Below are 57,671 nucleotides of genomic sequence, written 5' to 3'. Positions count from 1 at the left end.
GACCCCATACCATGGGCCGCCTCGCGGATGATATCGGGGAACTGTTGGTAGGGTTGATGAGCCGAAAGCATATCGTTGTAGGCCGTTACGATTGCCACGTTGGCCTTGTTCATCAGCTTGAGCGTGTTCTTATCCGCCTGATTACAGGCGGCAAAGCCGTGGGCAAGGTTGCCACAGGACAGCGTGCCCCGTTGGGGGGAGTTCTTTTTCAGCGCCGCCATACGACAGAGGTACTCTTGCCGCGTGGCTTGACTTCGGGCCACAATTCTCTGAGTAACCTTCACTATGGTTGGATGCATCCTGCAGCCTCCTCTACGGATTCACTCGAACATAGAACAAAGAATAGTAAAAAATGCTTCAAAACATAGACACAGCAAAAAATTATCGCCATTATTTTGGTAACTTTACTACATATCACGAAAGCAGGCACCGGGAGCCCTCGAACATCTAGCGAGGTGAAACCGTGTCACAGAAGGGTCATCAGTAGTTCATATACTGGCACCCGTTTTCATTGACCGCCGGCACTGTCGACTCTTCGACCATACCGGCGAACCCGGAATAAGGACACCCACATATGCTCAGGCGCACGAAAATTGTCGCCACGCTCGGCCCCGCCACAGACACACCGGAGTCACTTGCCGCCATCATCAAGGCTGGCGTTGACGTGACTCGCCTGAATTTTTCCCATGGCAGCGCCGAAGAGCACATGGCCCGGGCCCGCCAGGTTCGTGAAGCCGCTGCAGCACAGAGCCGCTTTGTTGCCCTTCTCGCCGACCTTCAGGGCCCCAAGCTGCGCATCGCGCGATTCACCGATAACAAGGTCTTTCTGGAAGCCGGGCAAACCTTCGTTCTCGACGCCAGCATGGACAAGAACGCCGGCACAGCAGAGCGGGTGGGCATCGACTACGAGCAACTGATTGAAGACGTTACCCCCGGCGACATTCTGGTGCTCGACGACGGCCGCATCGAAATGGAAGTGATGTCGGTAGACGAGCACAGCATTACCTCCAAGGTACTTATTGGCGGCCCATTATCCAACAACAAGGGCCTGAACAAGCGCGGCGGCGGGCTGTCTGCCGAAGCACTGACCGAGAAAGACAAGCAGGACATTGTCACCGCCGCCAAACTGGGCGCGGACTATGTCGCCGTCTCATTCGTGCGCACCGCCGAAGATATGCACATCGCACGCAGACTGCTGAGCGAAGCCGGTTCGGAAGCAGGCCTGGTAGCCAAAATTGAGCGGGCGGAACTAGCACACGACGACCAGGCTCTGGATGAAGTCATCCTCGCCTCAGACGCCGTCATGGTCGCTCGGGGCGACCTGGCGGTTGAGATTGGCGATGCCGAACTGGTAGCGGTTCAGAAGCACATCATCGCCCGCGCCCGGGTACTGAACCGGGCAGTCATCACAGCGACCCAGATGATGGAATCGATGATCACCAACCCGATGCCCACCCGGGCCGAGGTGTCCGACGTCGCGAATGCCGTAATGGACTACACCGACGCGGTCATGCTGTCGGCCGAAACCGCAGTAGGTGACTATCCGAAAGAAGCGGTAGAGGCCATGGTCCGCATCTGCCTGGGGGCCGAACGGCATCCCTCCATGCACCAGTCCAAACACCGGATTCACGAGAGCATGGAGCGGGTCGACGAAGCCATCGCTTTGTCTGCCATGTACGCCGCCAACCACCTGCAGGGTGTGCGTGCCATCATCTGCATGACTGAGACAGGCGCTACCCCCAGACTGATGTCACGCATCAAGTCCAGCCTGCCGATCTTTGCCCTGTCGCGCCATCACTCCACCCAGCACCGGGTGGTTCTTTTCCGCGGCGTGCAGACCATACCCTTCGATTCGGCCCGGATTGCCAATGAGCAGACCAATGCTGAGGCCGTGGAACAACTGCGCAGACGCGGCGTAGTCGGCGAAGGTGATCTGGTGGTGATTACCAAGGGGGATTACGTCAACGCTCAGGGCGGCACCAACACTATGAAAATCGTGCGCGTTGGCAGCGATATCCGCTAGCCGCCGGGCAGCGCCTGGCACAGCCTTCGGCCGGACACACAAAACCCACCACGACGGTGGGTTTTATGTGTCCGGTTTAAAGGTCGCCCAGACTTCCCCTGGCAATTTCCGACACTGCCGGCCAGTCTTTACCGGCAATGGCCTCCGCCGGCGTGAGCCAGGACCCACCAACAGCACAGACATTCGGTAACGCCAGATAATCTCTGGCTGTCTGGCGGCTAATGCCACCAGTCGGACAAAAGACGACATCGGGAAATGGCCCGCTGAAGGCCTTAAGCGCAGGGATACCCCCTGCCACTTCCGCCGGGAAAAACTTGAACTCCCGATAGCCCAACGCATACCCCATCATCAGCTCGGACACCGTCGAAACCCCTGGCAACAGCGGTGCCTCGGAGGTAACACCGAACTCCAGAATGGCCTCAGTAATCCCGGGGGTAATCACAAACTGCGCACCAGCAGACTCCACCTGTCGATACTGGGCGATACTGGTAACCGTTCCTGCACCAACCCAGGCTTCGGGAATGGCTTTCCTGACCTTTTCAATGGCACGCACTCCATGCTCGGTGCGCAAGGTAATTTCAAGTACCCGGATACCTCCATCTACCAGCGCACGGCACAGCGGGATGGCATCGTCCGGGTCTTTGATCGCAATCACAGGCACCAGAGGCGAGGCTGCCAGAACGGCCTGCACCCGCTCGCGATGATAGTCCGACAATTGATTCATGGTGATCTCCTAAAGCAGTTAGCGGCGGTGACCAGACAAGCAACGCGGCGTCACGGGCTCCAGAACACTTCCAGGCCGGGTTTCAGGAAGGCCCGCACCGGCATGGCAAATACATCATCCAGAGCCGAACACGCCCTTCTGAGCGTCTCCAGCTTGTCCTCCCCTTTCAGGTGCAGCGCGGTAAAGCGCGCTTGCGCCAGTACCGCCCGGGTCAGCGTCACCCTGGGCTGAGGCTGGGATTCGGGTGTCATCGCCGCTACCAGACCAGTATTGAACTCATCCATGGCTTCAGGCAGCTCAGGCGCATCCGGAAACAGCGAAGCGGTATGACCGTCATTGCCCATTCCCAGAATCACCACATCCACCGGCAGAACCAGCACAGAAAGCGCCTGCCGAACTGCCTCCAATCCTTGATCCGGAATTTCCCCCGGCTGCTTCAGTGCCAGGTAACGGGCTTTCGCAGCCCTGCCCACTAACAGATTGTTTCTGACCAGGGTTGTGTTACTGGCAGGGTCGCCCTCCGGCACCCAGCGCTCGTCCGCCAGCACAACATCCACTCTGGACCAGTCCAGATCCGCGTCGGACAACGCCTTGAAGAAGGGTAAAGGCGTAGAGCCTCCGGACACCACCAGGCTGACCCTGGACGCCTGCTCAAGACGACTGGCGAGCACATCGGCGACGGTCGAGGCCAAGGCCCGGGCCACGCGCCCGGCATTATCATCGGCGTGAAACCCTACCCCCTCTGGCAAGCGGATGTCAGGCATCCTCATACCAGCTCCTCCCATCCCGTGTGATCATGGCAATGGAGGCAACCGGGCCCCAGGTGCCGGCGGCATATCGCTTGGGCGGTTCGCCACTGTCTCGCCAGTTAGCGATGATCTCGTCGACCCAGCGCCAGGCGTATTCCACCTCATCCCTGCGAACAAAAAGGTATTGATTACCTTTCATCACCTCCCACAGCAAACGCTCATAGGCATCCGGAATGCGTTCCGCTTCAAAGGTTTCGGAGAAGGTCAGCTCCAACGGCCCCTGCCGCAATCGCATCCCCTTATCCAGCCCCTGATCCTTGGTCAGGATTTTCAGGGCCATTCCCTCATCCGGCTGCAACCGTATAATCAGTTTGTTGTTGGCCAAATGCTTCTGGTCCGGGTCAAAAATGTAGTGAGGCGCGGGCTTGAAATGGATGATGATCTGGGAAAGCTTCTCCGGTAGTCGCTTGCCCGTGCGGATGTAAAAGGGCACGCCAGACCAGCGCCAGTTGTCGATCTCAGCCTTCAGGGCCACGAAGGTTTCGGTGGCACTGCCCTTGTTGGCATCTTCCTCCTCCAGATAACCCGGAACCGGCTTGCCATTGCTGGTGCCTGCAGTGTACTGACCACGCACGACGTACCGATCCATCATGTCCGGGGTAATCCGCTTCAGCGCCTTGAGTACCTTTACCTTCTCGTCCCGGATACTGTCCGCTGACAGGTCGGCAGGCGGATCCATCGCAATCAGGCACAGCAACTGCAGCAGGTGATTCTGAATCATGTCGCGAATCTGACCGGCCTGGTCAAAATAGCCCCAGCGCCCTTCTATACCGACGCTCTCCGCGACGGTAATTTCAACGTGAGAGATATGATTCTGGTCCCACTGGGAGGCAAACAGGTTGTTGGCGAATCGCAGGGCAATCAGATTCTGCACGGTCTCCTTACCCAGATAGTGATCAATCCGGAACAACTGGTTTTCGTGGTAGACCTCTCCAAGCTCATCGTTGATCACCCGGGACGACTCAAGGTCGTGGCCAATAGGTTTTTCCACCACCACCCGGGTTTTCTCATTACAACAACTGGTCGCCTTCATATTGCGGGCAATCACGCCATACATCGAAGGCGGCGTGGCCATGTAGACGATGAGTTCGTTGTTGGGTTCATCCCGCCACTCACGCAGGGCCCCGTAGCCCTCAGGATCGGTGAAATCCAGCAACAGGTAATCCACCCGCTGCAGAAATGCATTCGCCACGCCAGCATCAAACTCACTGTCTTTCACATGATAGCGAAGCTTTTCAAACAGTTGCTCCCGGACGTCCGCTGTTGTTGCCTTCGTGCGCGCAATCGCCAGAATGCGACTGCCCTGCGCGAGCAAGCCCGCGCGCTCCAGCTGATACAGCGCAGGGAAGAGTTTACGCTGAGCCAGGTCACCCAAGGCGCCAAAAAGCATCAGGTCACACGGGGCATTCGCGTTCTTTACCATGAGTCGCGCCCTCCATGATTTGCCGCTCCACTTCATTCACATTAACAGGAAGTAGTAGTTTTAGAAAAAAAACAGTCAAACTGCTGACTCCCAGCCCTCAGAAAACCACGTTATGACACGTTGACTACCGCAAACACACCAATAAAACGGTATACTCCCGAGTTCTTAGATGATTCGGCCCCCAAGAGATCAACGGAGCATCCATTCATGACAACCAGTCACGCGCACCGGGAAGAGAATCTGCTGGAAGATATTCAGGAACGCCTGGATAATCTGAACAAGTCCGAGCGCAAAGTGGCAGAAGCGATTCTTAAGGACCCCAGCGCTGCAACGCGGTACAGCATTGCAGCCCTGGCCCGGGCGGCCAATGTCAGCGAACCTACTGTAAACCGATTCTGTCGGAGTTTTTCAGCGACGGGCTTCCCGGACTTCAAGATCCGATTAGCACAGAGCATTGCGACAGGAACACCCTATGTCGGCCAGAATATAGAGCCCGACGACACCGTGGCTGAATTCGCTGACAAAATCATGCTCAGCACCATTGCCAACCTGGATAAGTCTCGCCAGTCACTCGATCACAAAGCGCTAGCTTCGGCCATCGACTATCTTATCCAGGCAAAACAGATCCACTTTTTTGGCATGGGCGGCTCCGCGTCGGTCGCACTCGATGCCCAGCACAAGTTTTTTCGATTCAACATTCCCGTAACCTCATACGACGACGCTCTCATGCAGAGAATGGTGGCGGCAGGGGCGCAGGTCGGAGATGTGATCGTAATGATCTCATACACCGGCCGAACCAAGGAAAGCGTTGATATCGCCAGAGTGGCGCGAGAGAACGGCGCAACGGTTATTGGTATAACAAACCCGGAATCCCCTCTTGCGGAATTCTGTACGGTGGTGGTTGGCGTCACAACCCCGGAAGACACAGAAGTGTACATGCCCATGTCTTCCAGAATTATTCATTTGACGGTCATCGACATCCTCGCAACCGGTGTAACGCTGAAACGTGGATCGGATTTTCTGGGCCATCTCAAGAAAATCAAGGAAAGCCTGAAAGCTACCCGATATCCGAAAGAATGAACCGCTCACAAAAAAGCCCCCGAAAGGGGGCTTTTTTTCGAGGTCTACAGCAAATCAGTTCCGCTCAACCTCAGCTGTATTGCGAAGGTACTGCTGGTAGGCGGTATATTCACGCTGCCCCTCCAGCTGCGCCAGGAAACGCATCAGCTGTTGGTATTCCGCACCTTCCTGATCAACCTCACCTTCGTTGACACCGGTCAGCACAATGACAGCAGCCTGATCGGCCGTAACGGCGCGGCCAACGGTTGGCGAGTCACCATCCGGGCGGGCCATAGAAAACACTTCCTGCACCACGCGCGGGCTCAGGCCAGACACACTCCGGCCCTGATTTTCAAACTGCTGCCATTCACCGGCACCAAGTTCGTCAGCACTGGTACCGGATTCAAGCTGAGCCACGAGCTCATCAACACGGGCTGCCAGCGCATCCCGGGTTTCGGTTCTCTCCAGAATCCGACGAATCTCCGGCTCCACATCGGCCAACTCCAACTGGCGCGGTTCGTGATACTCGCGCACCCGGGCAACGACCGACACGTTATCACCCACGTCGATCAGCTCGGTATTGTAGCCACCCTCAAGTACATCTTCAGAGAACAGTTGACGTACCAGACCCGCATGATCAAAGGGTGCTGCACCGCCATCCCTGCTGACACCTTCGACCACCCGAATTTCCAGACCCAGCTCTTCGGCCGGGCTGGCAAGATCGTCGGCGGCGTAGGCCGCATCAGCCAGTTGCGAGCGAACTTCCGCAAAACGCTCACTGGCCTTGGTTCTGGCCAATTCGAGTCGCAGATCTTCACGCAACTCGTCAAAGGCAGGCACATCGGAGCGGCGCACCTCTTCCAGCTTGATCAGATGAAGACCAAAGCTGGTCTCAACCGGACCAGAAACTTCGCCTTCTTCCAGCCCAAACAGAGCGTCTTCAAAGGCTTCATCGTAGACACCACGGCCGGCAAAACCGAGATCACCACCTTCCTGCGCAGAGACGGTATCGACTGAGTATTCCTCGGCCAGGACGGCAAACGACTCACCGTCTTCAAGACGCTGCTGGATGGTTGCGAGAGTCGCCTGCCCTTCATCACCGGCCTCTACAAGAATGTGAGCGGCACGGCGCTCTTCCCGTGCGTATTCTTCAGCACGCTCCTCGTAATAGGCCCGCACTTCATCTTCGGAAACTTCAATGGACTCCGCCAACGCTCCCTGGGACAGGGTAATGTAGGCAGCATCCACCTGCTCTGGCTGACGAAACTGGTCACGGTTCTCGTCGTAGTACGCCTGCACGTCCGCCTCGGTCACATCCACCTTGTCCTGAACACTACTGCCATCAAGGGTCAGCACGCGGAAGTCACGGGTCTGATTCTGAATGGCCAGCAAATGGGCTGCATTCTCAGGTGCCACGACACCAGTCTGGACGATCGCCGCGCGAATCTGGTTTACCACATAGTTCTTGCGCATGCTTTCGCGGAACTCGGCAACGCCCATGCCCAGATTGCGCACTGTGGCTACAAACCGATCACGATTGAACTGGCCATCCACCTGGAACTGGGGCATCTGGGTAATCAGGGAATCGATGTCGGCGTCGGTCAGCTCCAGCCCCTGGCTCTGAGCGTCCTGAGTGAGCACGGCCTCCCGGATCAGCGCATCCAGCACGTCGCGGCGAATCTGATCTTCGTCCAACAGGGATTGATCCGGATTCTCCATCTGCATAAGGCGCTGCTGGCTTTCCATCTGTACGGTGCGCAGAAACTCCCGCTCGGTGATGTCCTGGCCGTTAACCGTTGCCACTTCTGGCTCGCCAGTGAAGCCGCCGATGATGGCATCCATTCCCCAGATCGAGAGGGAAATAATCAATAGGCCAACGATAACCTTGGCGATCGTACTCTGGGCGTTATCCCGAATATCTTGAAGCATGTTGTTCTCGAATCCCTGTTCAAGGTTCTGCTGTTGGTAGTGGTGAGGCGAAAGCTGAGAGAGCCACAGTTAACACGCAAAAAGGCGCACCCTTACCGGAATGCGCCTTGAATTCTGATGGCAGTTCCCGAAACCGGGAACTGCCAGAGAAAGAACCGTTACTTAACGGCGTCTTTCAGGGCCTTGCCTGCCTTGAATCCAGGCACTTTAGAGGCCGGAATCTTGATTTCTGCACCAGTCTGCGGGTTGCGACCAGTACGGGCAGCACGCTCTTTCACAGAGAAGGTGCCAAAGCCGATCAGGGTAACCTGGTCGCCTTTCTTCAGTGCACCGGTGATAGAGTTGGTCATGGCATCCAGCGCACGGCCAGCTGCGGCTTTGGAGATGTCTGCGGACTCTGCAATTGCATCGATCAGTTCGGACTTGTTCACACTAAACCCCTTCGATTTCAGGTTGAAGATGTTATAGGTCGGTTTGTTTTTTCGCGGACGTTCTCGACTATCGCATAAGCGATGGGAGAATTCCATTCTTCAGTTTTTTTATTCCTTGCGGCATTAAACCGGTGTTCGGAATAGGCACTTACTGCGCGGGAGCCCTTGGTATTGGCTGCTTCACGGCGAAACAGTTATACCAACGGGCTCTCAGGCGTGTCAACAACTCATCCGGTGTTTAATGTGTATTTATGCGCTCTGCAGCGTCGCCGGAATCATCAGAAGTGGCCGATTTGCCGGTTTCCTTGTCAGCATTTTCAGACCGGGGATCCGGCTGGTAGGCCAGCGCAATATCCAGAACCTCATCAATCCACTTGACCGGGCGGATCTCCAGCGATTCCTTGATGTTGTCCGGTATCTCCTTGAGATCCCTGACATTTTCATCCGGGATGATGACAGTTTTGATGCCGCCGCGATGGGCTGCCAGCAGCTTTTCCTTCAAGCCGCCGATCGCCAGAACGCGACCTCGCAAGGTGATTTCACCGGTCATCGCTACATCCGCCCGAACGGGAATTCGGGTCAGTGCAGAAACCAGTGCTGTACACATACCAATACCGGCACTCGGGCCATCTTTCGGGGTTGCTCCCTCAGGTACATGCACGTGAAGATCGTGTTTTTCGTGGAAATCATCCGCCACACCCAGGCCGGCCGCCCTGCTCCGGACCACCGTAAGTGCCGTCTGAATGGATTCCTGCATAACGTCACCCAGCGAGCCGGTTTTAACGACACGACCCTTACCTGGCGTCAAAGCACACTCTATGGTCAACAGCTCGCCCCCGACCTGGGTCCATGCCAGACCGGTCACCTGTCCGATCTGGTTGGTTTCTTCTGCCAGTCCGTATTTGAACTTTTTGACGCCTGAGTAATCCTCCAGAAGATCCGGCGTCAGGGTCACCGAGGCCTTGGTGCTGCTCTCTACGTGCTCACGCACCACCTTACGGCAGATCTTGGCGATTTCGCGCTCAAGACCCCGTACACCGGCTTCCCGAGTGTAGTAGCGGATCAGGTCCCGAATGGTCTCTTCCGGCAGTTTCAGTTCGTCCTTGCGCAGACCATTGGCCTTGAGCTGCTTGGGCAGAAGGTAACGCAACGCAATATTGACCTTCTCATCTTCGGTGTATCCGGGAATCCGGATGATCTCCATGCGGTCCAGCAGTGCCGGTGGAATATCCATGGAGTTGGAGGTACACACGAACATCACATCAGAGAGGTCGTAATCGACCTCCAGGTAGTGGTCATTGAACGTATGGTTCTGTTCCGGGTCCAACACCTCAAGCAGAGCCGAGGCCGGATCGCCACGATGGTCCATGCCCATCTTGTCGATTTCGTCGAACAGGAAAAGCGGGTTCTTCACACCCACCTTGGAAAGCTTCTGCAACAACTTGCCCGGCAGCGCGCCGATGTAAGTCTTGCGGTGGCCTCGTATCTCGGCTTCGTCACGCACACCACCCAGCGCCATGCGGGTGTATTTGCGATTGGTGGCCTTGGCGATGGACTGGCCAAGGGAGGTCTTGCCAACCCCGGGAGGCCCTACCAGGCAAAGCACAGGCCCTTTCACCTTCTTGACCCGACTCTGAACCGCCAGATACTCCAGAATACGCTTCTTCACCTCGTCCAGGCCGTAGTGATCCCGGTCCAGGATTTCACGGGCCTTTTCAAGGTCGTGACGAACCCGACTGCGCTTCTTCCAGGGGACCGCCAGCATCCAGTCAATGTAGCCGCGCACCACGGTAGCTTCCGCGGACATCGGAGACATCATCTTGAGCTTGTTCAGCTCTGCTTCGGTTTTCTTCCGGGCCTCTTCCGGCAGACCGGCTTCCTCAAGCTTCTGCTCAAGTTCCTCGAAATCGTTATTACCCTCACCGAGCTGGCCCATTTCCTTCTGGATCGCTTTCATCTGCTCGTTCAGGTAATACTCGCGCTGGCTGCGCTCCATCTGCTTTTTCACACGGCCACGGATGCGCTTCTCCACTTCGATCAGATCAATCTCACCGTCCAGCTTGCCCAGCAGAAGATCAACCCGCTTACGAACGTCCAGAGCTTCCAGCAACTCCTGTTTCTCGGGAATCCGCATCTCCAGATGCGCGGCCATGGTATCGACCAGACGCTCAAGTTCGTGGATACCGGTCAAAGCATTGGAAACCTCAGATGGCACCTTTTTGGACAGCTTCACGTACTTCTCGAATTCGTCCATCAGGGTCTTGGTGAGGACGTCTTCCTCGCGCTCCGGCAAGGATTCCTCATCCATCAGAATGGCCTGGCCGGACAGGTAATCGCCTTCCTCGATGTCAGAAATGCTGGCTCGGGAATTACCCTCTACCAGAACCTTGACGGTGCCATCCGGCAGCCGAAGCATCTGCAGCACCGTCGCCAGGGTGCCCATGGCAAATACATCCTTCGGGCCCGGCTCGTCGGTGGAGGCATCTTTCTGGGCTACCAGCAGGATTTCCTTGCTGCCCTCCATTGCCGCTTCCAGCGCCTGAATGGATTTTTCGCGGCCCACAAACAGCGGAACCACCATGTGCGGGAACACCACCACATCACGCAAAGGAAGCAGCGGGTATTCGTGCACAGTTTCATCAGGTATACGGGTCATGGGGAATCCTCTGACAGTATTTCTTTCAGCATATCACCCAACATTGGGGCGCTGACAAAAATTGCAATCTTTTTACGATGGGAAATATCAGGGAGCAAACGATAAGGGCCTGAGATGAAAAAGGGGCGTTGAACGCCCCTTTTATATCACCCGGTATTCTACGCCCTGTGCCCGCTCAGTCTTCGGGCACCGCCTTGGCGTGATCGCTGCTGGCGTAGATCTTGAAGGGCTCTGAATCGCCCTTGATCACACTCTCGTCGATCACCACCTTGGAGACATCATGCTCAGAGGGAATCTGATACATGGTATCCAGCAGGGTCGCTTCCATTATCGACCGCAGACCACGGGCACCGGTCTTGCGCTCCATGGCTTTTCTGGCCACTGCGCGCAGGGCGTCTTCCCGGAAGTCCAGCTCCACCCCTTCCATATCAAACAGCTTCTGATACTGCTTGGTCAGGGCGTTTTTGGGCTCGGTCAGAATCTGCACCAGTGCTTCTTCATCCAGTTCGGTCAACGTGGCCACCACAGGCAGACGGCCGACGAATTCCGGAATCAGGCCAAACTTCACCAGATCCTCGGTCTCGACTTCGCGAATGATATCGCCAGTGCTCTTGCTGTCGTCCTGGCTCTTGACTGTAGCCGAGAAGCCAATGGAACTGCGCTCAGAGCGTTCCTGGATAACCTTGTCGAGGCCGGCGAAGGCACCGCCACAGATAAACAGGATGTTACCGGTATCCACCTGCAGGAATTCCTGCTGGGGGTGTTTACGCCCACCCTGAGGAGGAACCGAAGCGACAGTACCCTCGATCAGCTTCAGCAAAGCCTGCTGAACACCCTCACCCGATACATCCCGGGTAATGGACGGGTTATCGGACTTGCGGGAAATCTTGTCGATCTCGTCGATGTAGACAATACCGCGCTGGGCCTTTTCGACATCGTAGTCGCACTTCTGCAGCAGTTTCTGGATGATGTTTTCAACATCCTCACCCACATAGCCTGCTTCGGTCAGCGTGGTCGCATCCGCGATGGTAAACGGTACATTCAGCATGCGCGCCAGGGTTTCCGCCAACAGGGTCTTACCGCTACCGGTGGGACCGATCAGCAGAATGTTGCTTTTGCCCAGCTCGACATCACTCTTGCCCTCGCCGTAGCGAAGACGCTTGTAGTGGTTATACACCGCTACAGACAGAACGACCTTGGCGCGATCCTGGCCAATAACATATTCATTCAGAGTCTCACGGATCTCTGCCGGCGTGGGCAGGCGGTCGCTGGCCTCCTCCGGGGCGTTCTCCTGAATCTCTTCCCGGATAATGTCATTGCACAGATCAACGCACTCGTCGCAGATGAACACCGAGGGCCCTGCAATGAGCTTACGGACTTCATGCTGGCTCTTTCCACAAAACGAGCAGTAGAGCAACTTGCCGTTATCGTCGCCTCTGCCGTTTCTTTCATCTGCCATTGAAATACCTCTGTTCTTCGTTGGCCGGTGTCATCAGTGTGTACGCCGGCCGGTAGTGATGCGATGACTTTCAGTATTATTTATTCGATACGCGCTTATCAAGTATTGTATCGATCAACCCGTACTCTTTGGCCTGGGCAGGATCCATGAAATTATCACGGTCGGTATCCCGGGCGATGGTCTCGATGTCCTGACCGGTGTGCTCCGCCAGCAGCTCGTTGAGCGTGTTGCGGATTTTCAGGATCTCACGGGTATGGATCTCGATGTCCGTCGCCTGCCCCTGATAGCCGCCCAGCGGCTGATGAATCATTACACGGGAGTGCGGCAGGCAGGCACGCTTGCCCTTCGCGCCACCCGACAACAGGAAAGCACCCATGCTGGCTGCCTGACCGATGCAAAGCGTTGCTACGTCCGGCTTCACGAACTGCATGGTGTCGTAAATGGACATGCCGGCGGAAACGGAGCCACCCGGACTGTTGATATAAAGATGGATATCCTTGTCCGGATTTTCGGATTCCAGGAACAGCAACTGGGCAACCACGAGGTTTGCCATGTGATCTTCAACCGGGCCAACCAGAAAGATCACCCGCTCCTTGAGCAGACGGGAATAAATGTCGAACGAACGTTCGCCGCGTGCCGTCTGTTCAATAACAATCGGCACCAGGCCTGAGCTGGTTATCATTGTAGGGCCATCAAACGGTTTCTGCGTCATGTGCGCCTGAACTCCTTATGGACAATGGTTTGGACTCCTGCTTCAACGGGAGCCCGTTGTATTCCGGTACCCCATATACTCTGCCAGCAGATCGCCCAGATGAAAACAGCCGGACACGCCGGCTGCTTCCAGAACACGGCACCGGGCCAGAGCCCGGCGGCCATCAGCGCTGGGGCTGACCGGCCTGCACCGCTTCCTCGTACTTCATCTTCTTCTCTTTTACCTTGGCCGCGCCAAGCACAAAATCAACCACGGCATCTTCCAGTACAGAAGACTCAACCTGAGCCTTCTGATCCGGGTTGCTGTTGAAGTGTGCAACAACCTCGTCCGGCTGTTCATACGTAGAAGCGATCTCCTGGATCTTTTCTTCCACTTTCGCTTCGTCAGCCTTCAGGTCATTTTTCTTGACCACTTCCTGGAACAGCAGACCGGTCTTCACGCGACGCTTCGCCTGCTCTTCGAAGATTTCCTTCGGCAATTGCTGGAAATCCACCTGCCCGCCAAAGCGCTGAACGGCGTCCTGACGCAGGCGATCAATTTCCTGGTCAACGAGAGCCGCAGGTACTTCCAGCTCGGTGGTCTCCAGCAGACCATCTACAACGTCGTTCTTGACCTTGTTGGATACTGCCTGCTTGAGCTCGCGCTCCATGTTCTTCTTCACTTCCTCGCGGAAAGCGGCTTCGTCTTCAGCTTCGATGCCGAAACGCTTGAAGAATTCCTGATCCAGCTCCGGCAGCTGCGGCTCTTCTACCTTGTGGATAGTGATCGCGAACTTGGCATCTTTACCCGCCAGGTCTTCGTTATGGTAGTCCTCAGGGAAAGTGACATCGATTTCCAGCTCTTCGCCGGCTTTACCACCCACAATGCCCTTTTCAAAACCAGGGATCATCTGACCTGAACCCAGGGTCAGACGATGACCTTCAGCGGAGCCACCTTCGAATTCTTCACCATCGATGGAGCCCTTGAAGTCGATAGTCACGATGTCCTTGTTCTTGGACTTGCGCTTGACTTCTTTCATGGTGGCCTGCTGGCGACGCAGATTATCGATCATGTTGTCGATATCCTTGTCGGCAACTTCAGACACCGGCTTCTCAACGTTGATCTTGCTCAGATCGCCCAGCTCAATTTCCGGCAGAACCTCAAAAGTCGCAACGAACTCGAGGTCCTTGCCTTCTTCCATGGTCTTCGGCTCCAACTTGGGCCAGCCCGCCGGATTGATATCCTGCTCCTGCAGCGCCTTGATGTAGTTGTCGCGCATAGCCTCGCCAACCACTTCCTGGCGGATGCTGTCACCAAAACGACGCTTGACCACGCTCATGGGAACCTTGCCAGGGCGGAAACCGTTCAGGCGCACGGTGCGAGCAGTTTCCTGCAGGCGTTTCTGAACCGCCTGGTCGATTTCCTGGGCGGGCACACCAATCGTCATGCGACGCTCGATGTTGGAGGTCGTTTCAACAGACACTTGCATGGAAGTTCCTCAAATTACAGATTCTGTAGGTGAATGAAAATTAAACCAAAATCCCGGCAGGAGCAGCTCACCCCAAAGGGACGCAAAATTAAAAGCCGGTAGTTTATCACGGTTTGCCCCGCCGAGAGAATCACCCGGCCACCCTGAATATGGGTTTGAGACGCGCCTAACAACGCGGTACGAAAACACAATGGGGACAAATCAGAAAAAAGAAAGGGTGGTGCGAGAGGAGAGACTCGAACTCTCACGGTATTACCCGCTGGAACCTAAATCCAGTGCGTCTACCAATTCCGCCACTCTCGCATATCCGGCGCAACTCTGAACCATAACAGGGAATCAGGGTGCTCGGAAACAAACAAGGGGAAAAGTGGGGTGGACGAAGGGGTTCGAACCCTCGACCGCAGGAGTCACAATCCTGAGCTCTACCAACTGAGCTACGTCCACCACATCAGGGAGGTGCCTGCCGGCACACTACTGCTTACTTCAACTTTGCTGGTTCGGCGAGTCCGGTACCAATCTGCGATTAACGAGATGGCGCGCCCGGCAGGACTCGAACCTGCGACCATCCGCTTAGAAGGCGGATGCTCTATCCAGCTGAGCTACGGGCGCTTGACCGTTCGCCCACCTGAATATCCAGAAAGTGGTCGGGGTAGAGAGATTCGAACTCCCGACATCCTGCTCCCAAAGCAGGCGCGCTACCAGACTGCGCTATACCCCGTTAACTGAACAACAAGTGCCTCAGCAAAGTTGGCGCGCATATTACCGGCGCCGATCGCGTCCGTCAACACGGAATTGAAAATTCCTTGCCGAGACAGTCCTATAAGTGACCACCTGTAACCGCTGGAGTTCCCGACCACCCCTCTACATTGGCGTTAACCCTGAAGCATGAGACAATGCCCGGCCTTCACTTTTACGCCCAAACCGACAAGACGGAAACATGAGCGCCAAACTGATTAACGGAAAAGAAATTGCTGCACAGGTCCGGCAACAGGTGGCCGCCGGTGTCGAAGCCAGAAAACAGAAGGGCCTGAGAGCGCCCGGGCTGGCCGTGGTACTGGTCGGTCACGATCCGGCATCCCAGGTATACGTTGGCAACAAACGCAAGGCCTGCGAGCAGGCAGGCATCCTGTCGCTGTCCTATGATTTGCCGGAAGATACCTCCCAGGCGGCACTGGAAGCGCTGGTTGACGAGCTGAACGAGAACCCCGCCGTTGACGGCATACTGGTTCAACTTCCCCTGCCCTCGCACCTGGATGCTGATCCGATTCTGGTAAAGATACGGCCCGACAAGGACGTAGACGGCTTTCATCCCTACAACATCGGCCGCCTGATGCAGCGCAAGCCTACCCTGCGGCCCTGCACACCGGCAGGCGTCATCACCCTGCTGGACTCCATTGGCACCCCCTACAAAGGCCAGCACGCAGTTATTGTCGGGGCCTCCAACATTGTCGGTCGCCCCATGAGCATGGAACTGCTGCTAAAGGGAGCCACGACAACGGTATGCCATCGATTTACCGACAATCTCGAGAAATTTGTTGGGGAAGCAGACATCCTGGTGGCCGCAGTGGGCAAACCGGGCATCATCAAGGGCGAGTGGGTCAAACGCGGCGCCACCGTCATTGATGTGGGCATCAACCGGATGGATGATGGCAAACTCTGTGGCGATGTCGATTTTGACGCTGCAGCAGAGCGTGCGGCTTACATCACCCCGGTACCGGGCGGCGTCGGCCCCATGACCATTGCCACCCTGCTGGAAAACACCCTTTACGCCGCCGACGTGCTGCACGCCGACACCTGACGCGCCATCCCACGAACTCTTCGTCAGCGGGGGCAACCCCAATAAAAAACCCCGCCGAAGCGGGGTTTTTTATGGACGGGCGTTTTACTGCCCGTATTTGGCCTTGGCCTTCTGACGGTAAGCGTGCAGCAGCGGCTCAGTGTAACCGGCCGGCTGTTCGCGACCCTTCAGAACCAGATCCACAGCGGCCTGGAAGGCGATGCTGTCATCAAAGTTCGGAGCCATGTTGCGGTATGCCGCATCACCAGCGTTCTGCTTATCAACAACCGCAGCCATGCGCTTCATGGTTTCCATGATCTGCTCTTCAGAGCAGATGCCGTGGTACAACCAGTTGGTCAGCAGCTGCGAAGAAATACGCAGTGTCGCACGGTCTTCCATCAGGCCCACATCGTTGATGTCAGGCACCTTGGAGCAGCCCACACCCTGGTCGATCCAGCGTACAACGTAGCCAAGGATACCCTGGGCGTTGTTGTCCAGTTCCTGCTGAATGTCCTCGGCGCTCAAGGACGACGGATCCTCCATCACCGGCACAGTCAGGATGTCGTCCAGAGACGCGCGCTGACGGTTGGCCAGCTCTTTCTGCACATCAAACACGTTCACCTGGTGGTAGTGAGTGGCATGCAAGGTAGCGGCTGTCGGAGACGGAACCCAGGCGGTGTTGGCACCAGCCTTCGGATGACCGATCTTGGCCTCCAGCATGCCTGCCATCAGATCCGGCATGGCCCACATACCCTTACCAATCTGGGCAACGCCAGACAGACCGGCTTCCAGGCCGATGTCAACGTTCCACTGCTCGTAAGCGTTGATCCAGGCAGCCTGCTTCATCGGCCCCTTACGGATGAAGGGACCCAACTCCATGGATGTATGAATCTCATCACCGGTGCGATCCAGGAAGCCGGTATTGATAAACACGGTGCGCTCTTTGGCAGCGTGGATGCAGGCCTTCAGGTTCACGGTGGTGCGACGCTCTTCGTCCATGATGCCCACTTTCAGGGTGAAGCGCGGCAGACCAAGAGCGTCTTCAACACGACCGAAGAATTCATTGGTGAACGCCACTTCTTCCGGGCCGTGCTGCTTGGGCTTAACAATGTACACAGAACCCTTGGTGCTGTTCTGGAATTTGCCGTCGCCCTTCAGGTCGTGGATGGCGATCAGGGATGTTACCAGGCCGTCCATCAGGCCCTCGGGGATTTCGCTACCATCCTTCAGCAGAATGGCCGGGTTAGTCATCAGGTGGCCAACGTTACGAACGAACAGCAGGCTGCGGCCCTTGAGGGTCAGCTCGCTGCCATCGGCGCCAGTGTAGGTGCGGTCGCCATTCATGCGACGAGTCATCATCTGGCCGCCCTTCTCGAAGGACTCTTCCAGATCGCCCTTCATCAGGCCAAGCCAATTCTTGTAGGCGACAACCTTGTCATCAGCATCCACCGCGGCAACTGAGTCTTCGCAGTCCATGATGGTGGTCAGGGCCGATTCCATCAGAACGTCTTTAACGTGGGCACCGTCATCCTTGCCGATCGGATGGCTGGCATCAATCTGGATTTCGAAATGCATGCCATTCTTCACCAGCAAAACGCCAGTGGGGGCATCGGCAGCGCCGGTGTAACCCACAAAACCGGACTCGTCTTTCAGACCGGTCACGTCACCGTTCTGAAGTTTAACCGCCAGCTTGCCGCCGTCGATATAGTATTTTGCGGCGTCTTTATGGCTACCGGAAGCCAGAGGCGCAGAGCCATCCAGCAGGTTGCGGGCCCACTCAATCACCTTGGCGCCACGAACCGGGTTGTAGCCACGGCCCTTCTCAGCACCGTTTTCCTCAGAAATAGCGTCGGTACCGTACAGGGCATCGTACAGGCTACCCCAGCGAGCGTTAGCCGCGTTCAGGGCGAAACGGGCATTCATGACCGGCACAACCAGCTGCGGGCCGGCCATGGTGGCGATTTCCGGATCCACATTGGAGGTGGAGATTTTGAAATCCGCCGGCTCATCTACCAGGTAGCCGATGTCTTTCAGAAACGCCTTGTACTCGGCCATGTCCAGTTTCTGGCCCTTGTGCTCGCGGTTCCAGGTATCCATTTTTTCCTGGATTTCGTCACGCTTGAGCAGCAGCTCGCGATTGCGCGGAGCGAGCTCGTTCACGATCTTGTCGAACTCGGCCCAGAACTTGTCAGCTTCAATACCGGTGCCCGGAATCGCTTCGTTATTTACAAAATCGTACAGATTCTTGGCGATCTGGATGCCGCCAACTTGAACGCGTTCTGTCATCGTTGCTTGCCTCAATGGGTTTGTAGTTCCCGACTCCCCTGATGGCGCCGATAGCGCGGGGACGTTCTGATTAGAGCGCCGCATTGTACGTGAAATTCCCTACAAGGTCATTCCCACCGGCACAATGCGACATTGCGCGAATCAACTCAGTCCTGGCTCCGGCGCCAGGTGGTTCCTTCACGGCTGTCATCCAGGATAATGCCCTTCTCCAGCAGATCATCGCGAATGCGATCGGCCTCCGCAAAGTCTTTGGCTTTACGGGCATCGGCACGGGCCTGAATCATGGCCTCGATGTCCTCGGCGGTCAGCTCACTGCCGGTATCCGCCTGGAAGAAGGCTTCCGGGTTCTGCTGCAGCAGACCGAGCACAGCACCCAGCCGCACCAGAACGGCCGCGCTGCGCTTGGCGGCTTCTTCATCACCTTCCCGGCGGTAATGATTGATGTCATTCGCCACTGCATGCAGCACGGCAATGGCGCCAGCAGTATTGAAATCATCATCCATTACCTCGGCAAAACGACGGTCGTGGTCCGTTTCCGCTACATCCGCTTCTTTCGCCGGCACGATACCCCGCAGGGCATGATAGAGCTTGGTCAAGGTTCGCCCGGCCTCCGCCAGGTTATCCTCGGAATAGTCCACCTGGCTCCGGTAGTGGCTGGACACCAGGAAATAGCGAACCACTTCCGCCGGGTACTTTTCCAGAATCTCGCGAATGGTAAAAAAGTTGCCCAGCGACTTGGACATCTTTTCCTTGTTCACTCGAATGGCGCCGGCGTGCATCCAGGTGTGCACAAAGGTGTGGCCGGTGGCACATTCCGACTGGGCGATTTCGTTTTCATGGTGCGGGAACAGCAGATCCGGCCCGCCACCGTGAATATCAAAGGTGTCACCGAGGCACTTAGTAGACATGGCGGAGCACTCAATATGCCACCCGGGGCGACCTTCGCCCCACGGCGACGGCCAGCTCACCTCGCCCGGTTTGGCGGCCTTCCAGAGCGCAAAGTCCGCGGGGCTGCGCTTGGCCTCCTGGACATCCACTCGAGCACCGGCCACCAGATCTTCCAGCTTTTTCTTGCTCAGTTTGCCGTAATCCGGGAATGACTCCACAGCAAAGTACACGTCGCCATTATCGGCAGCATATGCGTGGCCGCCAGCGATCAGCTTCTGGATCATGGCAATGATGTCGTCGATAAAGGCAGTCGCCCGGGGCTCCTCATTGGGTGACAGCACGCCGAGCTTTGCCTCATCCTCGTGCATGGCCCGGATCATCCGGTCGGTCAGGTCGGTATACACCTCACCGTTTTCATCAGCCCGGCGCAGGATCTTGTCGTCGATATCGGTAATGTTGCGCACGTAGTGTACGTCGTACCCGCGATGCCGCAGATACCGAGTCACCACGTCAAACGCCACCAGCACCCGGGCATGCCCCAGATGGCAATAGTCGTAGACAGTCATGCCGCACACGTACATACGAACCTTGCCAGGCTCCAGGGTTTTGAACGCTTCCTTTTGCTGTGTCAGCGTATTGTAGATACGCATTACTTGCCTCCCTTACCCCAGGAATCCCGCAGCGTTACGGTACGATTGAACACCGGCTTGCCAGACTTTTCAGTCAGTTCCTGGTCGCAGAAAAAGTATCCCTCGCGCTCGAACTGGTACGGCAGATCGGCGCGGGGCTGAGCCAGACTTTTTTCAACGCGGGCACCTTTGAGTACGACCAGAGATTCCGGGTTCAGGTGATCCAGAAAATCGCCTTCTTTGTCGCTGTCCGGAGACTCGTGGTTGAACAGGCGGTCGTAAAGATTGATATCCGTCTCCACGCTGTCGCTGGCCGACACCCAGTGAATCACGCCATTGGGTTTGTAGCCCTCCGGATTCACGCCCAGGGTATTCGGATCGTATTCGCACTTGAGCTCGACAATCTCGCCGCTGCCGTCACGCACAACCTCTTTGCAGGTCATCACGTAACCACCTCGCAACCGCACCGCCTGTTCCGGGGCCAGCCGCTTCCACTTGCGCGGCGGCTCTACCTCGAAATCTTCCCGGTCAATAAACAGGGTCTGACTCCAGGTCACTTCCCGCCCGCCCATATCCGGATTCTGCGGATGCACCGGCAGAGTCAGGGTCTCCGTCTGGTCAGACGGGTAGTTGGTCAGGGTGACTTTGAGCGGACGCATCACGCACATGGCGCGGGGCGCACGGTTATTCAGATCCTCCCGGATTGCGTGTTCCAGCATGCCGACATCCACAGTGCCACCAGCCTTGTTGACGCCGATCATGTCGCAAAAGTTGCGAATCGACTCCGGCGTGTAACCACGACGGCGCATGCCGGAAATCGTCGGCATCCGGGGGTCGTTCCAGCCACTAACCACGTTTTCATCCACCAGCCGCTTCAGTTTGCGCTTGCTGGTAATGGTGTAGTTCAGATTCAGCCGGGCAAATTCGATCTGGCGCGGATGACAGGGGATGGTGATATTGTCCAGCACCCAGTCGTACAGCGGCCGGTGATCCTCGAATTCCAGGGTACACAGGGAATGGGTAATCCCTTCCAGAGCATCGGAGATCGGATGGGTAAAGTCATACATCGGATAGATGCACCACTTGCTGCCGGTCTGGTGATGATCCGCGTAGCGAATCCGGTACAGAATCGGGTCCCGCAGGTTGATATTCGGGGATGCCATATCAATCTTGGCCCGCAACACCAGCTCACCGTTCTGGAACTTGCCGTCGCGCATGTCCCGGAACAGCTGCAGGCTTTCCTCTACCGGGCGATCCCGGTATGGGCTGTTCTTGCCGGGCTCTTTCAGGGAGCCCCGGTACTCGGCCATCTGTTCAGCGTTCAGGGCACAGACATAGGCTTTATCGTTCTGAATGAGCTCTTCGGCAAAGGCGTAGAGCTGATCAAAGTAATCCGACGCGTAACACACCTCGCCGGCCCACTCATAGCCCAGCCACTCCACGTCCTGCTTGATAGCGTCGATATACTCCTGGCTTTCCTTTTCCGGGTTGGTGTCGTCAAAGCGCAGGTTGCACTCACCGTTAAAGGTTTCGGCAATGCCGAAATTCAAACAGATCGATTTGGCATGACCAATGTGCAGATAGCCATTGGGCTCCGGGGGGAAGCGGGTGACCACCTTCCCGGTGTGCTCCCCTTTGGCGATAGCGTCTTCAATCAGGCTCTGGATAAAGTTGTGGGCTTTCTTCGACTCGGCGCTCATACAATCTCTGTCAACAGGGAATGAATCATGGGAGCTGTCCGGATGCTCCGTTTAAACCGCCTATTATACTCACAAATCCATGCCGGACTCATGCACCGGACGAAACTCTTGAGTACAATAGCCACTTTAAACATTCCGATCCCCAAACACAGGAAACCCTGATGATTCTGCTGCAGACAAACTTCGGTGATATCAAGCTGGAACTGGACTACGAGAAAGCCCCGGAAACCGCCAAAAACTTCGAACAGTACGTTCGCGACGGTTTTTACGATGGCCTGATTTTTCACCGCGTTATCAGCAACTTCATGATTCAGGGCGGCGGCTTTGAGCCTGGCATGACGCCGCGCAAAACCCGCGAACCTATCCAGAACGAGGCTGACAACGGCCTGAGCAACATGGTCGGCACCATTGCCATGGCCCGCACCATGGACCCCCACTCCGCCACCGCCCAGTTCTTCATCAACGTTGAGAACAACGGTTTTCTGGACCACACCGCCAAGAACGCAGAGGGCTGGGGCTACTGCGTATTCGGCAAGGTGGCCGAGGGCATGGAGACCGTCAACAAGATCCGCGCCGTTCGCACCACCATGCGCGCCGGCCACCAGGACGTCCCGTTTGAGGACGTAGTGATTGAAAAAGCCGAGGTTCTGGAGGACGCGTGACCACGCTGTTTATCTCGGATCTGCACCTGGAAGAGTCGCGCCCGGATATTACGGGTGCGTTTCTGACCTTCCTCAGAGAAAAAGCCTTGGGCGTTGAGCGTCTATACATTCTTGGCGACTTTTTTGAAGCCTGGATTGGAGATGACGAGCGCACACCGCTGCAGGAACAGGTGGCGGCGGCCTTGCGGGAGGTGCGGGACACAGGCACCGACATTTACCTGATGCACGGCAACCGGGACTTCCTCATTGGCGAAGACTTCTGCGCGCGCGCCGGCGCCACTCTGCTGGATGATCCGACGGTAGTGGATCTGTATGGCACACCTGCCCTACTGATGCACGGTGACAGCCTGTGCACGGCCGATGTGGAATATCAGAAGTTCCGGACCAATATGCGTAACCCGCAAACCGTGAAAATGCTGCTCGCCCGCCCACTCAAAGACCGTCAGCTGATGGCACGGCAACTGCGGGAAATCTCCATGGCGAAGAATCAGGGCAAGGCTGAGACCATCATGGATGTGACCCCTGAGGAAGTGGTGAAAGAACTGGAGGCCCATGATGTTCAACTGATGATTCACGGCCATACCCACCGTCCTGCCATTCATGAGCTGGAAGCCAATGGCAAGCCCGCACGCAGGATTGTATTGGGAGACTGGGATAAGAATATCTGGTGGCTGAAAGCTCGCCCGGGGCAGGAACCCGAGCTGCTCAAGAGGCCTTTGTAGCCATCGTGTCGGTGATGGGCTCCCGGTAGGTTTCCAGCCGTTTTAGCCAACCGGGCAGCCAGCGCTCCCGCTCAATCGGATTTTCGGCATTTCGGGCGCGGCGGGTCAACACCTCCCCCGCCGCCACCCGGAACGCATCAAGGGTCGATTGCCCCGGCTCCGGATCCATGGCGAGGAGCACCTGCAACAACCCCCAACCCTCACCTTTGTAGCGCTCGGATTCAGCAAGCCCTTCACCTTTGAAATTGACATAATCCATCAGTGCATAGACGCCACCCGGGGTAGCGCTCAACTCCTCAAGATAACCCTGAACAACTTTCTGATGATGATCGGGAACCTCATCCAGAATAGTGCCCAGCGACTCCTGGGCGCGGCGAAAGATGAATTCTGCCTGCAAACCCTGAGTGCCTGCCAGAAACTCCCGAAGTTCGGCAACGCGGATCGAATCCTGCATCTGCATAAAGGCCGCGCGATCCGGCCAGGGAGCATCCAGAGGATCAAGCCCGCGCAACCAGTCCGGCACCGACGCCTGTCGCTGACTCATGTAGGTAATCAACTGCGGAAAGCTCTCGACAAAACGGCCCTCAACCCCCTCCGGATACCAGATGAAGTGTCCTATACCCAGGGACGGGAAGGCTTCCCCCTCGTTCCAGTGCACCAGGCACTGGAACCGCCCCGCACACTCATTCTGGAAAATCCTCTGGCCGACCCAGTCCAGTTGAGCCGGCTCCAGGGCCAGGGAAATATCCACACCCGAAACCGCCCGCCGGGAGGAACCCGAGGGATCATCAGGCGCACCCTGCTCTTCCCCGGAATCACAGCCGGCCAGCAGCAGAGAGCCTGCCAGCGCCATCGCCAGACAAGAAAGCCTTGAGGTCACAGCTCCTCCATTGACGGCACCACTACGCCGTATCCTTGACCTTATGTTCAGCCAATTCTGCCTTGATGGCCTCAGGGATGGGAACAGACTTTTCATTTTCGTAATCGAAGTGAATCAGTGTCGCGACACCACGGGCGATCTGCTTGCCATCCTGCCAGGCCTCCTGAACCACCTGGAACGAGCTGTTACCAATGTTGCCCACGCCGGTTCTGATCTCAACGGGCATGTGCCAGTAACTCTGGGCCAACAGGTCGATCTCCAGCCGGGCAATGATCAGCGGCCAGGTTTTTACGTCCAGCGACGGGTGGAAAATCCGAAATATCGGAGTACGTCCCTGCTCGAACCAAACCGGCAGGGAGGTATTGCTGATATGACCAAGCGCGTCTGTATCACTGAATCGAGGCTGAATGTCGAGGGTAAACATGGGCATAGTCCTGCTATGAAAGAGCGCAAACTATACACACAAATTTTGTCGCAAAAAAAATCCTGTGGCGTTAACCACAGGATTTTCCGCTAGTACTTTAGTCGCAGTTACTGCTCCACAAAAGCCCGCTCAATCACATAGTGGCCCATGTCGCCACCACGGGCTTCGCGGAAGCCCATGTTATCGAGAATGGCACAGGTGTCCTTCAGCATGCTCGGGCTGCCACAGATCATGAAGCGGTCCTGCTCCACGTCGAAATCCGGCAACCCCAGATCCCGTGTGATCTTGCCGGTTTCCATGGCATCCGTCAGACGACCCTGGTTGCGGAAGGGCTCCCGGGTCACGGTCGGGTAATACACCAGCTTGCCACTGACCATCTCACCAAAGAATTCGTTCTCCGGCAGTTCTTCAATCTCTTGCTGGTACGCCAGCTCGGAGATGTAGCGCACACCGTGGGTGAGAATCACCTTGTCATAGGCTTCGTAAACTTCCGGATCCTTGATGATGCTCATGAACGGTGCCAGCCCGGTGCCGGTGCTGATCAGCCAGAGATTTCGGCCCGGCAGAAGATTGTCCAATACCAGCGTACCCGTTGGCTTGCGGCTGACCAGAATCTCGTCACCCACTTTGATCTGTTGCAGGCGCGAGGTCAGCGGGCCATCAGGAACTTTGATAGAGAAAAACTCCAGCTCTTCTTCATAGTTCGCACTGGCAATACTGTAGGCGCGCATCAACGGTTTGCCATCTGTCTCCAGACCGATCATTACAAAATGACCGTTCTTGAAGCGGAAGCCGGGATCCCGACTGGTCTTGAAGCTGAACAGCGTATCGTTCCAGTGGTGCACACTGGTTACGGTTTCTTTCATCAGGTTGCTCATGGGAGCCCTCGCCTATTAACGTCAGTCCATCAGGAATTGAGAATAGTTTAACCTTTTGCTTGAAATCGACAAAACGGGCTGTTTTCATAAGGCTATTCGATTTTTCCGATAAACAGCTTCCACCGGAAGAGACCCTATGAAATACAGCTTTCGTCAGCTCGAAGTTTTCCTGGCCGCCGCCCATTTCCAGAACATCACCCGGGCTGCCGAATCGCTGGCCATGTCCCAGTCCGCCGCCAGCAGCGCCCTGAAAGAACTGGAGAGCCAGTTCGATATCCAGCTCTTCGACCGCGTGGGCAAACGGCTGCAATTGAACGAACTCGGCCGACTCTACCGGCCCAAGGCAGAGTCCCTGCTGGCGCAGGCCACGGAACTGGAACAGGCGTTCAGTAAACATTCAGAAGTCGGCGCCCTGAAAGTCGGCGCTACCCTGACTATAGGGAACTATCTGGCCGTGGGCGTGATGGCCAAATACATGAATACCCCTACCCGCCCGAAAGTTTCACTGGAGGTGGCCAACACCAGCTCCATAGCCCGCCGGGTCCGGGACTTCGAACTGGATATCGGTCTGATTGAAGGCGAGCTACAGTCCCCGGAGCTGGAGGTAATTCCCTGGCGGGAAGACGAACTGACGGTATTCTGCTCTCCGTCACACCCCCTGGCCCGAAAACAGGCTCTGACCGACGAGGACCTTCGTCAGGCGGTCTGGATTATGAGGGAACCGGGATCTGGCACGCGGCAGAGCTTCGAACGGGGGATGCACGGCCTGTTGCCAGACCTCAACATCCTGCTGGAACTGGAACATACCGAGGCCATCAAACGGGCCGTCGAGGCGGATCTGGGCATCGGATGCCTGTCCAAAGTAGTTCTGGCCGACGCTTTCAAACGCGGTAGCCTGGTCCCCCTGAGCGTCCCCGACTATCGGAAATTCGACCGTCAGTTCTACTTCATTCTGCACAAACAGAAATACCGCAGCGCCGGAATCGCCCGCTGGATGTCACTTTGCCAGGAGCTTCAACCTGCCAGAACCGGGCCGCTGTGAAAGCGGAACTCGGAATCCGGAGATTCAATCAGCTTTTGCTCGATGGCCAGGAACTGCACAACGCGTTCATCCACCGGGCCACCATTGGCCTGCTCGGCCAGCGTCAGGTAATCCTGGTAATGACGTGCCTCGGATTTAAGCAGGCTGTTGTAGAACTCAGCCAGCTTTTCATCCAGCGAGGGAGCCAGGGCAGCAAAACGCTCACAGGATCTGGCCTCAATAATGGCGCCGACGATCAAGACATCGACCAGCCGCCCGGGATCCTCTGTTCGTACCGCTTCCCGCAGGCCGGCGGCATACCGTGCCGGTGACAGATGGGCATAGGTAACCCCCCGCTTTTTCATGATCGCCAGTACCTGCTCGAAGTGCCTCAGTTCCTCTCGGGCCAGACGCGACATCTTGTTGAGCAACTCGGTGTTGTCCACGTAACGGTACATCAGACTCAGCGCCGTGGACGCGGCCTTTTTTTCACAGTGCGCATGGTCGATCAGCAGCAGGTCCTGGTTTGCCAGGGCGCTGTCAATCCAGGTTTGCGGGGTACGGCACGGTAGGAAATCGTGAATTTCTTGCAGGGCGTCGTTCATATCGCGGTTCAGGCTGAAAATTCGGGAGGCCGGAGTATAGCGCACTTAACAGATTCCTCCGACCTCTGTCCAACTTAACTTTATAAGGGGTTTCCTATAGAATGCAGCGCCAGATCAAGGAGTCTCTGAATAAATCCTGAAACCCCATCAGTGATTTGAGGCGTTATTCAGAGGCTCCTGCGGCCTTTTCGCCAAAAAACTCCCGCCGGGCATCACGCCCACAGCGCGGAACATTCCAACTGATGAGGGTCCATATCGTGTTAGAAGCCTATCGTGAACACGTTGCCGAACGTGAAGCCCTGGGTATTCCTCCCAAGCCCCTGAACGCCGAGCAGACCGCCGCCCTGGTTGAGCTGCTGAAGAACCCGCCGGCCGGTGAAGAAGAAACCCTGGTTTACCTGCTGGAAAACCGCATTCCGCCGGGCGTAGACGAAGCTGCCTACGTTAAGGCTGCATTCCTGTCTGCCATCGCCAAGGGCGAGGCCACTTCCCCGCTGGTCAGCAAAGAATACGCCGTAAAGCTGCTGGGCATGATGCAGGGCGGTTACAATATCGAGACCCTGGTTGAGCTGCTGGACGACAGCGACCTGGCCGAGCTGGCCGGTGAGCAGCTGAAGAAAACCCTGCTCATGTTCGACGCCTTCAACGATGTGAAGGAAAAGATGGACGCAGGCAACGCCGTTGCCAAGTCCGTGGTTGAGTCCTGGGCCAACGCCGAGTGGTTCACCAACAAGAAGAAGGTTCCCGAGAGCACCAAAATGGTGGTGTTCAAGGTGACCGGCGAAACCAACACCGACGACCTGTCTCCGGCCCCGGATGCCTGGTCCCGCCCGGACATCCCGCTGCACGCCCGCGCTGCCTATAAAATGGAACGTGACGGCCTGAAGCCGGAAGAGCCCGGCGTAACTGGCCCGATGAGCCAGATCGACGAAATCAAGGCCAAAGGCCTGCCCGTTGCCTTCGTTGGTGACGTAGTGGGTACCGGTTCTTCCCGTAAGTCTGCCACCAACTCTGTTCTGTGGTTCTTCGGTGAAGATATCCCGGGCGTGCCGAACAAGCGTGCCGGCGGTGTCTGTATCGGTAACAAGGTTGCCCCGATCTTCTTCAACACCATGGAAGATGCTGGCGCCCTGGTATTCGAGGCCCCGGTTGACAACATGAACATGGGCGACGTCATCGAAATCCGCCCGTACGAAGGCAAGATCCTGAACGAAGCCGGCGAAACCATCTCCGAGTTCAAGTTCAAATCTGATGTGATCCTGGACGAAGTTCAGGCTGGCGGCCGTATTCCGCTGATCATCGGCCGTGGTCTGACCAACAAGGCCCGCCAGGCTCTGGGCATGGGCGCTACCGACATTTTCCGTCTGCCGAAGGATCCTGAAGCTGGCGACAAGGGTTTCACCCTGGCCCAGAAGATGGTTGGCAAGGCTTGTGGTCTGCCGGAAGGCAAAGGCGTTCGTCCGAACACCTACTGTGAGCCGCACATGACGACCGTAGGCTCCCAGGACACCACTGGCCCAATGACCCGTGACGAGCTGAAAGACCTGGCGTGTCTGGGCTTCCAGGCAGACCTGGTGATGCAGTCCTTCTGTCACACCGCCGCTTATCCGAAGCCGGTTGACGTTGAAATGCAGCACACCCTGCCGGACTTCATCCGCACCCGTGGCGGTGTTTCCCTGCGTCCGGGCGACGGCATCATCCACTCCTGGCTGAACCGCATGCTGCTGCCGGACACCGTAGGTACCGGTGGTGACTCGCACACCCGTTTCCCGATGGGCATCTCCTTCCCGGCCGGTTCTGGCCTGGTGGCCTTTGCCGCTGCTACCGGCGTTATGCCGCTGGATATGCCGGAATCCGTTCTGGTTCGCTTCAAAGGCGAAATGCAGCCTGGCATCACCCTGCGTGACCTGGTACACGCCATTCCGCTGTACGGCATCAAGCAGGGCATGCTGACTGTTGAGAAGAAAGGCAAGATCAACGAATTCTCCGGCCGTATCCTGGAGATCGAAGGTCTGGAGCACCTGACTGTCGAGCAGGCGTTCGAACTGTCTGACGCCTCTGCCGAGCGTTCCGCTGCCGGTTGTACCATCAACCTGTCGGAAGACTCCGTGGCTGAGTACCTGCGCTCCAACATCGTTATGCTGCGCTGGATGATTGCTGAGGGTTACGGCGATCCGCGTACCCTGGAGCGTCGCGCCCAGCAGATGGAAGAGTGGCTGAAAGATCCGAAGTTGATGCGTGCTGATAAAGACGCAGAATACGCCCACGTGATCGAAATCGATCTGGCTGACATCAAAGAGCCGATCGTGTGCTGCCCGAACGACCCGGACGATGCCAAGTTCCTGTCCGAAGTGGCTGGTGACAAGGTAGACGAAGTGTTCATCGGTTCCTGCATGACCAACATTGGTCACTTCCGTGCCGCTGGTAAGCTGCTGGAGCAACACAAGGGCGCCCTGAGCACCCGTCTGTGGATGTCTCCGCCCACCAAGATGGATCAGCAGCAGCTGATGGAAGAAGGCTACTTCAACACCTACGGCACCGCCGGTGTTCGCACCGAGATGCCGGGCTGCTCCCTGTGCATGGGTAACCAGGCACGTGTCGCTCCGAAGTCAACGGTTCTGTCTACCTCTACCCGTAACTTCCCGAACCGTCTGGGTGATGGTGCCAACGTGTACCTGACTTCTGCGGAACTGGCTGCTGTGGGCGCGGTACTGGGCAAACTCCCGACTCCGGCGGAGTACATGGAGTACGCCAAGGACCTGAACAGCATGTCCAAAGAGATCTACAAGTATCTCAACTTCGACCAGATGGAAGAGTACACCCAGAAGGCGTCTGAGGCTTCCGTAGCCTGAGATCTTCTGAGGTAGCCTACCTCTGATCTGAAAACGCCAGCCTTCGGGCTGGCGTTTTTTTGTGTCCCGGTAAACCAAAACAATTGCTACCCAGGGAAATCTGCGCCTGTACTACGCCGGCGTGGGGCGGGTATGTCTTTTCTGCAGGGAAAAAGATGTCTGAGCGCAGCGAGTTATTTTTCCCGGAAGAAAGGACATACCCACCCCGCGACCCGCCCCCAGAACCCGAATTCCTGCACAAAAAAGGGCTCCCCGCGGGGAGCCCTTATCAGAACACTGATTGTTACCAGTGAATTCTGTTACCGCTCGATGTGCTGGTACTCACCGGCATCGGAAGTGGCCAGAGTTACCACAACGATAGCGATAAACGCAGCAACGAAGCCCGGGATAATCTCATACACACCCGGGCCACCCATGAACTCACCATTCCAGCCCAGAGAGATCCAGATCATCACGGTGGCTGCACCCACAATCAGGCCAGCCAGTGCGCCTGCACCGTTGGTACGCGGCCAGGTCAGAGCCAGAATGATCAGCGGACCAAAGGCAGCACCGAAGCCCGCCCAGGCGTTACTGACCAGCCCCAGAACCTGGGAATCCGGATCAGACGCGATAAAGGCTGCCACCAGGCCAACCGCCACAACACAGGCCCGGCCAACATTGACACACTCTTTATCCGTGGCTTCCTTGCGCAGGAACAGACGGTAGAAGTCTTCGGTCAGCGAGGCGGAGGAAACCAGCAACTGACTGGAGATGGTACTCATGACTGCCGCCAGCAGAGCGGCGTACAGGAAACCGGTAATCAGCGGGTGGAACAACAGATCTGACAGAACAATGAAAATGGTTTCCGGATCAGCAACGTCCAGGCCATTACGTACAGCGTAGGCACGGCCAAACACACCCAGCGCGATCGCGCCAATCAGGGAGATGCCCATCCAGGACATACCGATATTACGGGCAGTCCCTACCTCACCCACGGTACGGATAGCCATGAAACGTACGATGATGTGCGGCTGGCCGAAATAGCCGAGCCCCCAGGTAACCGCCGACAACCAGCCAATCACCGTGAGCCCTTCCGTCCACGACAGGAGCGTTGGATCCACACTGTTCAAGGTCTCGGAAGCCTGGGCGAAACCACCACCGCCTTCGCCGAACAGCACTACTGCAGGCATGATGACCAGAGCGAGCATCATGATGCAGCCCTGCACGAAGTCCGTCATGCTCACCGCGAGGAAGCCGCCAACAACGGTGTACGCCAGCACCACACCCAGGGTGATCACAATACCGGCGGCGTAGTCGCTCATGCCACCGAAGTTAAAGATACCAGCGAAGGCGCTTTCAAACAGCTTGCCGCCGGCAACCAGGCCAGAGGCGGTATAAACCGCGAAGAACAGCACGATAACGATGGCGGATACTGTGCGCAGCGGCAGAGCCTTGGTTGGGAAACGGTTGGCCAGAAACGCCGGGATGGTGAGTGCATTGCCATAATGCACGGTCTGCTCCCGCAGCCGGGGTGCAACCACAACCCAGTTGATGAAAGCACCAACAAACAGACCGATACCAATCCAGGCCGAGGCCAGACCGGTAACATAGAGGGCGCCGGGCAAACCCAGCAGCAACCACCCACTCATATCTGATGCGCCGGCTGACAACGCCGCAACTTTAGGACTGAGGGCACGGCCCCCCAGCATGTAATCCTCAGCAGTGGCTGATGATGTGCGCATGGCCCAGAGGCCAATTACGATCATCAGGGCGAAATACGCAAATAGACTGATCCAAACTCCAATAGCCATATGGCTCCTCCGGTTTTATGAGTCGGATAAGATCCGCTCGATTGGCACAACACCAGATCAAAGATCGGCACTGTGTGCCGTTTTTTTGTATGTCTCGGATTCGTCAGACCTGTAGCAAGAATCAACTTGCCGGGATTCCTCATTGAATATAGCTGATCGCCAGATCTTTGCGACCAGCCAGCTCAGCTCCGGAGCCTCGGTCCTCGGGCGATATAAATTAGTATTACTACGGATTCGAGGCTTACAAAATCCTACGATTATTTTGCAGAATCCTACGGGACTGACGTCAAAACCTACGAATCCACGCCTGAATCAGGCCACATGTTCATTCAGTTGTAGCCTGGAAGGTGTAATGCCCCGATGTTTTCTGAGCGCGTTGGTCAGCGCACTCTGCGATGAAAAGCCGGTGCGATAGCTGATTTCAGAAACCGAAAGCGAGGTCGAGGATAGCAGCCCAACTGCCTGATCGAGGCGGGTTTGCAGCAGAAACTGATGCGGCGTTGTCCCGGTAACCTGCCGGAAAATCTCATGAAACCGGCTCACACTCAGGCATGCGACACCGGCCAGATCCTGGACGGTTATCTTGCGGTGAAGATTGCCGACGATATAGCGGCGGATGTCCTCGGGATTGAGACTGTTTCTGTTACTGGAAACGGGGGGGCGGTCGACGATGCGCTCAGCCATGCAATGAAGAATACTGGCGGCGAGGTGCTGATGCAGCGCCCGGTTATCCGGTGAACGGTCGAATTCACCGGCGGCAAACTGGACCAACCCCTGAATACGGTTATCCATCTGTACCGTACGCGGCTTCTCAAACAGCCGCATCAACTTGTCGTAGTCCGAGTGCAGTGGTGTCGACAGTGCTGCGCAGAAGGGATCAACATTGATGACCAGCACGTGGTTTTGCTGATCACCACAATAATCGTGGCGCGCCTCTGTAGGTACCAGACAGGCTTTCCAGGTGTCGAGGCAGGCACCGGATCCATCAATGCTCAGCTCCGCCTGCCCGCGCACACCGACCACGATCTGGTGGTGTTCATGGTGATGCTGTTGGGCAGCCGTGGGTAGCTTCAAAAGTTTCGCGTTGAGCATTACTACTGAAAGCCGTTATCGAGAATGTTCCTCAATTAAAGCAGAACATTACAAAAAGTGCACGAAAACACCGGGATTCGCCAGCGATCTGTCTGCTGTCAGTCAGAAACCGGCAGTTTTGCCAGTGCGGTCAGGAGGGCTGATACACTCTCGGATACCTGCTCGAGGGGTAAGGCGGCGTTTACCACATGGTAGCGCCCGGGCATTTCCGTCGCGCGCTCCAGATAGGTTTCCCGTATCCGCTGAAAAAATGCCTGCGCCTCCCGCTCAAACCGGTCAAGCTCACCGCGCTTTCGAGCACGAGCCATACCGGTTTCCACAGGTGCATCCAGCAGGATAACGTGGTCCGGACGCATCTCACCCTGAACCAGAGCCTCAAGCAACGCAATCCGTTCTCTGGAGACGCCACGGCCACCTCCCTGATAGGCGAAGGTGGCATCGGTAAACCGGTCACAGAGAACCCACTTACCGGCGGAAAGTGCCGGGAGGATTCTGTTATGGAGGTGCTGAGCCCTGGCGGCAAACATCAGCAGCAGCTCGGTGGTTTCGTGTACTGACTCCTCTCTGGGGGCCAGCAACAGCTCACGGATGCTTTCTGCCATAGGGGTGCCACCTGGCTCACGGGTCACAATGTAATCAATACCAAGCCGTTCCAGGGTTTTCGCAGCGTTATCCAGCTGTGTTGACTTGCCAACCCCTTCGGTACCCTCGAATGTAATGAATCGCCCTCTGGCCAAAATCATTGCTCTCCGTTACTGCTGGTTTCTGAATCCGGGGCCGGGAATGAACGGTAATCTTCCCGGCGGTTCAGCTGGAACTCACGCACGGCTTTCTGGTGCTCGGCAAGCGTACGGGAAAACTTGTGACTGCCATCCCCCCGGGCGACAAAGTACAGGGCATCGCCGTCATCCGGATGCAACGCGGCATGAATGGATTCTCGTCCCGGTAACGCAATAGGCGTTGGCGGCAGGCCATCAATGCGATACGTGTTATAGGGTGTCCAGGTACGAAGATCACTGCGACCAATCCGGCCCCGATATTTGTCACCCATACCGTAAATAACCGTTGGGTCCGTCTGCAGGCGCATACCCTTCTTCAGGCGCCGGACGAACACACCCGCCACCTGTTGTCGCTCGCCGGCCACTCCGGTTTCACGCTCCACAATCGACGCCATGATCAGTGCCTCATAGGCGTTGTCGTACGGAAGCCCTTCCTCACGGTTCTGCCATTCCTCCTCAAGGACCTCGGTCATGATGTTGTAGGCCCTTTTGAGAATATCGAGATCGGTTTCACCACCGTGAAACAGGTAGGTATCCGGGAAAAACCAGCCCTCGGGATGCTGCCCTTCGGCTCCCAGAGCCGCCATGATCTCCTCATCCGTCCAATCGGTGGTCTGCCTGGTGAGCCTGTCGGTGCGCGCCAGCGCTGCCCGCATCTCGGCAAAGGTCCAGCCCTCGATAAACTGCACGGACCAGAGCTTGACCTTACCTTCTACCATCTGGTTGATCATGTCGACCGGGGTCATACCAGAGGTGAACTCGTAGTCCCCAGCCTTGATCAGAGTCTGCTCCGGGTTCAGGCGCCCGTGAATCCGCAGCCAGAGCGGATCATCCACAAATCCTTTCGCAGCCAGCTCCCGCGCAACGCGACCAAACGCCGTACCGGGCTCGACAGAAAACAGAGTGGGCTCGTCAAGGACAACCGGGGTCTCAAGTGTTTTCAAACCCTGCCAGAGCCAGAGACCACTGCCGGTAACCGCCAGAACAGCAAGAGCAACAATACCTACGAGTAGCTTTTTGAACACGCGCATCAATCCGGTCGCTTATGAGGATCGCAAATTGTCGCAAGCCGGTTGCCCACAGGCAAATCAAGGCCCGCCAGATTGCGAACCGGAACAACTCCAAGCACGCTGTTGGTCAGGTACAGACCCTGGCATTCGCGGCCCAGCAGGTCCTCCACCTGCAGTTCACATTCCCGGAACGGCTCACCCGCCGCGAGCAGGCATTCGATCACCTTTCGGCGCATCACACCGGAAACCGCCAACGAGGCCGCCGGAGGTGTTCTCCAACCATCAGGGCCATGCAGGAATAAATTGGTTCTGGTACCTTCAACTACATGCCCTGCCGCGTTGGTCATCAGCAATTCAAACGTTGGATCCTTCATTTCACGGGCCGCCATTACCTGCTCCAGCCGATTGAGGCTCTTGATGCCAGACAGGAGTGGATTGACCGTCAACGGTACCCGGGAGAAGTCCACCATAACCCCGGTTTCGGGCGGTAGCGGAGGAAGAACAGAATGGAACAGATACAGATGGGGGCTGACATCAGCTGCCGGCCGATATCCGCGGCCACCGCTGCCACGGGTTACCACCAGCTTGAGCACCCAGTGGCTGATGCCATGAATGGCGCCATAGCGCTTCATTGCATGGGCAACCGCTGACTCCAGTTCGGGCCGACTCAGCCGAATACCCAGGCGCCCGGCATCCCGCATCAACCGGTCAAGGTGATAGACCAGCAAAGGCGCGGAATCCCCGTTCACACTGATGGTTTCGAACAGGCCATCTCCATATGCCAGCCCCCGGTCACCAGGGAGCAGGCAGTCGTCGTCTGCCCAGTAGAGCTTCAACACCCGGGCTCAACCCTCGTAGCGGCTGACGATCAGGGTCCCGTTGGTGCCGCCAAAGCCGAACGAATTCGACAACGCGACCTTCACATCGGCATCTCTGGATTTGTGCGCCACAAAGTCCAGATCACAACCTTCATCCGGATGATCAAGGTTGATGGTGGGCGGCAACACCCCGTCCCGGACTGCCAATACCGAGAATATAGCCTCAACGGCACCCGCGGCGCCCAGCAGGTGTCCGGTCATGGATTTGGTGCTGCTCATGGCCAGTTTTTCCGCATGGCTGCCAAACACCGATTTGACTGCAGCCACCTCAGCCACATCGCCAACCTGAGTGGAGGTTCCATGGGCATTGATGTATCCGACCAGATCCGGGCTGATGCCGGCATCGCGGATGGCATTTCGCATGGAGCGCGCCGCACCCTCACCATCGGCCGGGGGGGCCGTGATGTGATGGGCGTCATCGCTCATACCAAAGCCGATGACTTCGCCGTAAATGGTTGCTCCTCGCGCCCTGGCGTGTTCCAGCTCTTCCAGAACCACAACGCCGGCGCCATCACTGAGTACAAAGCCGTCACGGTCACGATCCCAGGGGCGACTGGCCTTTTCCGGCTCATCATTGCGGGTCGACAGGGCCCGGGCGGAGGAAAATGCCGCCACGCCGCTGCGTGTGGTCGCCATTTCAGAGCCGCCGGCCAGCATGACATCGGCATCGCCGTAGGCGATGGTTCTGGCGGCATAGCCGATATTGTGTGTTCCAGTGGTACAGGCGGTCACGATCGCAATATTCGGCCCCTTGTAGCCGAAACGGATCGCCGCATTACCGGAAATCATATTGATGACGGATGCCGGCACAAAAAACGGCGAAACCTTGCGCGGGCCGGCCTTATCCATCTGAAGAACGTTCTTTTCGATGTATTCCAGGCCACCGATACCTGAACCTATGGCAATCCCTACCCGCTCCTTGTCGAGCTTGCTGTATTGCTCAAGGCCGCTGTCATCTACCGCCTGCTGCGCTGCAATCAGGCCATAGTGAATAAAGGCATCCAGCTTTCGCGCTTCCTTGCTGGACAACCAGGGCTCGATATCAAGATCCTTGACGGCACCGCCAATGCGAGTGGTGTACTCGGACGCGTCAAAGCGGTCAATCAGTCCGATGCCACTGCGTCCGGCACGAATGGCTTCCCAGGAAGACGTCACATCATTCCCCACCGGAGAAAGCATACCCATTCCCGTGATGACAACCCGTCGCTTGCTCATATCCCCAATCACCCGATTGTTCCGTCTCTGATGGTTCACTGCTGGCCAATGTCCGACCAATAAAAAAGCCGTCCTTCAATAAGCCCAAAGGACGGCTTTTGCCTGGCTATCTGATTCGCAGGGTATCAGGTGTGCGCGACAATGTAGTCGATCGCGTCCTGAACGGTGCCCAGCTTTTCGGCCTCTTCGTCAGGAATCTCTGTCTCGAATTCCTCTTCCAGGGCCATAACCAGCTCAACAGTGTCCAGTGAGTCAGCGCCAAGATCCTCTACAAAAGAAGATGTGTTCTGAACTTCGGACTCTTTCACGCCCAACTGCTCACAAACAATCTTCTTAACGCGCTCTTCAACTGTACTCATAATGTCCTCACTTTATGTGTCAACCAAGCAACTCTATGGCTGCCAGTTTAGTTTAAACCCCACCTGCAAACAAGCAGGGATTCTGTCAAACATGTTGTGCGACAAGGGGTTGCACACCAGCCCGGAACGGACTTAACCCATGTACATGCCGCCATTCACATGAATGGTTTCTCCGGTTACGTAAGCGGCGCCGTCCGATGCCAGGAAAGCCACCACAGCGGCAACCTCCTCCGGCGACCCCAGGCGACCAGCCGGTATGATTTCCAGCATAGCCTCACGCTGCTTATCGTCCAGTTTTTTGGTCATGTCTGTGTCAATAAAACCAGGTGCCACGCAGTTCGCCGTGATACCGCGGTTAGACATTTCCTTGGCCAGGCTACGGGTAAAACCCTCAACACCGGCCTTCGCCGCACAGTAATTGCCCTGCCCGGGATTTCCCATACCAGCAACCACTGAGCTGATATTGATGATTCTGCCCCAACGGGCTTTCGCCATACCACGCAATACCGCCTTGCTGGTGCGATAGACGCTGGACAGGTTGGTTTCCAGAACCTCAGACCAGTCATCGTCTTTCAAGCGCATCAGAAGGTTATCACGGGTGATGCCGGCATTATTGACCAGAATCAGGGGCGCACCTGATTGCTCGGCAAGCTGCTTGAGGCCAGCCTCGATGCTCTCGGGCTCTGCCACATTCATAACAATGCCATAGCCACTGAAACCCGCTTCTTTCAGGCCATCGGTAATGGCCTGGGCCCCCTCGGCACTGGTCGCGGTACCCACCACTTCGGCTCCCTGCCGGGCAAGTTCATGAGCAATGGCTTTGCCAATGCCTCGACTGGCGCCGGTTACCAATGCAACTTTGCCTTCCAAAGACATAATTCACTCCGTGTAATCAGGACTGACCAAAGGCCTTAAGGGCTTCAGCCAGAGAATCAGGACTCTCGATGCCGTGAACCGGCAGAGAACGATCGATACGTTTGATCAAACCGGCCAGTACCTTGCCGGCGCCACACTCAACAGCCACACCCACCCCTTCGGTAGACAGCCGCTGTACCGAGTTTGTCCACAGCACCGGTGAGTATAGCTGCTTGAGCAGATTAGCTTTCAGCACCTCTGCATCCCTTGCCGGCTCAGCATTGACATTCTGGACAACGGGAATGACAGCATCGTTAAACCGAATATCCTCAAGGGCTTCAGCCAACTGTTCCGCCGCCCCCTTCATGAGCGCACAGTGGGAGGGAACCGAAACCGGCAACGGCATGGCCTTGCGGGCACCTTTGGCTTTGCAGGCTTCAATGGCCCTTTCAACGGCCGCTGCGCTACCGGCAATAACCACCTGGCCCGGCGCGTTAAAATTCACTGCGGCAACCACATCACCTTCAGCAGACTCCTCACACGCCGACACCACATCCGAGTCCTCAAGACCCAGAATGGCCGCCATACGCCCCTGCCCTTCAGGCACGGCATCCTGCATCAGTTCACCGCGCAGCTGAACCAGCTTTACAGCTTCAATAAAATCCAGGCTTTCCGCCGCCACCAGGGCGCTGTATTCACCCAGACTGTGGCCAGCAACAAAATCCGGCCGGGGGCCGTCAGATACACACCACTGCCGCCACAGCCCAACACTTGCGGTCAGCAGAGCAGGCTGAGTAACCATGGTTTTATTGAGCTCTTCGGCGGGGCCATGCTGACAAAGATGCCACAGGTCATAGCCAAGAACGTTGGACGCCTCGTCAAACGTTTCGGTGATCATCGGCCACGCTTCAGCGGCAGCAGATAACATGCCGAGTGACTGGGAGCCTTGTCCGGGAAAAACAAACGCTGATTTCATAAGCGGAATCTTATCGTCATTGAAGGGTTACTGAAGATTAGCCAATAGTACAATCAGGGCCAATTATCCGCGAATAAGAGCCGGGATGCGGGACGACTTTAGTCGCGCTCCCGGTAACGAGGAGGGATCATAACATCAGATCATCGAGTCTTTCGTTGATCCTTCGTGGCACTTCCAGCTGAACCTCACGAACGGCCTGCCGGATCGCCGCCAGCATCGCCCGCTCATTGGCGTTGCCGTGACTCTTGATGACCACACCCTGCAACCCGAGCAGACTGGCGCCATTGTGCCTGGAAGGGTCCATCAATTGCAGAAGTCGCCCGATAATCGGCCTGGCCAGCAAGCCCACAAAACGACCGTACATGGAGCGTGTGAATGCCTGCTCCAGCAATTCGATCAACAGGCCGGCAACCCCCTCTCCGGTCTTGAGGGCTATATTGCCCACGAAACCGTCACACACTACAACATCGGCGACATCGCGAAAAAGGTCACTTCCCTCGACATAACCGATGTAGTTGATGGTGTCGCACTGGGCCAGCATGTGTGATGCGAGCCGGACCTGTTCATTACCCTTGATTTCTTCCTCACCGACATTCAGCAGTGCCACCCGTGGCTCGGACTGGCGGCAGATAGCGGATGCCATCAGGGACCCCATCAGGGCGTACTGGTAGAGATTCTCCGCTGTGGAATCGACGTTGGCACCAAGATCCAGGACATGGCAACGGCCACGCAGAGAGGGGATCAGCTTTGCGATGGCAGGACGTTCAATCCCGGGATACATCCGAATGATCGAGCGACCGAATGCCATCAGCGCACCGGTATTTCCGGCACTGACACAGCCCTGCGCTTCTCCGTCCCGCACGAGACTGAGCGCAATGGCCATAGAGGAGTTTTTCTTGTGGCGGAGGGCATGGGAAGGCCGCTCGTTCATACGAACGACGTCGGCAGCCTCAACAATGCGAATACGGGCATGCCCCTCATGCAACAAAGCCTCGAGCTCGCTCCGGATTCCCACCAGAACAAGACTCAAGGCTTCGTTTTCACGCACTGCTTCCAGCGCAGCATGGACGACAACCGCGGCACCGCGATCACCGCTCATAGCATCAATGGCAATGGTGACCGGCGTGTTCACCACTCGTCCATGCGGCACAGGTCAGAAGAAATTCCCGACGAATTACTCGTCGCGAGCCTCAACCACCTGCTTGCCACGGTAGAAACCGTCTGGAGACACGTGATGGCGACGATGAACTTCACCAGTTGTTGCGTCGGTAGACAGAGCAGCAGCACTCAGTGCGTCGTGTGAACGGCGCATGCCACGCTTTGAACGAGTTTTGCGATTTTGCTGTACAGCCATGGTTATGCTCCTGACCTATTTTCGAATACGTTAATGCTTTGTCGTCTTAAGTCCCGCCAGAACACTGAACGGGTTCTCTTTTCTTTGCTCTGTCTCGGGCTCTTCGGCAGCCTCGGGCTCTTCGAGCGCTTCAAGATCTTCTTTTGCCGGACACTCCTCCCGCTCGTGGAGCGGAAATGGCGGCAGCACCAGAAGCAACTCGTCTTCCACCATTGCCCAGAGATCGGCGTTGAAATCTTCTACCAGAAATGGCTCCAACGCTTTCGGCAACCGCTGCGCCTGCTCATCACTGATGACCAGACCGAGATCAAAACGGGATTCCAGAGTCACCTGCATGTCACCCATGCAGCGCTGGCATTCCAGAATGACCGGCGCAGACAACTCACCCGACACTATCCGGCGACGCTCCCCATCCCGATAGAAAGACAGCTTTACGCTGCACTCACCATCTTCTGGCAGTCCCGGCACAGCTTCACGAAAACGAGAAAGCCCCCTGAAAGGAATCACCCCTTCAAGCGTTGTGTTCTGCTCTGCCAACTTGTTTGGGTCGACAGATCTGGGCAGTTCGACGATCGGCGCTTTGGACATAGGCGCGCAATTTTAGGGGCGAGACCCGCCTCTGTCAAAGACTTAATCGACTTTCTACCGGGCCTTTCGCCCGGAATAGGGGTATTTTACGATATCAGCCCGAAAGAACTCCCATATCCAACCGACCGGACCTGAAACCCTATGCTTCCTCCCAAGCTGCTACTGGCCTCTTCCTCACCCTACCGAAAGCAATTGCTGGCCCGGCTCAACCTTGCGTTCGACACTGCCAGCCCCGACATCGACGAAACACCCATTCCAGGAGAAGCAGCCGAAGCCCTGGCCGTCCGACTTGCAGAAAGCAAAGCAAAAGCTCTCGCCCCGCGCTTTCAGGACCATATCATCATCGGCTCCGACCAGGTGGCGGCATTACCGGATGGCAGCCTCCTGAGCAAACCCGGCCGCTACGACACAGCAAAACAGCAATTGATGCGAAGCAGTGGCAACCGGGTGCGCTTTCTCACCGGTCTGGCCGTTCTGGATACCCGAAGCGGCAACCTTCAAACTCACTGCGAACCGTTTGAGGTGCACTTCAGGGACTTACAGGAAGAGGAAATTGAAGGCTACCTGCAGAAAGAGCAGCCTTACGACTGCGCGGGCAGCTTCAAGATGGAAGGTCTTGGCATCGCCCTTTTCAGCCGCCTTCAGGGCGACGATCCCAACAGCCTGATCGGCCTACCGCTGATTGCGCTCACCCGTATACTGAGAGAGCTGGGCATCAATCCATTGCTGGACTGATGCCCGAGGCAACTTATCGGAGCTCCAGTCGTGACTCCATCAACCGGGTTGCGACACCTTCACCAACGGCCACCCCCAGCTGATCCACAAACTCCTGAAAAGGAGAGCGGCTGCGACTGTAATCGACAAGCTCCTCTTCGCCCACCAACTGGCGCGCGACCCAGGATGAACTGCCCAGACCATCTACAAGCCCCAGCTCAACCGCCTGCTCACCACTCCAGACCAGGCCACTGAACAGCCTGGGGTCATCCGCCAGGCGATCGCCACGTCCCTGCCTGACCGCTTCGATGAACTGCTTGTGGGTGTTTTCAAGCACACTCTGCCAGAACGCAACCTCTTCCTCCTGCTCCGGCGAGAACGGGTCCAGGAAAGCCTTGTTGTCACCTGCGGTATAGAGACGACGATCCACGCCAATCTTTTCCATCGCCTCAGTGAAGCCAAAACCACCGGCCACTACACCAATCGATCCGACCAGACTGGCCCGGTTGGCGTATATCTCATCGGCTGCTGCGGCAATGTAATAAGCGCCCGATGCACCAATATCAGAAATCACCGCGTAGATCTTCTTGTCGGGATACTCCTCCCTCAACCGCTTGATCTCGTCATAGACATAGCCGGACTGCACCGGACTGCCGCCCGGACTGTTAATCCGCAGCACAACCGCCTTCGAGCTCTCGGCCTCAAACGCGGCACGCAATGCCCCGACCAGGTTATCTGCACTGGCCAGCTCATCAGCAGCAATCGGGCCACTCACCTCTACCAGCGCGGTATGGCTTCCCACTGTGGCCCCGACGCCTTCTCCGAAGGGCGCACGAATCATGAACAGCAGCGCAAACAGATATCCGAACGTGAGTAGCTTGAAGAAAATACCCCAACGACGACTGCGTCGCTGCTCTGCCTGCAAGGACATCACCAGCTTTTCAATCAGACGCCAATCACGCCCCGTCTCCGGCGGCATCGACGGCTTCCTGCTGCCAAACAAGCCACCTCGGGCGCCCCGGGCTTCTGACTCAACGGGCTTGTCGCCCCACTCCGACTGCTTATCCGAATCCCACTCGCTCATTCGTCTTCCTTACTTGCAACGTCCTGCTGTTAGCGCAGACCCAACACCTTCCGGAGGTCCGCCACTGAATTCACCACTGCATGAGGATCATAGGTCTCAAGCACATCACGCTTATGCACCCCCCACTCCACACCGATGGAGGGCATGCCAATACGCTGAGCCATCTCCAGATCGTAACGGGTATCGCCAATCATCACAGCCTCTTCCGGTTCATAGCCGTAGAACGCCAGGATTTCCTCCAGCATCAACGGATGCGGCTTGGACCGGGTTTCATCCGCACAGCGCGTGATATCAAAATGCGACCCCAGACCACTGGAGGTCAACGCCAATTCAAGACCCCGCCGACTCTTGCCAGTCGCCACCGAACACCCACGCCCGGAACCCCGGAGATCGGCAACCACATCGGCCATGCCGTCGAACACATTCTGGGGCGTGGTCACCTTCTTGAAGAAGTAACCGGCATAACCTTCACGAATACGAACCATCTCCTCACGACTCAGACCCGGATACAGCTTCTCCAGCGCCTCAATCATGCCCAGACCAATAATGTCGCGATAGGCCTCTCGCTCCAGCTCTGGATACCCCAGCTCCGTTGCCGCCTGGTGCAGGCTGTCAGCGATATGGTCCACTGAATCAATCAGCGTTCCGTCCCAGTCAAAAATAACGACTTTTACCTTCATCAAGACCGCTTCCCGCTTCGCTTGGTCAATTCTTCGAGCACCCCGGAAAAGGGCCCGTCGTATACTGCTTCCAGCCGCATGGGCTCACCCGAACCCGGAAGCGAAAACTCAAGAGCCCTGGCGTGCAACATCAAGCGCTGCCCACCAATGGCCCGGAAAGCTTTCAGGCTCGCATCATCCATATACTTGTCATCGCCCGCAATCGGATGACCCGCCCAGGCACTGTGTACCCGAATCTGGTGAGTCCTGCCGGTCACCGGCGATGCCTCAACAAGACTATACCCCTGAAATCGCTGCAAACAGGTAAACAAAGTCAGGGAACTTTTGCCCTCCTCACTGACCCGAACCCGACGCTCGCCATTAGGCATCTCAAAACGCAACAGCGGCTCAGCAACACGATCAACATTTTCCGGCCAACTGCCGACCACCAGAGCGTGGTAATACTTGCGAATCCGCTTCTGCCGCAGCTCATCCTGCAAAAACCGTAACGCGGATCGCTTTTTGGCCACCATTACCAGACCAGACGTATCGCGATCCAGACGATGAACCAGTTCAAGGAACCTGGCTTCCGGCCGGGCCGAGCGCAACACTTCAATCAAACCGAAACTCAGTCCGCTTCCACCATGAACCGCTATACCGGAGGGCTTGTTCACCACCAGCATTTCATCGTTCTCGAAAACGACCGCAGCCTCCATAACCCCCTGCACCCGACTGCCGGGCCTGGGCTGCTCCGCCCTGGCCTGCTGCACCAGCGGCGGAATTCTGACCACATCCCCCGGATTAAGACGGGTATCAGGCTTTACACGCCCTTTGTTTACCCGCACCTCACCCTTTCTGACAATGCGGTAGACAATGCTTTTAGGCACCCCCCGCAATCGTGCAAGCAGGAAATTATCCACCCGCTGCCCTGCCATATCCTCATCAACGGTAATCCACTGAACCTCTGTCGCCACCTTTCCCGGAGCACGCTCAGACCCCGCTTTGACAGCAGATTTTCCGACACCACGGGCTTTGTCCGTGGCAGGGCGACGACCCTTTGTCTTACGGGAATCGGGGGAGCGCGACATGTAAACCCTTGCGTTGATGAATTGCGGCATCGTATGGCCGCCCCAGCATACCGGGACGGACGCAACTGAGGAGTTGCCTGCCCACGCCGTACCTGTTATATTCCGGAGTGCTCTGCCGTTTGTCTACGGCCTGACGAACTCTGGTCAGAAGCCGGAGCGGCAGCAGTATACCGATACTGATTAAGAGTTTGAACGCTGCAAAACCAATCATTAACGGATGCAGCGGGAAACAGACTCCCGGAATCACAGGCCAGACCGAGAAAGGCTGTTACCTGCTCCGGGAGAGGAAAACCGACTGGAAAACCGTCGGGCGACATCGCGAAGAATCATTGCCACGCAAACCCGGGCCGTCCAGCAAACCAATACGACGTGAGACCCAGGGGCTTGTGTGAACCTGAAACGGATATTATGCGTCAACAGACTCTCACCCTATTCGACCTCGACCTGCCCACCGGCAGGCGGGATGTCGGCGGTGGTCTCAGACACCCAGGATTGCACCCCATAAGGGTATGATCCGTCTGGCCGCCGGCCTGCCTGCTGTAAAGGGCCCGCGGCACGCACATCCTGCTTCGCTGATGCGAATCCCCCCGGTTTTCTGTCACCAACAAACGACAGGAACCCTTTCTTTCCATGAAAAGAATGCTGATCAATGCAACTCATCCCGAAGAGTTGCGCGTCGCGCTGGTTGACGGCCAACGGCTGTTCGACCTTGATATCGAATCCAGTACCCGCGAACAGAAAAAGGCCAACATCTACAAGGGCCGCATTACCCGCGTAGAACCCAGCCTTGAAGCGGCTTTCGTTGACTTTGGCGCAGAGCGCCACGGCTTCCTGCCCCTGAAGGAAATCTCCAAAGAGTATTTCAAGAAATCGCCCGGGCAGATTGAGGGCAAAATCAACATCAAGGATGTTGTCTCTGAAGGTCAGGAAGTGATCGTTCAGGTCGACAAGGAAGAGCGTGGCAACAAGGGCGCCGCCCTGACCACCTTCATCTCCCTGGCTGGCCGTTATCTGGTGCTGATGCCGAATAATCCCCGTGCAGGCGGTATCTCACGCCGGATTGAAGGCGATGACCGAGCCCAGTTGAAAGAGGCCATGAACGGTGTCCAGGTGCCGAAGTCCATGGGCATTATTGTGCGTACTGCCGGTATTGGCCGCACCACCGAAGAGCTCCAGTGGGACCTCGACTACCTGGTACAGTTCTGGGAAGCCATTACCCAGGCGGCTGGCGAGCGCAAAGCGCCTTTCCTGATCCACCAGGAAAGCAATGTGATCATCCGCGCCGTGCGCGATTACCTCCGCCAGGATATCGGCGAAGTCCTGATCGATGCCGATAACGTTTACGAAGACGTGTTGAGCTTCGTTCGGGCGGTCATGCCCACCTTCGAGAACAAGATCAAGCTGTACAAGGACGAAATCCCTCTGTTCAGTCGTTACCAGATCGAAGGCCAGATCGAAACGGCGTTCCAGCGCGAAGTGAAACTGCCCTCCGGCGGCTCGATTGTCATCGACCCGACCGAAGCCCTGGTGTCCATTGACATCAACTCATCCCGGGCCACCAAGGGGCAGGATATTGAAGAAACGGCCCTGCAGACCAACCTTGAAGCGGCCGAAGAAATCGCGCGGCAACTACGCCTGCGGGATATGGGCGGCCTGATCGTTATCGACTTCATCGACATGACGCCAGCCAAACACCAGCGGGAAGTCGAGCAGAAGATGCGTGAAGCGCTGGAACTCGACAGGGCCCGCGTTCAGGTTGGCAAGATCTCGCGTTTCGGCCTGCTGGAAATGTCACGCCAGCGTCTGCGTCCCTCACTGGGCGAGACCCGCAGCGAGGTTTGCCCACGCTGTGAAGGCCAGGGCACCATCCGGGGTATCGAATCTCTGGCGCTGAGCATCATGCGCCTGATCTACGAAGAATCCTCCAAGGAGAAGACCGCAGAAGTACGAGCCATGGTGCCGGTTTCTGTGGCCACCTTCCTGCTGAACGAAAAACGCAAGCAGCTGGCCGACATTGAAGCCCGTCAAGGCGTAGCGGTTGTGGTCGCACCTGTGCCCAACATGGAAACGCCGCACTTCGAGATTCTGCGCCTGCGTCAGGACGAAACCTCTCCAGAGCATGTCTCCAGCCATCAGGTAGCTCAACAGTACAGCGAGCGCGAGGAAGAGGCAGCCGTAGAAGTTGCAAGTGCCGAGAAACCGGTGCGCGAACAGGCCGCCGTGAAAGCTATCCGCCCCTCTGCGCCAGCCCCAGCACCGACAGCCGCTGCGCCAACGGCTGCTGCTGAGCAGGAAGAAGGCCTGTTCCGCAAACTGGGCAAGAAGATCGCGTGCTTCTTCCGGGGCGAAGAACCGGAGCAGGAAGCCAGCCGCGACACCAACCGCAACCGGAGTGAAGAGCGTCGGAACCAGGCCCGCCAGGATCGCCGCAAATCCCGCGTTGCCCGCGATGACCAACGCTCCGGCGGCAACCGCAGCGGCAACGATCGCCGCCAGGGTAGCCAGCAGAACCGTGGCGACGACAACCGGGGCCGCAATCGTGGTGGCCGTGGTGACGATCAGAATCGTGGTGAACGCGGTGGCCAGAACCGTTCCAACCGGGACGACCGCTCTGGCGACAGCAAGGGCAATGACAACCGCCGGGACAACCGCAAGGACTCACAGGGTCGCGGCCAGAACCGGAACCGTCCCCAGCGTGACCAGAAAGGCCCGCAGGACAACCGGGAACAGCAGGAGTCCCAGAAGGGACCTTCCAACGACAAGCAGGGCGGTGACGACAAGCAACGCAAACCACGCCGGCAACGTAACCGGGACGGCTCCCCCGCCGAGACTCCGGCATCTACGCCAGCAGCACGCAAAGCGGAACGCAGCGAGAAGCACCAGAAAGATACCCAGCCGGAAAAAGCGGCTGACAAGACTGCTGCTGTGGACGCTAAAGCCAGTGAGCCGCACGTAGATAAAGCCGAGCAAGCGACCGCAACAACGCCGGAAGCCAAAACCGAACAGCCAGAGCAGAAAGAGGCTCCGTCAGCAGAAGACAAGCCTGAGGCGAAGGAAGATGGCAGCCGCAAAGAGAAGTCAGACGGCCGCAGAGGCCGTAGCTCCGGCCGCCAGCGCAAGCCTCGCTCTGCGGGTAGCGCTGAAAAATCCGGTGCTGCCGAAGACAAGGGGGACAAGGAGAGCTTGCCGGCAGAAGCCGAGCAGAAACAGGCAGCCAAGCCTCAGCGTACCGAGCAGGTCACCGAAACAGAAGCCGAGCAGCCTGCAGAAAAGGCGAGCGCCGAGCCTGCCAAAGCCGCAGACAAAGAACCGGTCAAGGCACCCCGGCAAGCCAAGGCTGACTCACCGAAGGCGGCTGAGCCGGAAACCGGAGCGGCATCTGACCAGAAAGCTGCCGAGGATAAAGCCGACAAGGCGCCGGAACAGAAAGCCGAGGTCGCTAAAACCGAGGCTGAAGTAAATACGGCGCCGGAGAAGCAGGCCGAATCCAGCAGTGAAAACCCCGCTGACAAACCGGAGCAGCCTGCAGAGCCCGTAACAGCCGAGCCAGCTCCGGCCAGCGAAAAGCCAGCGGAGCAGAAAGAAGAGACTCAGGAAGCCAGTGCATCGGAAGCTATCCCGGTGACTCCGGGCCGGGCCTATAATGATCCAAGGGAGGTCCGCAAGCGCCAACGCTCGGCCGAAGAAGCCAAAAAGGCAGAAGAGGCCAAGCAGGCCGGGAGCAACTGATCATGCTGAGCAACTCGGACATCGAAGCGCTGGAAGACATTCTGTTCGCAGAACCCTGGGGAGATCACGCCCTGGACTTTTTCGGGTTCCACGGCGTGGTGTGTGCCAGCGTGATCGGGCCGGTCAGCCTGAAGGCGGAAGACCTCTTCCGCCTTGCCACAGGCACAGATCAGTTGCCGGATACCGGCATTCCCGACACGTTTACCCATTGTGTAAATGAGCTTGCACGGGATATGGCCCACGCCCTGGATATGGGTCAGCCACTGGAGCTGCCGGAGCCAGAAGACGGCGACCCGATGAATGCTCTGGAAAACTGGTGCGCGGGCTTTGTCGATACCTTCCTCGAGCACGAGGAGGCCTGGCTTCAGGCTGCGGATGAGGATGAAGTGGCGGACCTTATGGTGCCGATGCTGACACTGTCCGGCCTGTTTGAGGACGAGGACTTCCAGAAAGTCCGGAATGACGAGAAGCTGTCAGCCAAGATGGCAGAGGCCATCCCCGACTCTCTGACCGACCTCTACCTGTTGTTCCACGCGCCGGATTGAAGCCTCAGGCTTCAATCGGTTGCCGAAAATGATGCCAGACGGGCTCCAGCCCCTCTGGCATTTTCATTATGCGCCCCAGCTCACACCAGGGAGCTCCCGGGAAGTGAAAATCACTGCCCTGAGAGGCCCAGAGTTTTTCCCGCCGCGCCAGCTCGGCCACAAAACCCAGATCGCCACTGGACTGGCCCGACACTGACACCTCAATGCCCTTCCCTCCGGCACGGCCGAAATCCGCAGTTAATGCCCGTAAACGGGTTGCTGTGAGACGATATTTCCTGGGATGCGCCAGCACAGCAATCCCGCCGGCCGCCACGATCCATTGCACCACCTCCGGCAAATCGGGCCAACACGCCTTTACATCTCCAGGCTTGCCAGTTCCCAGATACCGTTTAAACGCGTGCGCCACCTTGGGTACAACACCGTCTTCTACCAGAACTTCGGCAAAATGCGGGCGCCCGGGCACGTCCCCTCCGGCCACTTTCGTCGCCCGCTCAAGAAGCTGGTCGACGTTCAGGCGGCTTAGCCTGTCGGCGATCATCCGAGCCCGCTGCCAGCGGTTTTCGTTCTGGCGCTCAAGTGAGGTGAGAAACGCAGGATCACGTTCGTCAAAATCGAGCCCGACCACATGAATGGTATGACTGCGCCAGACACAGGAAAGCTCCACGCCGTTAATCAGGGACAAACCGGAACCTGACGCCGCACCTCTCGCCACCTCGAGACCTGCGATGGTGTCATGATCGGTCAATGCCAGATGACTAACACCCTGCTCAACGGCTCTGGCTATCAGGGCCTCTGGAGACAGCGCGCCATCGGATGCCGTGCTATGGCAATGCAGATCAATGCATGTTCTGGAGTCTTGGGGTATAGTCACGAACAATCCTGAATAACGAAACGGGCACCAGTGTATCAGCCTTCAGGCAGTGCCCCTAACCTCAGCTGATCACCGATCGGAGAACCCATGTATTACGCCATCATCAGCGAAGACATTGCCAACAGCCTGCCCCTGCGCAAAGAAGCCCGGCCTGCCCACCTGGCCCGACTGGAACAGCTCAAGGCCGAAGGCCGGTTACTGGTAGCTGGCCCCCATCCGGCCATTGATTCGCCCGATCCTGGCGAAGCAGGCTTCAGTGGCAGCCTGGTCATCGCTGAGTTCGAATCACTTGAGAAAGCTCAGGCCTGGGCCGATGCCGATCCCTATGTCGATGCCGGCGTGTATGAAAAAGTAATCGTCAAACCCTACAAGGTGGTGCTGCCCTGAACAAAGCGGCCGCCAGCATGAGCGGATTGTAACGCTGAGGTGCTTGAATAGCGGCCACCTTATGACAGAATTGCGGGTTTAAATCATCAGTAATAACACTATCAGGGAACGTACTCCGTGACACCGCTCCGCCTCCTTTTCAGCCTTGTGCTTATTGTCAGCTCCGTTTCCGTTGCGCAGGCGCGCACCGTCTGGGTCGATGATCAGCTTTACCTGCCTGTGCGCTCGGGCGCTGGCACCCAGTACCGGATCATCGAAAACGCGGTTCCCAGCGGCACGCCACTGGAAGTTCTCGAAACCGGTGAGAGCTACACCCGCGTACGCACCCCGAAAGGCACCGAAGGCTGGGTGTCGAGCCAATACCTGAGCAATGAACCCATCGCCGCAGACCAACTACGAAGAGTCAGCCAGCAGCTGGATACGGCACGGGCCGAGCTGACCGAAACACGGCAGCAGCTGGCAACCGTTACCGAAGACCGAAACGCTCTGCAGAATACCGAGAATAATCTTTCCAATCGGGCAGAAGACCTGCAAACTGAACTACAACGCATCAAGAATATTGCCGCTGACTCCATCAATCTTGAGCGTCGTAACCGTGAATTGCGCGAAGAAAACCAGAAACTGCGGAATGATCTGGAAGTACTGACAGCAGAAAACGAGCGTCTTGAGGCCAGCAAGGAATCTGATTTCATGCTTCTGGGCGCGGGCCTCGTGTTTGGCGGCGTACTGCTGGCCCTGATCATTCCCATGCTCAAACCGACAAGAAAAACCGACAACTGGGCGTAAAGGTGATGAAAGATTACTCTGAGAAGCGCGACTTCCATCGTATGCAGGTGAACAGCACCGTCACGATTACCGGCAACGATGGTGAAACCCAGACCGGTACCTGCCGCGATCTCAGTGCCGCCGGTATGCAAGTAGCAGTGGAGCAACCTTTCAGGATTGGCGAAGAACTGAGAACCCGAATGGAGTCCGCTGGGGATCAGTTCCCGCCCCTGGAGACGCTCGGTGAGGTGGTGCGTTGTGAGCCGGATGGTGATGGTTATCTGCTCGGAATCAACATCATAGAAGTGACCCAATAAAAAACGGCGGCCCAAAGGCCGCCGTTTTTGTCTGTGCCGAGGCCGCGGCTTAAACCAGCGGCTTCTCGGAGACGATGATGCCGTTGTTATCGGCATACACGTACTGCCCGGGCTTGAAAGTCACACCGTGGAATGTCACCGGGATATTCAGATCACCGATACCACGCTTTTCGGTCTTGCGTGGCACAGTGCCCAGGGCCTGGACGCCCAGATTGGTCTGTCCAATTTCGTCCACATCCCGGATGCAGCCATAAATGATCAGGCCGGCCCAACCGTTTTCCGCGGCTTTCTCAGCCAACATATCGCCCAGCAGCGCATTGCGCTTGGAAGCACCACCGTCAACCACCATCACGCGGCCGTTACCGGGCAGACCAACCTGCTCTTTCACCACTGAGTTGTCTTCAAAGCACTTCACGGTGACGATTTCTCCGCCGAACTGGCGCACGCCACCGTAATTGTTGAAGCCAGGCTCGACCACCTGCACTTCCGGAAACTCGTCACACAGATCCGGAGTAATGATATTGCTCACGTTGTCGCTCTCCTTTTCCCAAAGTGGTGGTGATCAGTCGATCTTCTCGTCGGCCAGGAAGAACCAGGTATCGAGTACCGAATCCGGGTTCAGGGACACGGTATCAATGCCCTCATCCATCAGCCACTTGGCCAGATCCGGGTGATCTGACGGGCCCTGACCACAGATGCCGATATACTTACCGGTTTTCTTGCAGGCCTGGATCGCGTTGGACAATAGCGCCTTCACTGCATCGTTACGCTCATCGAACAGGTGAGCAATGATGCCGGAATCCCGGTCCAGACCGAGCGTCAGCTGAGTCAGATCGTTGGAGCCAATGGAGAAGCCATCAAAGTGCTCCAGGAACTGCTCCGCCAGAATGGCATTGGCTGGCAGTTCACACATCATGATGACCCGCAGGCCGTTCTCGCCGCGCTTCAAGCCGTTTTCCGCCAGCAGGTTCACCACCTGCTCGGCTTCACCGACAGTCCGTACGAACGGCACCATTACTTCAACGTTGGTCAGGCCCATTTCATTGCGGACCTTCTTCAGGGCCCGACACTCAAGCTCGAAACAGTCGCGGAAGGTATCGGAGATATAGCGCGACGCACCACGGAAGCCCAGCATCGGGTTCTCTTCGTCCGGCTCGTACAGAGTGCCGCCAATCAGGTTGGCGTACTCATTGGATTTGAAGTCGGACAAACGCACAATCACTTTCTTGGGAGCGAACGCCGCTGCCAGGGTGGAAATACCTTCCACCAGCTTGTCCACGTAGAAATCCACCGGTGAGGCATAGCCGGAAATGCGCTTTTCCACGGTCTGCTTGATGTCACGGGGCAGACCGTCGAAGTTCAACAGCGCTTTCGGGTGCACGCCAATCATCCGGTTAATGATGAACTCAAGGCGGGCCAGGCCCACACCCTCATTGGGCAGCGCCTGGAAGTCAAAGGCTCGGTCCGGGTTACCCACGTTCATCATGATCTTGAACGGAATGTTGGGCATGGAGTCCACGGTATTCTCACGCAGCTCGAAGTCCAGAGCACCCTCGTAAATCATACCGGTGTCCCCTTCGGCACAGGAGACGGTCACGTCCTGACCATCCTTGAGCACCTCGGTGGCATCGCCACAGCCCACAACCGCTGGAATACCCAACTCTCGGGCAATAATGGCGGCGTGGCAGGTACGGCCACCACGGTCGGTAACAATGGCGGAAGCCCGCTTCATCACCGGCTCCCAGTCCGGGTCGGTCATATCGGTAACCAGCACGTCGCCGGCCTGTACCCGGTCCATTTCGTTAATGCTGGTGATGATCTTCACCGGGCCACTGCCGATCTTGTGGCCGATACTGCGACCTTCCACCAGCACTTTGCCGGTTTCCTTCAGCAGGTAACGTTCCATCACATTAGCAGCTGCGCGGCTCTTGACCGTTTCCGGCCGGGCCTGAACGATATAGATCTTGCCGTCATCACCATCTTTGGCCCACTCAATATCCATCGGGCGCTGATAATGCTTTTCAATGATCATGGCCTGCTTGGCCAGTTCTTCCACTTCCGCATCGGTGATGGAAAAACGATTACGGTCTTCCTGCTCCACCTTCACGGTTTCAACAAACTTACCTTCGCCCGGTTCGGAATGGTAAACCATCTTGATGGCCTTGCTGCCGAGGTTACGGCGCAATACCGACGGACGTCCGGCTTCCAGGGTCGGCTTGTGTACATAGAATTCGTCAGGGTTCACGGCACCCTGCACCACGGTTTCACCGAGGCCGTATGAGGAGGTAATAAACACCACATCGCGGAAACCGGACTCGGTATCCAGGGTGAACATAACACCGCTGGAAGCGGTTTCACTGCGAACCATCTTCTGGATACCGGCAGACAACGCTACCAGCTTGTGATCAAAACCATGGTGCACGCGATAGGAAATCGCCCGGTCATTGAACAGCGAGGCAAACACCTCTTTCACAGAGGTACGAACCTGCTCCAGACCCACCACGTTCAGGAAAGTTTCCTGCTGGCCGGCGAAAGAGGCATCAGGAAGATCCTCGGCGGTGGCGGAGGAACGCACCGCGACAGCCATCTGATCGTTACCGGCCCGAAGCTTGGCATAGGCTTCTTTCAAGGCGTTATCCAGAACTTCCGGAAACGCGGTGTCGATTACCCACTGGCGAATCTGGGAGCCAACCCGCGCCAGTTCATTAACGTCGTTGACATCCAGGGCATCCAGGGCTTCGTCAATGCGGTCTCTCAGGCCGTCGGTGGCCAGGAATTCACGGTAAGCATGAGCAGTGGTAGCGAAACCGCCAGGGACGGTAACACCAGCATTGGCGAGATTACTGATCATTTCACCGAGGGAGGCGTTCTTGCCTCCAACCCGGTCTACGTCGGACATTCCCAGGTGGTCAAACCAGATAATGTAATCTTCCAAAGCGTGTCTCCCTTCAGTCTGTGTAGCGCGGAGTCTCGAATCTGGCGTGTATGATACTGTAAGCTGAGGAAATTACCTAGGGAGGCAACCAAAGACTCCCGGGAACAAGTTCAAACCAGACCGGATACGACCATGAAAAGAACGGCGTTTTTTATCTCTGATGGCACTGGCCTTACGGCAGAAGCGCTCGGCCATGCCCTTTTGGCGCAGTTTGAAAAAATCGAGTTTGAGCGGGTTACCGTGCCCTATATCGACGATGAGGAGAAGGCCCGAGATCTTGTCAGCCGCATCAACAAAGCGTCGGAAATCGATGGGGAACGGCCGCTGGTATTCGACACCATCGTTAATGGCGGCATCAGGGAAATCATCAGCCGGGCCGACGGCTTTATGGTGGATATCTTCGGAACCTTCCTGAACCCTCTGGAGCAGGAACTCAACTCGTCGTCCTCCTACTCCGTAGGCAAATCCCACTCCATCAATAACGCGGGCAGCTACGAGCGCCGGATCCACGCAGTCAACTTTGCGCTGGACAATGACGACGGTGCCCGCACCCGGCATTACGACGAGGCCGACCTGATTCTGATCGGAGCATCCCGCAGCGGTAAAACGCCCACTTGCCTGTACCTGGCCCTGCAGTATGGCATCAAGGCCGCCAACTATCCGATTACCGAAGAAGACCTGGACGACCAGAAGATGCCCGCAGCGCTCCGGCCCCATAAGGAAAAACTGTTTGGCCTGACCATCGAACCGGAACGCCTTGCCACCATTCGTAACGAGCGCCGGCCAAACTCCCGCTACTCGTCGTTGCAGCAATGCATGCATGAGATTGAGGAAATCGAATTAATGTACAAGCGGGAGCGGATTCCCTATCTGAATACTACGGCGTATTCCGTTGAGGAAATCTCGACCAGAATCATGGTGACAACGGGCCTGAAGCGGCACCGCTGAGGCAGGAAACCCGGCAGAGAGCCAATGGCCCTCTGCCAGTCAGATCAAAGTTCCTGAATGTCCATGCCAAGCCCTTCCACAACCGCACGGTTGTCGGGGCTTGTCACCACGGCCACATTGGCCTTTTCAGGCGCAAGCCAGGTCTTGGCCACGCGCTTAAGCTCGTCCAGAGTGACACCAAGAACCCTCTCACGGAAACGTGCGCGCTGCTCCGGCGTACGCCCGAACAGCCTGTTGTGGTAAGCATGGCGAGCCGCTCCGGCTGGCGAGCGGGGGCGGTCGAGTTGGCCGATCACACCCAGGATAGCCTCTTCCAGAGCCTGGTGCTCATGCGCTTCGCTGTACAACCAGTTCAGCGCTGCATCGAAGTCATCCAGGGTTTCCGCAAGGCGTGGATCGCGATAGGAGAAGAACCGGAAAACACCATTCACGCTGTCCTGGCCGGCGCCACCACCGTAGGCCCCGCCTTTTTCACGGATGGCCCGGTGCAGATAACCGTTCCGGAGAAAGCCTCCCAGTACCGTCAGCGCAGCCGCATCGGGATGATCCACCGCAACCGTCGGGTAGGCTTTGGCACAGAAATTGACCTGGGTAGATGTCAGCCAGGCCTCCCGGGTGTTGTAGCTGACCGGCTCCATGGACCAGTTACCCTCACCCTCTGCAGACACTCCGCTCCAGCAAGTGCCCAACTCATCCAGCATGGGCGACAACTGGTCGTCCTCACCAATCAGCAGGAACTGGCGGTTCTGGCTGCGAATACGGTTGTGCAGCGCGGCCAGCTTGCCACAGAAATCGGCCAGGCCGGCTTCATCTTTGAGCTGCTGATCAAGCTCCTTGGTACCACGAATTCCAGCCAGACCACCCAGACGGTACGACAACCAGGCACCGGAACTGACGCCCTGAGCCGCTGCGCCCATGGCCAGGGCATGCCCGCTGCCCGTCACCGCCTGCTCACGGCGAGCCCGGATCTGGGCAATGATCTCACGAACACGCTCTTTTTCGTCAAAACGGGCCCCGGTGTAGACATCCTTCAGCAGGCGGGTCAGCGCTTTGCTGTTGCGGCTCAGCGCCTTGCCACTGAAAATCAGATAGCCGGTCATGGCCTGAACATCATCAATCTGCCCCTTGGCAGTAAAAGAAGCGCCGATGCCGCCAGATTCCGCAGAAATACGATCCTGCATTTGCAAGTAATCCAGCTCTCCACACCCCACTTCGGAAATCAGAGTGGTGTAATAAGGCAACAGCAACAGTTCGTCTTTGCTCAGAGCCGGCAGCGGTAGCACCACCTGCTGATACACCAGGCCATTAGTGCCTCGGGAATAAACGGTCGCACCGGTTTCGGCATCGTACCGTCCCTCCGGCTCCGGCATCTGCAGCGGCACATCATCCAGCCCAACCTTGGGCAGTATGGAATCATCATCCTTGCGCATCTGGCGCTCTTCCAGTGCCTGAGCACGCTGCACAATATGGCTGATATCATCGTCGGACAGCTCCGCCTTGCGCCGGGCAAGGGCATCCTTGATGGCCTGCTGACGACGGCCTTCGAGTTTTTCATCCGGGCGCAAAGTCAGGGTTACCCGGTGCGGGTTCTCCAGCAACTTGCGCCGGATCAGCCCGGGCACATACTCGGGATCCTTGATCTTTTCCCTCAATGTCGCCAATACCGGCTCGAGATCCAGCAGTTCCACCGGATCACCACCATGAACCATGGGGGCAATCGCGCTCATGATCAGTTGCAAGCCGTAGGGGAACTGGTCTCCGGCAATCTCCCGCTGGTGCAGTTCCAACTGATGCAGGATGGCCTCGAGGCGCTCCTGGCTGACACCGTCATCCACCACCTTCTGCAGCGTAGACTCAATCAGCTGTTCCAGATCCGCCCTGCGCTCCGGCTCGCTGCCCTCAATACCGCAAACGAAGGTCATTTCCCGGTTGGAATCCTCCAGCCCGCACATGGGAGACGGCGCATGGCCCAGGTCTGTGGTTTCCAGCGCCCGCATCAACGGCGATGCGCTGTTTTCCAGCAAGACGGCAGACAATAACTGGCCTTCAAGATTTTCCTGCAGGTCGAAGCTGTGGCCCAGCAACCACCCCATCACAATGTGGGTCTTGTTGTCGGTGCTCTCACCTTCATTTACCGCATAGCCCTGCTCTACCCGGACCGGCGCGAACATGCGCTTCTCGTCTTTCACCGGCAGTTCAATATCCAGCCGATCGAACCGTTTCAGCGCCAGCTCTTCAAACTTCTCGTGGTGTTCCCGGGCCGGGATATTGCCGTAGGTCGCAAAAATCGCATTGCTCGGGTGGTAGTGGTGGCGATAGAACTTCACCAGGTCGTCATAACTCAGATCGACAATATGGTCCGGCTCGCCGCCGCTGTTGTAGTGATAAGTCGTGGTCGGGAACAGATGGCTGGTCAGGTTCTGCCAGAGCTGGGAGGTAGGTGCACTCATCGCCCCTTTCATCTCGTTGTAGACCACACCCCGGTAGACCAGGTCGCTGGATGGGTCATCCGGCTTGTCAAATTCCAGGCGATGACCTTCCTGTGCAAAATCCAGCGGGTCCAGCTTAGAGAAGAACACGGAATCCAGGTATACCGACAGCAGATTGTCGAAGTCCTTTCGGTTCATGCTGGCAAAGGGATAAGCGGTCCAGTCGCTGCTGGTGAACGCATTCATGAAAGTGTTCAGGGAGCGGCGAATCATCATGAAGAACGGAT

50 protein-coding genes and 4 tRNA genes (2 of these 54 only partly in view) are annotated in these 57,671 nt (G+C 57.1%); 14 read left to right on the top strand and 40 right to left on the bottom strand.

What is annotated here, in order from left to right; translation table 11 throughout:
• Positions 1–299 carry the beginning of a phosphogluconate dehydratase gene (edd, locus tag QPL98_RS01085; protein WP_199452176.1) on the bottom strand. It extends 1,522 nt beyond the left edge of the window, so 299 of the gene's 1,821 nt are visible here — the first part of the coding sequence; it begins with the start codon at positions 297–299; the stop codon falls past the left edge of the window.
• Positions 300–574: 275 nt separating this feature from the next.
• On the opposite strand from edd, the gene pyk reads away from it, so the two are divergent.
• Positions 575–2,023: a pyruvate kinase gene (gene pyk / locus QPL98_RS01080; protein WP_183578936.1), complete on the top strand. Its 1,449-nt coding sequence runs from the start codon at positions 575–577 to the stop codon at positions 2,021–2,023.
• 76 nt (positions 2,024–2,099) lie between these two features.
• Here the strand turns inward: pyk and QPL98_RS01075 are convergent, their stop codons facing one another.
• Genes QPL98_RS01075 through zwf form a run of 3 tightly spaced genes read right to left on the bottom strand, consistent with a single transcriptional unit; the run spans position 2,100 to position 4,979 of the window.
• Positions 2,100–2,747 carry a bifunctional 4-hydroxy-2-oxoglutarate aldolase/2-dehydro-3-deoxy-phosphogluconate aldolase gene (locus QPL98_RS01075; RefSeq protein WP_113879028.1) on the bottom strand — a complete coding sequence of 216 codons (648 nt, stop codon included), beginning with the start codon at positions 2,745–2,747 and terminating at the stop codon, positions 2,100–2,102.
• Between the two features lie 50 nt (positions 2,748–2,797).
• Positions 2,798–3,517 (bottom strand): 6-phosphogluconolactonase, encoded by a 720-nt coding sequence (gene pgl, locus QPL98_RS01070; RefSeq protein ID WP_223268753.1) that lies wholly within the window; start codon positions 3,515–3,517, stop codon positions 2,798–2,800.
• Positions 3,504–4,979 carry a glucose-6-phosphate dehydrogenase gene (gene zwf, locus QPL98_RS01065; RefSeq protein ID WP_113879026.1) on the bottom strand — a complete coding sequence of 492 codons (1,476 nt, stop codon included), beginning with the start codon at positions 4,977–4,979 and terminating at the stop codon, positions 3,504–3,506. The genes pgl and zwf overlap by 14 nt, the downstream gene beginning before the upstream one ends.
• 207 nt (positions 4,980–5,186) lie before the next feature.
• On the opposite strand from zwf, the gene QPL98_RS01060 reads away from it, so the two are divergent.
• Entirely contained in the window at positions 5,187–6,059 is an 873-nt protein-coding gene (locus tag QPL98_RS01060) for a MurR/RpiR family transcriptional regulator (RefSeq protein ID WP_011785314.1), read from the top strand.
• Positions 6,060–6,113: 54 nt separating this feature from the next.
• Here the strand turns inward: QPL98_RS01060 and QPL98_RS01055 are convergent, their stop codons facing one another.
• The 10 genes from QPL98_RS01055 to QPL98_RS01010 form a co-directional block, all read right to left on the bottom strand.
• A complete protein-coding gene (locus QPL98_RS01055) occupies positions 6,114–7,967 on the bottom strand; it encodes a SurA N-terminal domain-containing protein (protein ID WP_303292466.1) in 1,854 nt (617 codons plus the stop codon).
• Positions 7,968–8,125: 158 nt separating this feature from the next.
• Positions 8,126–8,398 (bottom strand): HU family DNA-binding protein, encoded by a 273-nt coding sequence (locus QPL98_RS01050; protein ID WP_008174603.1) that lies wholly within the window; start codon positions 8,396–8,398, stop codon positions 8,126–8,128.
• Between the two features lie 238 nt (positions 8,399–8,636).
• Positions 8,637–11,054 carry an endopeptidase La gene (gene lon / locus QPL98_RS01045; protein ID WP_286714298.1) on the bottom strand — a complete coding sequence of 806 codons (2,418 nt, stop codon included), beginning with the start codon at positions 11,052–11,054 and terminating at the stop codon, positions 8,637–8,639.
• Between the two features lie 175 nt (positions 11,055–11,229).
• Positions 11,230–12,513, bottom strand: a complete 1,284-nt coding sequence (clpX, locus tag QPL98_RS01040) for an ATP-dependent Clp protease ATP-binding subunit ClpX (protein WP_011785317.1) — start codon at positions 12,511–12,513, stop codon at positions 11,230–11,232.
• A gap of 76 nt (positions 12,514–12,589) precedes the next feature.
• A complete protein-coding gene (gene clpP, locus QPL98_RS01035) occupies positions 12,590–13,225 on the bottom strand; it encodes an ATP-dependent Clp endopeptidase proteolytic subunit ClpP (protein ID WP_011785318.1) in 636 nt (211 codons plus the stop codon).
• A 163-nt stretch (positions 13,226–13,388) separates the two neighbouring features.
• Positions 13,389–14,693 carry a trigger factor gene (tig, locus tag QPL98_RS01030; RefSeq protein WP_113879023.1) on the bottom strand — a complete coding sequence of 435 codons (1,305 nt, stop codon included), beginning with the start codon at positions 14,691–14,693 and terminating at the stop codon, positions 13,389–13,391.
• A 218-nt stretch (positions 14,694–14,911) separates the two neighbouring features.
• Positions 14,912–14,996 (bottom strand) — tRNA-Leu (locus QPL98_RS01025).
• Between the two features lie 65 nt (positions 14,997–15,061).
• Positions 15,062–15,137 (bottom strand) — tRNA-His (locus QPL98_RS01020).
• 88 nt (positions 15,138–15,225) lie between these two features.
• Positions 15,226–15,302: transfer RNA gene (locus QPL98_RS01015), tRNA-Arg, on the bottom strand.
• A gap of 32 nt (positions 15,303–15,334) precedes the next feature.
• Positions 15,335–15,411: transfer RNA gene (locus tag QPL98_RS01010), tRNA-Pro, on the bottom strand.
• Positions 15,412–15,630: 219 nt separating this feature from the next.
• Here QPL98_RS01010 and folD point away from each other — a divergent pair.
• Entirely contained in the window at positions 15,631–16,491 is an 861-nt protein-coding gene (folD, locus tag QPL98_RS01005) for a bifunctional methylenetetrahydrofolate dehydrogenase/methenyltetrahydrofolate cyclohydrolase FolD (protein ID WP_121206792.1), read from the top strand.
• Between the two features lie 84 nt (positions 16,492–16,575).
• On the opposite strand, the gene QPL98_RS01000 is transcribed toward folD, so the two are convergent.
• The 3 genes from QPL98_RS01000 to QPL98_RS00990 all read right to left on the bottom strand — a co-directional run bounded on the left by QPL98_RS01000 (position 16,576) and on the right by QPL98_RS00990 (position 21,973).
• The gene (locus QPL98_RS01000; RefSeq protein WP_011785321.1) at positions 16,576–18,756 is read right to left on the bottom strand and encodes a malate synthase G; all 2,181 of its coding nucleotides are present in this window, start codon (positions 18,754–18,756) and stop codon (positions 16,576–16,578) included.
• 146 nt (positions 18,757–18,902) lie between these two features.
• Positions 18,903–20,294 carry a cysteine--tRNA ligase gene (gene cysS, locus QPL98_RS00995; RefSeq protein ID WP_303292465.1) on the bottom strand — a complete coding sequence of 464 codons (1,392 nt, stop codon included), beginning with the start codon at positions 20,292–20,294 and terminating at the stop codon, positions 18,903–18,905.
• On the bottom strand, positions 20,294–21,973 hold the full coding sequence (locus tag QPL98_RS00990; protein WP_303292464.1) for a glutamine--tRNA ligase/YqeY domain fusion protein: 1,680 nt from the start codon (positions 21,971–21,973) through the stop codon (positions 20,294–20,296). The genes cysS and QPL98_RS00990 overlap by 1 nt, the downstream gene beginning before the upstream one ends.
• A 161-nt stretch (positions 21,974–22,134) precedes the next feature.
• Between QPL98_RS00990 and QPL98_RS00985 the strand changes: the two genes are divergently transcribed.
• Both QPL98_RS00985 and lpxH read left to right on the top strand, forming a co-directional pair.
• Positions 22,135–22,635 carry a peptidylprolyl isomerase gene (locus QPL98_RS00985; protein ID WP_121206796.1) on the top strand — a complete coding sequence of 167 codons (501 nt, stop codon included), beginning with the start codon at positions 22,135–22,137 and terminating at the stop codon, positions 22,633–22,635.
• A complete protein-coding gene (gene lpxH, locus QPL98_RS00980; protein WP_273029901.1) occupies positions 22,632–23,357 on the top strand; it encodes a UDP-2,3-diacylglucosamine diphosphatase in 726 nt (241 codons plus the stop codon). Before QPL98_RS00985 ends, lpxH begins: the two co-directional genes overlap by 4 nt.
• Here lpxH and QPL98_RS00975 read toward each other — a convergent pair.
• The 3 genes from QPL98_RS00975 to QPL98_RS00965 form a co-directional block, all read right to left on the bottom strand.
• The gene (locus tag QPL98_RS00975; protein ID WP_273029903.1) at positions 23,341–24,237 is read right to left on the bottom strand and encodes a hypothetical protein; all 897 of its coding nucleotides are present in this window, start codon (positions 24,235–24,237) and stop codon (positions 23,341–23,343) included. The genes lpxH and QPL98_RS00975 overlap by 17 nt on opposite strands.
• Positions 24,238–24,259: 22 nt before the next feature.
• The gene (locus QPL98_RS00970; protein WP_273029905.1) at positions 24,260–24,661 is read right to left on the bottom strand and encodes a thioesterase family protein; all 402 of its coding nucleotides are present in this window, start codon (positions 24,659–24,661) and stop codon (positions 24,260–24,262) included.
• 107 nt (positions 24,662–24,768) lie between these two features.
• The gene (locus QPL98_RS00965) at positions 24,769–25,539 is read right to left on the bottom strand and encodes a ferredoxin--NADP reductase (RefSeq protein ID WP_011785332.1); all 771 of its coding nucleotides are present in this window, start codon (positions 25,537–25,539) and stop codon (positions 24,769–24,771) included.
• A 136-nt stretch (positions 25,540–25,675) separates the two neighbouring features.
• Here QPL98_RS00965 and QPL98_RS00960 point away from each other — a divergent pair, with 136 nt between their 5' ends.
• Complete coding sequence (locus QPL98_RS00960) at positions 25,676–26,581, top strand: LysR family transcriptional regulator (RefSeq protein ID WP_014421143.1); 906 nt, start codon at positions 25,676–25,678, stop codon at positions 26,579–26,581.
• On the opposite strand, the gene QPL98_RS00955 is transcribed toward QPL98_RS00960, so the two are convergent.
• Positions 26,554–27,165 carry a tRNA-(ms[2]io[6]A)-hydroxylase gene (locus QPL98_RS00955; protein WP_114435015.1) on the bottom strand — a complete coding sequence of 204 codons (612 nt, stop codon included), beginning with the start codon at positions 27,163–27,165 and terminating at the stop codon, positions 26,554–26,556. The genes QPL98_RS00960 and QPL98_RS00955 overlap by 28 nt on opposite strands.
• Before the next feature lie 257 nt (positions 27,166–27,422).
• Here QPL98_RS00955 and acnB point away from each other — a divergent pair, with 257 nt between their 5' ends.
• Positions 27,423–30,017, top strand: coding sequence for a bifunctional aconitate hydratase 2/2-methylisocitrate dehydratase (gene acnB / locus QPL98_RS00950; protein ID WP_303292463.1), 2,595 nt, complete (start codon positions 27,423–27,425; stop codon positions 30,015–30,017).
• A gap of 299 nt (positions 30,018–30,316) precedes the next feature.
• Here the strand turns inward: acnB and putP are convergent, their stop codons facing one another.
• The 12 genes from putP to QPL98_RS00890 all read right to left on the bottom strand — a co-directional run bounded on the left by putP (position 30,317) and on the right by QPL98_RS00890 (position 40,913).
• On the bottom strand, positions 30,317–31,807 hold the full coding sequence (putP, locus tag QPL98_RS00945) for a sodium/proline symporter PutP (protein WP_153740320.1): 1,491 nt from the start codon (positions 31,805–31,807) through the stop codon (positions 30,317–30,319).
• Between the two features lie 312 nt (positions 31,808–32,119).
• On the bottom strand, positions 32,120–32,899 hold the full coding sequence (locus tag QPL98_RS00940; RefSeq protein WP_011785337.1) for an AraC family transcriptional regulator: 780 nt from the start codon (positions 32,897–32,899) through the stop codon (positions 32,120–32,122).
• 98 nt (positions 32,900–32,997) lie between these two features.
• On the bottom strand, positions 32,998–33,642 hold the full coding sequence (gene tmk, locus QPL98_RS00935; protein ID WP_011785338.1) for a dTMP kinase: 645 nt from the start codon (positions 33,640–33,642) through the stop codon (positions 32,998–33,000).
• Positions 33,639–34,709, bottom strand: coding sequence for an endolytic transglycosylase MltG (mltG, locus tag QPL98_RS00930; RefSeq protein WP_011785339.1), 1,071 nt, complete (start codon positions 34,707–34,709; stop codon positions 33,639–33,641). Before mltG ends, tmk begins: the two co-directional genes overlap by 4 nt.
• A complete protein-coding gene (gene pabC / locus QPL98_RS00925; RefSeq protein WP_023010472.1) occupies positions 34,709–35,527 on the bottom strand; it encodes an aminodeoxychorismate lyase in 819 nt (272 codons plus the stop codon). Before pabC ends, mltG begins: the two co-directional genes overlap by 1 nt.
• Positions 35,528–35,533: 6 nt before the next feature.
• Positions 35,534–36,781, bottom strand: coding sequence for a beta-ketoacyl-ACP synthase II (fabF, locus tag QPL98_RS00920; RefSeq protein ID WP_011785341.1), 1,248 nt, complete (start codon positions 36,779–36,781; stop codon positions 35,534–35,536).
• 125 nt (positions 36,782–36,906) lie between these two features.
• Positions 36,907–37,140, bottom strand: coding sequence for an acyl carrier protein (gene acpP / locus QPL98_RS00915; protein WP_008938713.1), 234 nt, complete (start codon positions 37,138–37,140; stop codon positions 36,907–36,909).
• A gap of 132 nt (positions 37,141–37,272) precedes the next feature.
• Entirely contained in the window at positions 37,273–38,016 is a 744-nt protein-coding gene (gene fabG / locus QPL98_RS00910) for a 3-oxoacyl-ACP reductase FabG (RefSeq protein ID WP_011785342.1), read from the bottom strand.
• Between the two features lie 16 nt (positions 38,017–38,032).
• Positions 38,033–38,971, bottom strand: coding sequence for an ACP S-malonyltransferase (gene fabD / locus QPL98_RS00905; protein WP_011785343.1), 939 nt, complete (start codon positions 38,969–38,971; stop codon positions 38,033–38,035).
• Positions 38,972–39,098: 127 nt separating this feature from the next.
• Positions 39,099–40,103: a phosphate acyltransferase PlsX gene (gene plsX / locus QPL98_RS00900; RefSeq protein WP_014421134.1), complete on the bottom strand. Its 1,005-nt coding sequence runs from the start codon at positions 40,101–40,103 to the stop codon at positions 39,099–39,101.
• Positions 40,104–40,145: 42 nt separating this feature from the next.
• The gene (gene rpmF, locus QPL98_RS00895; RefSeq protein WP_011785345.1) at positions 40,146–40,325 is read right to left on the bottom strand and encodes a 50S ribosomal protein L32; all 180 of its coding nucleotides are present in this window, start codon (positions 40,323–40,325) and stop codon (positions 40,146–40,148) included.
• Between the two features lie 30 nt (positions 40,326–40,355).
• Positions 40,356–40,913: a YceD family protein gene (locus QPL98_RS00890; RefSeq protein ID WP_011785346.1), complete on the bottom strand. Its 558-nt coding sequence runs from the start codon at positions 40,911–40,913 to the stop codon at positions 40,356–40,358.
• Positions 40,914–41,054: 141 nt separating this feature from the next.
• Between QPL98_RS00890 and QPL98_RS00885 the strand changes: the two genes are divergently transcribed.
• Positions 41,055–41,648: a nucleoside triphosphate pyrophosphatase gene (locus tag QPL98_RS00885; RefSeq protein ID WP_011785347.1), complete on the top strand. Its 594-nt coding sequence runs from the start codon at positions 41,055–41,057 to the stop codon at positions 41,646–41,648.
• A gap of 13 nt (positions 41,649–41,661) precedes the next feature.
• On the opposite strand, the gene QPL98_RS00880 is transcribed toward QPL98_RS00885, so the two are convergent.
• From QPL98_RS00880 to rluC, 3 genes are read right to left on the bottom strand one after another with little or no spacing between them, the layout of a single operon-like run.
• On the bottom strand, positions 41,662–42,711 hold the full coding sequence (locus QPL98_RS00880; protein ID WP_022991761.1) for a S49 family peptidase: 1,050 nt from the start codon (positions 42,709–42,711) through the stop codon (positions 41,662–41,664).
• Positions 42,712–42,740: 29 nt separating this feature from the next.
• On the bottom strand, positions 42,741–43,391 hold the full coding sequence (locus QPL98_RS00875) for an HAD family hydrolase (RefSeq protein ID WP_023009931.1): 651 nt from the start codon (positions 43,389–43,391) through the stop codon (positions 42,741–42,743).
• Positions 43,391–44,458, bottom strand: a complete 1,068-nt coding sequence (gene rluC, locus QPL98_RS00870; protein WP_303292462.1) for a 23S rRNA pseudouridine(955/2504/2580) synthase RluC — start codon at positions 44,456–44,458, stop codon at positions 43,391–43,393. The genes QPL98_RS00875 and rluC overlap by 1 nt, the downstream gene beginning before the upstream one ends.
• Before the next feature lie 630 nt (positions 44,459–45,088).
• Here rluC and rne point away from each other — a divergent pair.
• On the top strand, positions 45,089–48,187 hold the full coding sequence (gene rne, locus QPL98_RS00865; protein WP_303292461.1) for a ribonuclease E: 3,099 nt from the start codon (positions 45,089–45,091) through the stop codon (positions 48,185–48,187).
• 2 nt (positions 48,188–48,189) lie between these two features.
• Positions 48,190–48,732, top strand: coding sequence for a YecA family protein (locus QPL98_RS00860; protein WP_014421126.1), 543 nt, complete (start codon positions 48,190–48,192; stop codon positions 48,730–48,732).
• Between the two features lie 4 nt (positions 48,733–48,736).
• On the opposite strand, the gene QPL98_RS00855 is transcribed toward QPL98_RS00860, so the two are convergent.
• Entirely contained in the window at positions 48,737–49,603 is an 867-nt protein-coding gene (locus QPL98_RS00855) for a PHP domain-containing protein (protein ID WP_303292460.1), read from the bottom strand.
• 87 nt (positions 49,604–49,690) lie between these two features.
• Between QPL98_RS00855 and QPL98_RS00850 the strand changes: the two genes are divergently transcribed.
• From QPL98_RS00850 to QPL98_RS00840, 3 genes are all read left to right on the top strand, one after another.
• A complete protein-coding gene (locus QPL98_RS00850; protein WP_011785354.1) occupies positions 49,691–49,990 on the top strand; it encodes a YciI family protein in 300 nt (99 codons plus the stop codon).
• A 117-nt stretch (positions 49,991–50,107) separates the two neighbouring features.
• Positions 50,108–50,776 carry a TIGR04211 family SH3 domain-containing protein gene (locus QPL98_RS00845; RefSeq protein WP_303292459.1) on the top strand — a complete coding sequence of 223 codons (669 nt, stop codon included), beginning with the start codon at positions 50,108–50,110 and terminating at the stop codon, positions 50,774–50,776.
• A gap of 5 nt (positions 50,777–50,781) precedes the next feature.
• Positions 50,782–51,072, top strand: a complete 291-nt coding sequence (locus tag QPL98_RS00840; protein WP_303292458.1) for a PilZ domain-containing protein — start codon at positions 50,782–50,784, stop codon at positions 51,070–51,072.
• A gap of 49 nt (positions 51,073–51,121) precedes the next feature.
• Here QPL98_RS00840 and rraA read toward each other — a convergent pair whose 3' ends face one another.
• Positions 51,122–51,601, bottom strand: a complete 480-nt coding sequence (gene rraA, locus QPL98_RS00835; RefSeq protein WP_303292457.1) for a ribonuclease E activity regulator RraA — start codon at positions 51,599–51,601, stop codon at positions 51,122–51,124.
• A gap of 33 nt (positions 51,602–51,634) precedes the next feature.
• Positions 51,635–54,007: a phosphoenolpyruvate synthase gene (gene ppsA / locus QPL98_RS00830; protein ID WP_303292456.1), complete on the bottom strand. Its 2,373-nt coding sequence runs from the start codon at positions 54,005–54,007 to the stop codon at positions 51,635–51,637.
• A 132-nt stretch (positions 54,008–54,139) separates the two neighbouring features.
• Here ppsA and QPL98_RS00825 point away from each other — a divergent pair, with 132 nt between their 5' ends.
• Positions 54,140–54,955 (top strand): pyruvate, water dikinase regulatory protein, encoded by an 816-nt coding sequence (locus QPL98_RS00825; protein WP_011785359.1) that lies wholly within the window; start codon positions 54,140–54,142, stop codon positions 54,953–54,955.
• 44 nt (positions 54,956–54,999) lie between these two features.
• On the opposite strand, the gene QPL98_RS00820 is transcribed toward QPL98_RS00825, so the two are convergent.
• On the bottom strand, positions 55,000–57,671 hold the 3' portion of the coding sequence (locus QPL98_RS00820) for an insulinase family protein (RefSeq protein ID WP_199452191.1). The gene runs 253 nt beyond the window's last position; 2,672 of the gene's 2,925 nt are visible here — the last part of the coding sequence; the start codon falls outside the window, past its right edge; its stop codon occupies positions 55,000–55,002.

Origin of the sequence: Marinobacter sp. ST-43 (assembly GCF_030541085.1) — a bacterium.
Lineage (GTDB): Bacteria > Pseudomonadota > Gammaproteobacteria > Pseudomonadales > Oleiphilaceae > Marinobacter > Marinobacter nauticus.
Note: the sequence above shows the minus strand (reverse complement) of the source record. Positions and strands in the feature narration are given on the sequence as shown.

What these genes read in the sequence shown, in the direction of transcription:
- pyk (WP_183578936.1), top strand. Translation starts at nt 575, where the DNA reads ATGCTCAGGCGCACGAAAATTGTCGCCACGCTCGGCCCCGCCACAGAC.
- QPL98_RS01075 (WP_113879028.1), bottom strand. Translation starts at nt 2,747, where the DNA reads ATGAATCAATTGTCGGACTATCATCGCGAGCGGGTGCAGGCCGTTCTG.
- pgl (WP_223268753.1), bottom strand. Translation starts at nt 3,517, where the DNA reads ATGAGGATGCCTGACATCCGCTTGCCAGAGGGGGTAGGGTTTCACGCC.
- zwf (WP_113879026.1), bottom strand. Translation starts at nt 4,979, where the DNA reads ATGGTAAAGAACGCGAATGCCCCGTGTGACCTGATGCTTTTTGGCGCC.
- QPL98_RS01060 (WP_011785314.1), top strand. Translation starts at nt 5,187, where the DNA reads ATGACAACCAGTCACGCGCACCGGGAAGAGAATCTGCTGGAAGATATT.
- QPL98_RS01055 (WP_303292466.1), bottom strand. Translation starts at nt 7,967, where the DNA reads ATGCTTCAAGATATTCGGGATAACGCCCAGAGTACGATCGCCAAGGTT.
- lon (WP_286714298.1), bottom strand. Translation starts at nt 11,054, where the DNA reads ATGACCCGTATACCTGATGAAACTGTGCACGAATACCCGCTGCTTCCT.
- clpX (WP_011785317.1), bottom strand. Translation starts at nt 12,513, where the DNA reads ATGGCAGATGAAAGAAACGGCAGAGGCGACGATAACGGCAAGTTGCTC.
- clpP (WP_011785318.1), bottom strand. Translation starts at nt 13,225, where the DNA reads ATGACGCAGAAACCGTTTGATGGCCCTACAATGATAACCAGCTCAGGC.
- tig (WP_113879023.1), bottom strand. Translation starts at nt 14,693, where the DNA reads ATGCAAGTGTCTGTTGAAACGACCTCCAACATCGAGCGTCGCATGACG.
- folD (WP_121206792.1), top strand. Translation starts at nt 15,631, where the DNA reads ATGAGCGCCAAACTGATTAACGGAAAAGAAATTGCTGCACAGGTCCGG.
- QPL98_RS01000 (WP_011785321.1), bottom strand. Translation starts at nt 18,756, where the DNA reads ATGACAGAACGCGTTCAAGTTGGCGGCATCCAGATCGCCAAGAATCTG.
- cysS (WP_303292465.1), bottom strand. Translation starts at nt 20,294, where the DNA reads ATGCGTATCTACAATACGCTGACACAGCAAAAGGAAGCGTTCAAAACC.
- QPL98_RS00990 (WP_303292464.1), bottom strand. Translation starts at nt 21,973, where the DNA reads ATGAGCGCCGAGTCGAAGAAAGCCCACAACTTTATCCAGAGCCTGATT.
- QPL98_RS00985 (WP_121206796.1), top strand. Translation starts at nt 22,135, where the DNA reads ATGATTCTGCTGCAGACAAACTTCGGTGATATCAAGCTGGAACTGGAC.
- QPL98_RS00970 (WP_273029905.1), bottom strand. Translation starts at nt 24,661, where the DNA reads ATGTTTACCCTCGACATTCAGCCTCGATTCAGTGATACAGACGCGCTT.
- QPL98_RS00965 (WP_011785332.1), bottom strand. Translation starts at nt 25,539, where the DNA reads ATGAGCAACCTGATGAAAGAAACCGTAACCAGTGTGCACCACTGGAAC.
- QPL98_RS00960 (WP_014421143.1), top strand. Translation starts at nt 25,676, where the DNA reads ATGAAATACAGCTTTCGTCAGCTCGAAGTTTTCCTGGCCGCCGCCCAT.
- QPL98_RS00955 (WP_114435015.1), bottom strand. Translation starts at nt 27,165, where the DNA reads ATGAACGACGCCCTGCAAGAAATTCACGATTTCCTACCGTGCCGTACC.
- putP (WP_153740320.1), bottom strand. Translation starts at nt 31,807, where the DNA reads ATGGCTATTGGAGTTTGGATCAGTCTATTTGCGTATTTCGCCCTGATG.
- QPL98_RS00940 (WP_011785337.1), bottom strand. Translation starts at nt 32,899, where the DNA reads ATGCTCAACGCGAAACTTTTGAAGCTACCCACGGCTGCCCAACAGCAT.
- tmk (WP_011785338.1), bottom strand. Translation starts at nt 33,642, where the DNA reads ATGATTTTGGCCAGAGGGCGATTCATTACATTCGAGGGTACCGAAGGG.
- mltG (WP_011785339.1), bottom strand. Translation starts at nt 34,709, where the DNA reads ATGCGCGTGTTCAAAAAGCTACTCGTAGGTATTGTTGCTCTTGCTGTT.
- fabF (WP_011785341.1), bottom strand. Translation starts at nt 36,781, where the DNA reads ATGAGCAAGCGACGGGTTGTCATCACGGGAATGGGTATGCTTTCTCCG.
- acpP (WP_008938713.1), bottom strand. Translation starts at nt 37,140, where the DNA reads ATGAGTACAGTTGAAGAGCGCGTTAAGAAGATTGTTTGTGAGCAGTTG.
- fabG (WP_011785342.1), bottom strand. Translation starts at nt 38,016, where the DNA reads ATGTCTTTGGAAGGCAAAGTTGCATTGGTAACCGGCGCCAGTCGAGGC.
- fabD (WP_011785343.1), bottom strand. Translation starts at nt 38,971, where the DNA reads ATGAAATCAGCGTTTGTTTTTCCCGGACAAGGCTCCCAGTCACTCGGC.
- rpmF (WP_011785345.1), bottom strand. Translation starts at nt 40,325, where the DNA reads ATGGCTGTACAGCAAAATCGCAAAACTCGTTCAAAGCGTGGCATGCGC.
- QPL98_RS00890 (WP_011785346.1), bottom strand. Translation starts at nt 40,913, where the DNA reads ATGTCCAAAGCGCCGATCGTCGAACTGCCCAGATCTGTCGACCCAAAC.
- QPL98_RS00885 (WP_011785347.1), top strand. Translation starts at nt 41,055, where the DNA reads ATGCTTCCTCCCAAGCTGCTACTGGCCTCTTCCTCACCCTACCGAAAG.
- QPL98_RS00880 (WP_022991761.1), bottom strand. Translation starts at nt 42,711, where the DNA reads ATGAGCGAGTGGGATTCGGATAAGCAGTCGGAGTGGGGCGACAAGCCC.
- QPL98_RS00875 (WP_023009931.1), bottom strand. Translation starts at nt 43,391, where the DNA reads ATGAAGGTAAAAGTCGTTATTTTTGACTGGGACGGAACGCTGATTGAT.
- rluC (WP_303292462.1), bottom strand. Translation starts at nt 44,458, where the DNA reads ATGTCGCGCTCCCCCGATTCCCGTAAGACAAAGGGTCGTCGCCCTGCC.
- rne (WP_303292461.1), top strand. Translation starts at nt 45,089, where the DNA reads ATGAAAAGAATGCTGATCAATGCAACTCATCCCGAAGAGTTGCGCGTC.
- QPL98_RS00860 (WP_014421126.1), top strand. Translation starts at nt 48,190, where the DNA reads ATGCTGAGCAACTCGGACATCGAAGCGCTGGAAGACATTCTGTTCGCA.
- QPL98_RS00850 (WP_011785354.1), top strand. Translation starts at nt 49,691, where the DNA reads ATGTATTACGCCATCATCAGCGAAGACATTGCCAACAGCCTGCCCCTG.
- QPL98_RS00840 (WP_303292458.1), top strand. Translation starts at nt 50,782, where the DNA reads ATGAAAGATTACTCTGAGAAGCGCGACTTCCATCGTATGCAGGTGAAC.
- QPL98_RS00825 (WP_011785359.1), top strand. Translation starts at nt 54,140, where the DNA reads ATGAAAAGAACGGCGTTTTTTATCTCTGATGGCACTGGCCTTACGGCA.